Origin of the sequence: Actinokineospora baliensis (assembly GCF_016907695.1) — a bacterium.
Taxonomy (GTDB): domain Bacteria; phylum Actinomycetota; class Actinomycetes; order Mycobacteriales; family Pseudonocardiaceae; genus Actinokineospora; species Actinokineospora baliensis.
Map to the genome: position 1 here is coordinate 4,828,968 of NZ_JAFBCK010000001.1, position 56,742 is coordinate 4,885,709.

The following is a 56,742-nucleotide window of genomic DNA, read 5'->3' on the forward strand; positions in this document are numbered from 1 at the left end:
ACCGGGCACACCGGTCGGCTTGGCCAGCAGCACCCGGCTGGGACCGGCGTTGGCCGCGTCGCCCATGCCGTCCTGCATCGCCATGCGCTCGTCGTCGGCCGCCTGCGGGTCGAGGACCTTGGCGCCGTCGGGGAAGTAGTTGCCCACCACGATGTCCAGGTCACCAGACCCGTCGAGGTCGGCGACGTTGAGCGCGGTCGTGTTCCACACCTGCATCGGCTCGACCAGCTCCGCGCCGCGGAAGTGCTCGGCGGCGGGCCGCTGGCCGGGGGCGGCCTGGTTGAGGAACAGGACGGGGGAGCGGCCCCAGTAGTAGACGATGATGTCCGTGGCGCCGTCGGCGTTGATGTCGGCGGGCACGCAGCCCATCGGCGCCATCGTCGAGTCGTAGCGGTCCGGACGCAGCTCGAACGCCGGGTACCGCTCACCACCGGACTCGGGCACCGGCGAGATCCGCACCGAGTCGTCGCGCGGGTCGACCAGGCACAGGTCGCCGGGGCGGCCCAGTCCGCGCAGATCCGTCAACGCGACCGCGGCCCCCACAGCAGAGATCCACGACTGGATGCCGACCAGGCCGGGCTGCACCTGGCGGACGTGGCGCGCCCCGGCGGGGGCGGTGTTGACCGCGATCTGGCGGAACCCGAAGCGGCTCGCCAGTGAGTCCTGGTCGGCCTGGCTGGTCTCCGGCAACGCCGTGACCAGCCCCGCGGCCACGCACAGCGCGACCGCGACGACAGCGCTCGTGGAGCGCCGGATAGTTCCGGGCATGGCAACCTCTCGGGATCGGCCGCGGTCCGCGGCCGGGTGACGGGGGCGCTGTGTCGGGGATCAGGCCTGGGTGCTCAGGACTCTGGTCCGCTCGCGCCAGTCGAGGTACGCGGAGATGTCGGTGCGCTCGCCCAGGTCCTCGGCGGTGCGATCGGCCCACGTGGACGCTTCGGCGGGGGTGGTGCCGACGAGGCGTTCGCAGGCCAGCGCGGTGTGCGTGGGCACGATCCCGGACCGGACCCGGGCGGTCGCGCCGAACACGACGCCCTGCCGCAGGTGTCCCAGGTGGCCGCCCGCGTGCTCGCGCAGCGTGTCCAACTCGGCGGCGGGCACCCCACCGGCGTAGGCGCTGGCGAGACCGACGCCGCTCCACAGCGCCGCTCTCGCCGTGGCGGGCGCCTCGGCGATCACCTCGCGCAGGTCATCCGGGTCGCCCGCGGTCATGAACCACAACGCCCGGCCCGAGCCTGCGAGCCGGATCTGGCGCACCGGGTCGGTCCCGGCGCGTTCGGCGCGGCGGCGCAAGGCGCGGCGGCCACCGAAGAACACCTCGGCGAACCCCGCGCCGTCGTAGGCCAACCACCGCAACAGCGGCGTGTCGGTCATCCGCACCGGGAACGGAAGTCTGCTGACCGCCAGCGCCCACCCCGCGCCGACGTGGATCAGGTGCGGGTAGTCCGCGCCGGACTCGGCGAGCAGCGCCGCGACCGAACGTCCCCGCGTGAAGACGTCGCGCTGTCCGGCCCACATCGCCGCGCCCTCGTGGGCGAAGCCGCGCTCCTCGGCGGGCAGCGTGTCGACCGCGTCGCGCACCCGGGGCCAGTGCGCGGCGGCGAGGTTGTAGCCGGTGAGGAACGACCGGGCGTGCCGCTCCAGCCGTTCGCGCGGCCCCGGTCGGTCCACCCGGAACCCCCGGCGGCCGAAGTCGGCCATGCCGAGCGGCAGCCGGGGGGCCAGGCCGCGACCGCGGCTGGGGGCGTCGACGACGCCGGGCCGGTCCGCGGAACCGTGCTGAGTGCTCATGGTGTTCTCATCTCTGGCTCGCCGAGCGCGGCGGAGAACAAACTTAGAGAATAGGTAGTGACCAGGCCCGATCTTGCCCCCGTCGCGCTGTCCCATGTCAAGGGGGTCGCCGGGGGGTTCGCCCGTTCGTATCAGATATCCAGGACTTCCTTTCCCCCACGGATTGTCGCGTCCGCGACTATGTCGGTCCTGACTTCGGTGGTAAGCTCGCCGACGGCGACCGGGTGGGTTGCCGTCTCCTTTGTGCACGGCGGGCTGGTGAGCGTGAGACCGGTCCGGTGGTCCCGGCATGCCCGAAACGGCCGTGCCGGGTGGTCCGAGGTGAACATCCGAGGCGAAACAGGAGTGTGCATGGTCGACCTGGTGGACACCGCGCCCCGAAGTCGGGTCGCCCCCGGGGAATCGGTGCGACCGGACTTCCCCATCCTGGCCACCCGGGTCGGGTCGAGACCGCTGGTGTACCTGGACAACGCGGCCACAGCGCAGAAACCGCGCCGGGTGCTCGACGCGATCACCGACCACTACACCGGCGCCAACGCCAACGTCGGCCGCGGCTACTACCAGCTCAGCCACCTCGCCACCGACGTCTACGAACAGGCCCGCGCCACCGTCCAAGCCGCGATCGGCGCCGAGCACGCCGACGAGGTCGTGTTCGTGCCGGGCACCACCGCCGCGGTGAACCTGCTGGTCGACACCTTCGGCCGGGACGTGCTGCGCGCGGGCGACGAGGTCGTGGTCACCGGCATGGAGCACAACTCGAACCTGTTGCCCTGGCGGCGGTTGTGCGAATCGGTCGGCGCGGAACTGGTGATCGTCCCGGCGGACGACACGGGCCGGGTCACGGCTGAGGCTTTCGACGCGGCGCTCGGTCCCAAGACCAGGCTGGCCGCGGTCACGCACGTGTCCAACGTCCTCGGCACGGTCAACCCGGTGCGGGACATGGTTACCAGCGCCCACCGCCGCAAGATCCCGGTGGTGGTCGACGGCGCGCAGGCCGTGCCGCACCGCCAGGTCGACGTGCGTGAGCTGGGCGCGGACTTCTACGTGTTCTCCGGGCACAAGATGTACGGGCCCATGGGCATCGGGGTCCTCTACGGGCGCCGCGAGCTGCTGCATTCGCTGCAGCCGTACCAGGTCGGCGGCGGCACGGTGAAGGGGATCAGCCTCACCGAACCGGTCCGCTACGTGCCTGTCCCGGCCCGGTTGGAGGCGGGGACACCGCACATCGCGGGCGCGGTAGGCCTCGCAGCGGCGTTCGACTACCTCGCCGACCTCGGGTGGGACGCGATCCGCGCGCACGACGAAGTGCTGGTGCGGGCGGCGGTCACCGCCGTGTCGGAGATCCCGGGCGTGCGGGTCGTCGGAGACCCGGCGGCGGACCCGAGCGGCATCGTGTCCATTGTGGTCGACGGCATCCACCCCTACGACGTCGGCGGACACCTGGACGCGCACGGGATCGCTGTGCGCAGCGGGGTGCACTGCGCGAACACCTTCGTCGACACCTTCGGCGTGGTAGGCACCGTGCGACTGTCCTTCGGGATCTACAACACTGAAGCCGAGGTGGCTCTTGTGCGGGAGGCGCTGTCCACCGTCAAACCCGGGTTCTGGACCGCCGAGCACCCCACCGAGCGGTTCCTCTGATGCGGTTCGCCACCCGCGTGGTCCACAGTGGACATGACGTCACCGGGCCGTACGGAGACATCGTGCCGCCCGTGCACATCGCGACCACCTACGACCGCTTCGCCCAGGACCCGCCGCGCTACTTCTACTCCCGCGGCGAGAACCCGACGGTCGAGGCGCTGGAGACCTGCCTGGCCGCCGTCGAGGGCGCCCGGCACTGCACCGTGTACTCCTCCGGCCAGGCCGCGGCCACCACCGCGCTGTCGCTGCTCTCACCCGGCCAACGCCTGGTGTGCTGCGACGACGTCTACGGCGGCACCCACGCCCTGATCACCGGACTGCGCCGCTACGGGATCATCGTCGACCAGGTGGACCTGTCCGACCTGGACCGCGCTCGCGCCGCCCTGGCCGGGGACGTCGCCATGGTCTGGGTGGAAACGCCCACCAACCCGCTGCTCAAAGTCATCGACATCGCCGAGGTGTCCCGGCTCGCCCACGAGCGCGGCGCCGTGGTGGTCGTCGACAACACCTTCGCCGGTCCCGCACTGCAGCGGCCGCTGCGCTGGGGCGCGGACGTCAGCCTGCACAGCACCACCAAGTTCGTCGCGGGCCACTCCGACGTCCTCGGCGGCGCCCTCGTCTGCGACGACCCGGACCTGCACCAGGCCTTCATCCAGCACCGCACGGTCGCGGGCAACGTACCCAGCGGCCTCGACTGCTTCCTCGTCCACCGCGGCGTCAAGACGCTGTCCGTGCGCGTCGAACGCCAGGTCCGCACCGCGCGCACCTTGGTCGACCTGCTGCTCGACACCCCGGGCGTCACCCAGGTGCGCTACCCGGGACTTGCCGATCACCCTGGTCACGAGATCGCCGCCCGCCAGCTGTCCGCGCCCGGCTCGATCATCGCGTTCCGCTACTCCGGCGTCGTGGAGAAGCTACTCGCGGGCACGACCCTGTTCGCCTGCGCGGTGAGCCTGGGCGGGGTGCGCTCGCTCATCGAGTGCCCCGCCATGATGACCCACCGCCCGATCCCCGCGGCCGACCGCGCCGCCGCGGGCATCACCGACGACCTCATCCGGCTCTCGGTCGGCATCGAGGACGCCGAGGACCTCGTCGAGGACCTCACCACCGCCCTGGCAGCGGGTCTGTGACCCAACCCGAAAGGACGACGTTGTCCATCCCTACCGAACTGATCGGCAGCATCCCCCGCCCCAAGACCGTCCTCGACGCCCTGGCCGAGAACGCCGCGGGCACCCTCGATGACGCGGGCCTCGCCGCCGTGCTCGACGACGCCGTCGCCGACACCATCCGCCAACTGGAAGCCGCGGGCTCCCCGGTGGTCACCGACGGCGAACAGTCCAAGCCCAGCTTTGTCAGTTACCCCCTGAACAACCTCCCCTTGGCCCCCGACGGCGCCGTCATCCCCTTCGCCGACGGCCACACCCGCACCCTGCCCCGCCTCACCGCGGGCCCGTTCCGCTACGGCGCCCACGCGTCCACCTACCTCACGACCGCCCGCAGGCACGCCTCCGTCCCGGTCAAGCAGGCGGTCATCGCCCCGTCGGCGCTGAGCCTGATCTACCCGGCTTCCGGCATCGAGGGCTACTCGCAGGCCCAGTTCCTCGACGACCTGGTCGACGGTGCCGAAGCCGACATCCGCTCAAGCCTCGACGGCGGCGCGGACTCGGTGCAGCTGGACTTCACGGAGGGGCGGCTGTCGCTGAAGCTGGACCCGAGCGGGGGACTGCTGGACTCCTTTGTGGACCTGAACAACCGGGTGCTGGAGCGGTTCAGCGACGAGGAGCGGGCGCGGATCGGCGTGCACACCTGCCCTGGTGGGGACCAGGATTCAGTGCACAGCTTGGATGTCGACTACGTGGAGTTGCTGCCGAAGCTGTTCCGGTTGAAGGCGGGGCGGTTCTACCTGCAGCTGGCGAGTGAGTCGGATCCACGGCGGGTGCTGGCTGCTGTGGCGGAGCATTCGTCGGCGGATCAGCGGATCTTCGTGGGGGTGACGGACCCGATCGACCCGCGGGTGGAGACCGCGGAGGAGGTGCGGGACCGGGTTCTCGCTGCGGCGGAGTTCATCCCGGTGTCGCGGTTGGGTACTTGCGATGATTGCGGGTTCTCGCCGTTCGCGGATGATGTGTCGACTTCGCGGGAGGTGGCGTTCGCGAAGGTGGCGGCGCGGGTGCGGGGGACGGCGCTGGCTGCGGAGGCGTTGGGGGTCTGAGGGGTTGTCCACAGGGGCCTGCTGGGTTGGGCCGCGGTGTGGGTGGGCTCCGGTAGGCTGTGTATCGGGGGCTGCTTGGCGCGGTTTGATCTTGTGGGCCCTTCGTGGCTGTCCACAACGAGTGTGACGGTCCACAGGCTCCCGCTGGCGCACCTGTTCTGTCGGTGTGCCTCGGTAGGATGGATACCGGGGGCTCCTGAATCGGATGATCTTCGGTGGACGCCTCGCCTGCGGCATCGGGCCCGATCCCGTTGTGGTGCGGTGGGCTCGATGGGGCGAACCTGTTGTGCGCGGGGCCCCTGCGCCGCCCGTGGCAGGACCGCAAAGCTGGGGCCGAAAAGCATGGCCCTGTCCGCGCACAACGCTACGGACTGAGGAGCCGCGCGGTTTCCGGACAGGGGATCAACTGTCTATTCAAGCGGCGATTTGTTGGTTCTTGTGTTCGATGTATACCTCGTGCGGTGGGCGGTAGCCTATCGCTGAGTGAAGTCGTCGGCGATTATACCAGAACTCGATGTAGCGAGTGATGTGCTGCCGGGCTTCGTCTCGGGTGGAGTAAGCCATCCGGTTGACGCATTCGTTTTTGAGTGTGCCGAAGAACGATTCGGCCATCGCGTTGTCGAAACAGATTCCGGTTCGCCCTGCTGATTGCTTCAACCGGAGGCTGGTGAGGACGTTGTGGTACTCGGTGGACATGTAATTGCTGCCGCGGTCGCTGTGAAATATCGCACCGTCGGCGAGTGGGCGGTTTCGGGCCGCGTTGCGGATAGCGCGGCTGATGAGCGGTGTCTGGTAGTTGTCGTCCATCGCGTAGCCGATCACTTCTTTCGTGCAGCAATCCAGCACGGTGGCCAGGTAAAGCCAGCCTTCCATCGTGGGAACGTAGGTGATGTCGCCGACCAGCTTGCGTCCCGGCGCGGGCGCGGTGAAGTCACGGCCGACCAGGTCGCCCACCGGCGCGGCCGCCGCGGTGGTCAGCCCGAACCGCCGGGGTCTTGGCTGGCAGGGAACCAGCCCCAGTTCACGCATGAGGTGCCGGACCAGTTCAACACCCACGCACACGCCTGCCCGCCGCAACTGGGCATGGACCCGCCGGTGGCCGTAAGTCGAGTCCGAGGCCTCGAACGCGTCCCGGATAAACGCTTTCAGCTCCTCTCGCCGTCGCGCGGTGGCCGATTCCGCCCGGCCGCGCCATTCGTAGTAGCCGGACCTGGAAACGTCGAGCAGTCGGCACATGAACAGGACGGGATACGCGTACTTCGCAGGTTCAAGTCGCATCGTTTCGATGAACTCGTACTTGCTGACTACTCGGCATCCTTCGCGAAGTACGCTGCGGCTTTTTTCAGGAAAGACACTTCCATCTCGAGTTCGCGGTTACGGCGTTCCAACTCTCGTAGTCGCGCTCGTTCGTCCGTTGCCAACGGCTCCGACACGGCGACGGCCGAGTCCGCACCTTGTTCCCGCTCATAGCTCCGCACCCATACACGCAGTGTCTCCGAGTTCATATTCAACTCTCGCGCCGTCTCGGCGATCGGCCGTTTCGACCGCAACGCCATCTGAACTGCTTCCTCACGAAACTCCGGCGAGTACGGACTCCGATGGGCCACGTGCACTCCCTCAACTTCCCGACAGGACATATCTTACTGGGTTCCTGTCCGGAAACCTCGAGGCCCCTCAGGACACCGCCACCCCACACACAACAGGTCCACCCCATCGAGCATTGGGTGGGCGGCTCCCGAGTGTCCAGTGGCTGCTTGAGGCGTTGGGGTAGGGCGGCCGGGATGGCACCGCCTGTTCCGAGTGTCCAGTGGTCGGCCATGCCGTCGGAGTCGAGTGGTTGGGCTCGGGGGTGGGCTAGCTGGTTGTGGCCTGGGTGGGGAGGGTGAGGCCCAGGGTGGTGACCAGGCGGTTGATGAAGGCGAAGAGGGCGGCGCAGAAGACGGCTTCTAGGAGTTGTTCCTCGGACCAGGAGGCCGCTGCCTCTTGCCATTCCTCCTCGACCTCAGGCGATCCCGTGGTCACCTTGGTGGTCAGGCGGAGGAGGGCGACGGAGGGGGCGTCGATGGGGAGGTCTATGGGGTCGGTGGCGTGGGTGATGGCTTCGGCCAGGTCCGCCGAGCCGCCGAATTGTTGGAGGAACCAGGTGTGGGTGGTGGCGCAGTAGCCGCAGTCGTTGAGGCGGGAGGTCCAGGCGGCGATGAGTTCCTTGGTGGCGCGGGTCAGGGAGCTGTCGGCGAAGACGCCGGTGTAGCCGGTGACCACTACTTCCAGCAGGTGCGGGGTGGTGGAGGTCAGGCGGAACACGTCGGGGACGAAGGGGAGGGTGGTGGCGGCTCGGACGCGGGCGTACAGCTCGGCTGTGGGGCCGGTCGCGTCCGCTTCGGACACCATGTGGACTCGTTCAGCCATGGGGGGATCCCTTCGCGGACTTGCGGTACTGCGTCGGCGACATCCCGACGTGGGTTTTGAAGCGGGCGCTGAAAGTGGTCGGGCTGTGGTAACCGACGCGGGCGCTGATGTCGGTGATGTTGAGGGTCGTGGTGGCCAGCAGCCGCCGGGCCTCGGCCAGGCGCAGGCAGGACAGGAAACGCGCCGGGGGCAGGCCGGTGTGCCGGTGGAAGACGCGGCTGAAGTGGAACTTGCTGAACCGGGCCACCCTGGCCATGTCGTCGATGGTGATCGACTGGGCCAGCCTGCCCCGCATGTCCTCGATGACCCGTTCGACCGCGCGCACAGCGAGTTCGTCCAAGACCGCCACCATCCGGAGTGGAATCAGCCCGACCCCGAAGACGCTAGCACCGACCCACCGCCGACCACTTCGCCCTGAAAGGTGAATCTAGCCGGGAGTCCCGATCGTGGCGACCGCGGCGGCGATGCCCAGCACGACCGCGGCGATGGCGACCTCGGCGATCAACGCGGTCCGGACCTGGACGAGGGTCGTACCGCTCGAGTGCGCCCGCACGGCCGCGCGGCACCGGTCCGCCAGGACGAGCAGCACCGCGAACCCGACCAGTTTCCCCAGCAACAGCAGCCCGTAGGTCGTGGTGAACACCGCCGACACCGAGCCCAGGTACGCCGCCGACAGCAGTGCCCCGCTCACCACGATCACCGCGACGCACACCTTGGCGATGGGGGAGAACCGCGCCATCGCCTGCGGCAGGTCCTCGTGGCGCGCACACAACGCGAGTTGCACGACACCACCGAGCCAGATCGCCATCGCCCCGTAGTGCGCCAGGTCGCCGATTAGCGAAAGGAACATGATCTTCGTGGTGATCGCGTGCCCCGCCGCCGAAGAGGTGAGCAGCACTACGAACCCCGACACGATCGCGGCGTTCTCGTACCCGCTGCTCGACGAAGCGCGACGCGACACGAACAGCAGCGCCAGCGCGGCGACGATGCGCAGGATGAGGAGTTTGCCGTAGGCGGTGTCGAGTGTGTTGGCCAGCAAGTCCAACGCGAACACGCGTGACAGCCCCGCGCCGGTGACGTAGGCCCCTTCCAGGCCCAACGCGAGGACGGCCGTCCCCGCGATCAGCACGCACCCCGCGCGAGCGACACCGTGTGCGCGCTTGTCGGTGGTACGTCGGCAGTACAGGAGGAAGAACACCCCGCCCGCGAGCGCGACGCCCGCGTACCCGAGCCACCGCACGACCCGGGTCAGGATGTCGACGGTGGTGTCGGTCCCGTCGGCGGAGGACACCGCGCCGCCCGCGTTCATCAGCGGCCCGGTGCCGACCACGAACGCGAACCCGCCCCGCACGGGGTGCGAGTCCGCCGACACGAACGCGTAGTGCACCAGGTAGGTGCCGTCCGGCAGGTCGGGCTTGAGCCGGATCGTCATCTGCTCGGCGGTCTCGCCCTGCGTCGTCGGGCCGTCGCTGACCGGGTCGCCGTGCGCGTCCACCACGCGCAGCGCGTTCTTCTGGACGCCGATGTTCTCCGAGAGCCGGATGGTGACCGAGCTCGGCGGCTCGGTCAACCGGGTCCCGTCGGCCGGGGTCGACCCGAGCACCTCGACGTGCGCGGCGGCGGGCGGCGCGGCCAGGATCGCCCAGACCGCGAGGACGGCCAGGATTCCCGCGAGCCTCACGCGGTCGCGGCTGCGCGGGCCCGCTGGTGCAGGACCACGGCGATCACCATCGGGATCGTGATGATCGTGTTGTAGAACAGGTGCAGCTCCACCCGGGGCACGATCAGCTGCACGATGCTGGTCGGGACGGCCGAACCACCGATCCGCCAACCGGTCTGCGCCTGCAGGAACAGCAGCAGGTGCTCGATGTGGTGCCAGAACTGCAACGCCAGCGCCAGGTTCCACCACTGCCGCGCCCGGCCGGAGAAGCCCTTGCGCAGCACGAACAGGCCGATCAGCATGACCAGCGCGTACCCGTAGTGCAGCCACTCGAACTTGATCAGATCGGGGAACGGGATGCCCAGCACGCCGCGCGCCTCGGCCGCCGTCCAGCCCAGCGCGTAGATCTGGAACGCCTGGACCAGGTGCTCGACCCAGTGCGCCACGACGATCGCCATGAAAACCAGCAGTGCCCTGGAGTGCGCGCGGTCGGTACGCCCGTCCACTCCGGTCGACACGGTGACGCTCATGAGCTACCCCACTCCCGCTCGCAGGTCGGTGCTTGCCGAAGGTAGCGGCGGTGCGGAGTCCGGGTCTTATCCCGTCTTGCTCACTTCACCAGGTGCGCGAAACTCCCCGGGTTGGCGGCGAGGTACTCCGCGAAGGTCTGAGCGGGCCGACCGGTGACACGCGCGACGGCGTCGGACACCGGCGCGAGCTCGCCCGCCGCGATGGCGGTGTACGAGGTGACCCACCCCGCGACCTCGTACTCCGGCGCGTTGTAGTGCGCGCGGGAGGCGTAGGCCTCGTCCTCGGTCTCCTGGACGTAGGTGATCTCCCGGCCGGTCACCTTCGACAACTGGCGGGCCGCCTCGGCCAGGGTGATCGCCTCCGGCCCGGTGATGTCGAGCACCTGCCCGTCGTGGGCCGAATCGGTGAGGACCCTTGCCGCGACCGCCGCGATGTCGTCCAAGGCCACCATGCTGACCGCCCCGTCCCCGGCCGGACCCCGGATCGCCCCGTCCTCCCCGGCCATCGCGGGCGGCGCCGAGGCGTACATGTTGTCGCGCAGCACGACGAACGGGACGCCGGTGGACTGGAGGTGCTGCTCGGTGTGCCAGTGGTCCCGGCCGAAGGTGAAGGTGCAGTCGGGGCCTGCTCCGAAGAACGAGGTGTACACGATCCGGCGCACCCCCGCCGCGATGGCCGCGTCGATGGCGGTGGTGTGCTCGTGCACCCGGTTGACCGACTCGCGCGCGGACACCAACAGCAACGTGTCGGCACCGGCGAAAGCCTCCCTCAGCGCGGTGGCGTCGCTGTAGTCGGCCCCTTGGACGTTGGTCGCGCCGGGGAGGTCCGGCAGAGCGGCCGGGTTGCGCGACAGCAGCCGCTGGGACACGCCCTGGGCGCTGAGCAGCCGCGCCACCCGGCCCCCGATGTTCCCGGTAGCCCCGGTCACCGCCACGATCGGACTCATCAGACCTCCAGCTCACTCGATGAGCCCCAGTATCGTCTACCGGCGTTGATAATGCACCGGGGGTCATCCTGTGGTGGTCGACACCTATCGCTCTTCGAGCACTTGAGGTCCTAACGGGACGTCGGTCTGATCAGCTCCGCGTGGAACTCCTCTAGTGACCTGATTATGGTGTCCGCACCGCGCAGTGCGGCGGCGTCGAACTTGCCGGTGGTGACCCCGATGACTCGTGCACCGGTGGCGGTTGCCGCCGCCACGTCACCCGGGGTGTCGCCGATGATCACGGTGGCTTGGCTGTCGGAGGTGGAGTCGAATCGGCTGGATGCCCGTTCCCGCGCGACCGCGACCAGCGCGGCGCGTTCCTCGTGGTCGGCACCGTAGGCGCCTGCACTGAGGTGCAGGTACTTGGCCAGGTCGAACACTTCGAGCTTGACCTTGGCGACCTCGGGCAGGTTGCCGGTCAGCACGGTCTGGAAGATCTCGGGGTCACACTCGAGTGCTTGAAGCGCTTCCCGAGCACCTGGCAACGCCCGTCCAGCCGCGGCCAGTTCGTCGCGGCCTTGCTCGTACTCGCGTATCAATGCCGCCGCAACTGCCGCTACTCGCCTTGCATCCGGTTCGATGCCGTTGACCCTCAGGCTCTCCCTGATGATGTCGAGTTCGGTACGACCCGAGATGTTCGCGCGGCTGTCGAGTGGGCGGCCGGCAGCGGCCCGGAACGCCTGCTCGAAGAACCGGCGGCCCGCACCCCGTGTCTCGATCAACGTGTGGTCGACGTCCCAGAGCACTAGGAAGCGCGGGGGTGATGAGGTGGACCTGGTAGTCGCCATCTTCGAGATCCTGCCACTCCTCTCGCGTCCACACTGGAAGATCAGATCGGCGTTGTGCGGTGCGGTGGACCTGGTAGGTGCCAGGTGTGGGCGCTGCCGGGGCGGTCGAACCAGACGGTGGTCGTCTGCGGTGTGGTGGTGAGGCCGAAGCGGTCCCAGCCGGGTTGGCCGAGGTCGGTCCAGAAGTGGTGGGCGCGTTCGACGAGGTACCAGAGGCGGCGGGGTCCACCTTCGGCGACGGTGTGCTGCCCGTTGTCGGCAGCGAGGGTGATCTCTGCCCAGGAGCCGTCCGGGGTTGCTATCCAGGACGCGGTCGGCGCGGTCTGCCTGTGGGCGGGGATGGTGCCATCGGGGATGGTGTAGCCGTAGGCGATCTCGGGGCCGAGGTCGAAAGAGGCGAGGAACCAGACCAGCAGCGCGGTCCACGGGGCGTTGGGGTCCAGGCTGGTGGTGCGGTACTCGGCGTGGTCGTGGTCGCGTTCGACGCGGAACCCGGCTGGGTTGCTGCCTGGTGTGTACCGCAAGTCCATGAACGCCGCATAGGTGGCGTCGAACCGGCCTTCGGCCCGCTCGGCGTCGACTCGGGTAAGGCGGACGAGGCTACCTGCGCCAGGTGCGGTCTTGAGGTCGGTCAGGACCACCCCGCCGGGCCGGACCTGCTCGATCCAAGCCCAGGGGACGGCGGCGACAGCGCACGTGGCGATGATCGCGTCGAATGGCGCGTGCTCGGGCAGGCCCGCTGAACCGTCGCGGGCGACGAGAGTCGGGTGGTGGCCGAGCCCGGCCAGTCTGCGGCGGGCCAGGTCGACGAGATCGGGCTCGACATCAACGGAGAACACCTTGTCGTCGCCCAGGCGGTGCGCGAGGAGGGCGGCGTTATAGCCCGTGCCGGTGCCGATCTCCAGTACCCGCGCACCGTCGGTGAGCCCCAGAGATTCGATCATGCGGGTCATCAGGCCAGGCTGGGTCGACGACGACAACACTGTGGTCGCGCCCCCGGGAACTGGGGCGATTGTGGTGATCAGGGCGGTGTTGGCGTAGACGGCGGGTAGGTCGTCGGTGCTGGTGCGCTCGACCCACGTGCCGTCAGGGGTCTGCTGATGGTAGGTGGGGACGAACACGTGCCGTGGAGTCGCGCGGACGGCCTCACCCAGACGCGGTTCGGTCAGTTTGCCCGCTGCGGCCAGTTCGTCGGCGAGCCGGGCGGCGTGCGGTGCCCACACGACATCGGGGTTGGTCGTGCTCACAGGTGCCCCCTTGTGTTGTGAGCGAGCAGGTCGGCCAGGGCGGCGGCGATCGGCGCCCCGGTCTGGGCTTCCAGCCAGCCGTACTGCCCCGAGGAGTTGCTCTCGAGGAACCAGAACCGGTCCTTCTCGATCGCGAAATCCACTGCGGCGTAGGTCAGCCCGAGAGTATCCATGTACCTGCGCAGTCCCTTCTCCACCTCAGTCGGCGTGTCGGTGAGCTGGTAGCGCAGTGCGGTGAAATCGGCTCGCCAGTCCACCCGCGCCGCCGGTGAATCCGCGGTGATGGCGATGGTGAACATCCGCTCGCCGATCACGATCACCCGAGCTTCGTGGGTCTTGTTCACCCAGCGTTGCAGCTGGGTGGCGGTGGAGGCGACCCCGTCCAGCTGCTCGAGGTCGTTCTCGGTGAGGCGGCGGGTGTAGGCGATCTTGAGCTGGCCGCCCTCGGTGATGGTGTTCGGACCGAATGACTTGCAGATCGTGTTGTCGACTCCGTGGTGTCGGGCGAACTGGGCCGCGGAGGCCGGGGTATTGGTGACCAGGGTTGGTGCGACGAGCAGGCCACAGGCGGCGGCGGTGGCCAACTGGAGCGGCTTGAACATGGAGTCTGCGGCCCGGTTGGGGTGGTTGACCCAGCGAACCGGAAGTGCGGCGAGCACGCCGCCGAAGCCGAGCCGCGCCTCGCGGTGTGCGTACGCGCGCTCGACCTCGGTCAGCGTGGTCGGGAACGCGAAGGCTGAGGGGTCGCGGTACCAGATCGCGCCGATGTCGGTGAGGTCGACGGTGCGGTGCTCGGTGAACAGCACTCCGCGCCACCGGCCGTCATCGCCCAGATGGGCATTCAGCGAAAGGTGCTGGGGGAACCAGGCTGTGTCGGCCCGGAACACCTCCACTCCCCGCTGGGTGAGTTCCCGGACGACGGCGTCGACCGGAGCGTCGGCCTCCTGGGCGAGGATCACCACCGTTCCCGGTGTGTTGGTCATGATTCTTCCCAGCCCCAGTTCTCCTCCGGCCCCTCGTCACCGTCTGTGGAGGACTTGGTCTTCCAGTCCTTGCCCATGGTCTCGACCAATGGGCGACCGTTCTCGTCGACGGCGACCTGCTTCTCGGTGCAGTAGCGGAACTCCCGTCGCACCGGCGCTTCGACGACGGTGGCGGCGCGCAGCCCGAACGGACGGGTCGAGTCGGGGCCGGGCCGGTCGGCGAGAGCTGGATGGTGCACCAGGTAGCGCAGGGCAGCCGAGGACAACGGGCTGGCGCCCGGCTCTGGTTCGGTGGCCTCGATCGTGGTGGACATGATCTGTTGGCTCCTTCCCGCCGATGTGGTCCGGCGTCGAATGCTGTCGACGCTAGGACGGTGTTCACCGAGTGAGAAGCCCGTCGTGCCGGGTGTGCACCAGGTGTGCCGATCACGCAAACCTCCTTGCATCCGCCATGCACCCAGTACGGTGGGTTGGATGACACGTGCACGAAGTTTGGGGGGTGCGCTGTGCCGAACTGGTGGTCACCTGCTCTGTGGGACGCTGCCCGCCGCGGCGACCACCCCGCCGTGCTGCGCCATGCCCGTGCGGAACTCGGCTGGTCCCAGGGGCAGCTCGGTGGACGGTTTGGGTGCTCGGCCTCGACGATCTCCCGGTTCGAGAACGGTCGACGTGGGTTGCGCGATGTCGAGGTGCTGCGGCGCTTCGCCACCATTCTCGACCTCCCCGCCGAAGCGTTCGGCCTGACCGGCGCCGATCGTGGACGGCCTGCCTCCCACGCCTCGCCAGGCGTAGCTTCTAGGGTGGGTCACGACCAGGGCCAGGAAGGGGATGATCCGGTGCGACGACGCGCGTTCCTGCTCGTTGCCGGTCTGGCTGGCACCGCGGTCACAGCGCCCAACGCGCTTGCCGCTACCGGAGTCGAGGTCGACCCGGCGGCGTTGCTGGCCCACCGGCTCGAAGGTGTCCTGCTTGGCGGCGGGCCCGTGTCAGCGGACCGGCCGGTGCCGGTCGCCACGCTGGAGACGGTGCTGGCGACCGCGCGGGCCGACTTCCGCGCCTGCCGCTATGTGGAGTTGGCCGCGCGGTTGCCGGAGCTGATCACCACCACGGAGACCGCGCACCACCAGACCGGTGACCCGGCTCTGGCGGGCTTGGTGGCCCAGGCGTACAACCTGACCACCCGGGCGCTGATCAAGTTGGAGGCCAGTGGCCTGGAATGGGTCTCTGCTGATCGTGCGTTGCGGGCCGCCGAGAGCGCAGGCGAACCGTTGACCCTCGCCGAAGCGCAGCGCCTGCTCGGCTCCGCGTGTCGCCGGGCAGGCCACCACGGCCGGGCTCAAGACCTCACCCTGACCGCGGCCGACCAGCTCGACCTGGGCGGGAAGTCTCCCGATCTGCGGCACCTGTCCCTGTACGGGGTGCTGATGTGCTCGGCAGGCTATGCCGCCGCCCGCAGCGGTGATCGCGAACGCGCCACCGACCTGCTGGACGAGGCACACGCGACCGCCGCGCGGCTGGTTGACCACCCCGCCCAGCAGCACGCGCTCGCGGCGAACGTGATCAGCCACCGCGTCTCCGCCGACTACGTGCTCGGCAACGCGGGCTCTGCTCTGCAGCACGCCCAGACCGCGCAGCTGGGCACGTTCCCTGACACCGAACGCCGGGCCCGCTTCCTGGTCGACGTCGCCTTGTGCTTCGCTCAATGGGACAAACCTGGCCGCGCCTACCAGACCCTGCTCGCCGCTGAACGCACCGCTCCCGGCGAGGTCCGCACCCGCGCGACCGTCCGCCGCCTTGTTGGCGACCTGCTGCGCCACCCCCAGCAAGCCAGCCTGCCGGGCTTGCGTCAGCTCGCTGCCCGGACTCACGCCTTGGTGTAGAAGGATTCGCGCGAAGCAACTCGCAGGTGTGGCCCCCGCTCGTGGTTCGAGCGGGGGCCACGTCCGCTAGCTGGCCGCCTGTTTCCCGGCTGTGGGGTCGGGGGCGTAGCCTGCTGGGCGGGTGGTGAAGGTGCCTCGGCCCTGGGTTCGGCTGCGCAGCCTTGTTGAGTAGCCGAACAGTTCTGCGAGGGGCACTGTTGCGGTGACTACTGCTGTGCCGGAGCGCATGGTGGAGTTGGACACGCGGCCGCGGCGGGCGGAGAGGTCGCCGAGGACTGTGCCGACGGAGTCGGAGGGGACGACTACGGTTGTCTCTACTACGGGTTCCAGCAACAGCATTCGGCAGGAGCGCAGTGCGTCGCGTAGGCCGAAGCGGCCTGCGGCGCGGAAGGCCATTTCCGAGGAGTCCTTCACGTGGGTTGAGCCGTCGGTCAGGGTTACTCGGAGGCCGGTGACGGGGTGGCCTGCTAGGGGGCCTTCCGCCAGGGCGTGTCGGCAGCCTGCTTCTACCGCGCGGATGTATTCGGCGGGTACGCGGCCGCCGACCACGGTTGAGCGGAACTCGAAGGCTTCTCCTTCCAGTGGTTCGACGTTGAGTACTACGTGGGCGAATTGGCCTGCGCCGCCGTCTTGTTTGACGTGGCGGTAGACGACTCCTGCCACTCCGCGGGCGACGGTTTCGCGGTAGGCGACTCTGGGTTTGCCCACTGTCACCACGAGGTCGGAGGTTTGGCGGAGCTTCTCCACGGACACCTCCAGGTGCAGTTCGCCGAGTCCGGACAGGATGGTTTGGCCGGTTTCGGGGTCGGTCCGGGCCACCAGCGACGGGTCCTCCTCGACCAGGTGGGCCAGTGCCTCGGTCAGCTTGCCCGCCTCCGACGACCGGCTTGTCTCGATCGCGACCGAGACCACCGGGTCCGCGGTCACGGGCGGTTCGAGCAGCAGCAGATCCTCGGCGCCGCACAGGGTTGCGCCGACGCGGGCGGACTTCGGGCCTACTACCGCCACGATGTCGCCTGCCACGGCGGTGTCGATCTCGTGCTGGCGGTCGGCTTGGACGCGCAGGATCCGCGCGATCCGCTCGTTGCGACGCGCTCCCACGTTGCGCACCTCCATCCCCTTCCGCAGCGTTCCCGAGTAGACCCGCAGGTACGTCAGTCTTCCGGTGGCGGTCGTGACCACTTTGAACACGAGCGCGGCCAGCGGCGCGGTCGGGTCCGCGGGCCGGTCGAGCTCGACGCCGTCGCGGGTGCCCCGGATCGGTGGGACGTCCAGCGGTGACGGCAGGTACGCGGTGATCGCGTCCAGCAGCGGCTCGATCCCGCGGTTGCGGTACGCCGAGCCGCACAGCACGACCAGGGCCTCGCCGGTGCGGGTCAGGTCGCGCAACGCCGTCCGCAGGGTCTCGGCGGACAGCGTCGCCTCGGCGAAGAACTCCTCCAAGGCGAGCGGGTGCAGTTCAGCCACCGCTTCCTCCAGCCGCCGACGGCGCACGCGCGCCTCCTCGACCAGGGCCTCCGGAACTGGCCCCGCCTCGACGGGCCCGCCATCGGTCCAGGTCAGCGCGCGCGACCGCAGCAGGTCGACGACACCGGTGAAGCCGTCTTCCCGGCCGATCGGCAGCTGCACGACGAGCGGGACCGGGTGCAGCCGCCGCCGGATCGAGTCGACCGCGGCGTCCAGGTCGGCGCCGACCCGGTCGAGCTTGTTGACGAAGGCGATCCTGGGCACACCATGCCGGTCCGCCTGCCGCCACACCGATTCGCTTTGCGGCTCGACCCCGGCGACGGCGTCGAACACCGCGATCGCGCCGTCGAGCACCCGCAGCGAGCGTTCGACCTCATCGGCGAAGTCGACGTGACCGGGTGTGTCGATGACGGTGATCCGGTGGTCGTCCCAGGTGCAGCCGACCGCGGCGGCGAAGATCGTGATGCCGCGCTTGCGCTCCTGGGGGTCGAAATCGGTGACCGTGGTCCCGTCGTGGACCTCGCCGCGTTTGTGGGTGGTTCCGGTGGTGTAGAGGATCCGTTCGGTGACGGTGGTCTTGCCCGCGTCCACGTGGGCGAGGATGCCGATGTTGCGGACAGCGGTGAGCGGGGTGACGCGCATGGCACAGCACACTTTCGGTGTGTTCCGGGTTTGTGGGCGGCGCGATTCCCGCGACGGACCGACGTCTCAAGCGGTCGTCACGGCATCCGGTGTCAGCCGCGCGGCAGGCACCGGAGACGCGGAGACACCAGGATCACCTCGAAGCGCGACGGGGTGGCGGCGGTGTGGACTCGCACGGCCTTCCCCTCTCGTCGCGGTGGCGCACCCCGTGCTGGGGCGCGCGTCGGGGGAACCGTAGCGGATCTCCCGGCTCGGCGGAAGTGGGTTCTGTCGAGCGGTTATCGCAGTTGATTAACTACGAATTGCGATGAACCGAACAGTGGCTGTGGTGCGCGCGGTAAACGGCGATTATTAGGACCCCTGCCAAGCGTGCGAGGAGTCCATTGTGAAACGTGTTTATTCCGTGCTGGGTGCGTTGTCGTTACTGCTTCTGGTCCCTGTTCCCGCCTCGGCCGAACCCGTTGGGTGGCTTGGTGGCGCCACGTCGCCGGGGTGGGTCTCCGCCGCGTCGCCGGGGGCGGGGGTGCTCGCGCCCGGGACGGCGAACGGGTACTACTACCCGAACGCGCCGATCTCGGTGCGCTTGGCCGCCGGGAAGTACTCGTTGAGCGACCCCGGCGGGAACGGCCTGTTCTGCGGTATCCAAGGTAACGGGCCGGTCACCAACACCACCGGCGTGTTCGGCAGCCGCTCCGGAACCGACCTCACCACCGCCTGCGCCGACGGGTACTACGCGGCGCAGCAGTTCGCCGGGATGCTGCGGGACTGGCTCGGCCGGGACGGGTTGGACGGCAAGGGGAAGTGGGCGCCGATGTTCGTCGGGCTCACCGCGGTGAACGCCTACTGGAACGGGCACACGGCGAACTTCGGCCGCACCAAGGACAACGCGCGGCAGCTGGTCAACCTGGAGATCATCGCGCACGAGTTCGGCCACGGCGTCTTCCAGAACACCCCGGGCGGGTTCGACGGCGGCGTGCAGACCTACCAGCTCAACGAGGCCAGCAGCGACATCATGGGCGCGCTGACCGAGCACTACGCCAACAACCCAAACGACCCGCCCGACTACCTCGTCGCCAACGAGACCAACCCGCTCGGCCGCGGCCCCGAGCGCGTCATGTACCAGCCGTCGCTGGGACCCCGCGACGAGCCGGATTGCTACGGCCCCAACATGAACAACATCGAGGTCCACGACGGCGCGGGCCCGGCCAACCACTTCTTCTACCTGATGGCGGAGGGCTCGGCGCCGGTCGGCAAGCCCGCCAGTCCGATCTGCGCGGGCGGCCCGACTTCGGTGCAGGGCATGGGGATCCGCGACGCGGGCAAGGTGTGGATGCGCGCGCTGATGCTGAAGAAGCCCTCGTGGAACTACACCGACGCGCGGGTCGCCTCGCTCACCGCGGTGCGGCAGGTCTTCCCGGGCGATTGCGCCAAGTTCACCACGGTGCGCAACGCGTGGAACGCCGTGTCCGTTCCGGTGGGCGCCGGAGAACCCACCTCCTGCTGAGGCTTGACCCTGACCCGTGGGTGAGGGGTTAGCGTCCCGCCGCCCGCGTGATCGCCACGCGGGCGGCGGGACGTGAGGAGTGGCTGTGGCGAAGGAAGTTCGGCTGGCGAAGATCCCGGAGGGCGAACCGGGACCGGAGCACTTCGAGGTGGTGGGCGTGCCGGTCGGCGAACCGGGGCCGGGGGAGGTGGTGGTGCGCAACCGGTACTTCCAGGTCTCCGCGCGGTTGCGAACACTGCTCGCGGGCGACATCGAGGGCACGCCGCTGCCGCCGGTCCGGGTGGGGGAGGTGCCGCCGTCGATCACCGTGGGCGAAGTCGTGGCCGTCGGCGCGGGCAGTGAGTCCCGGGTCGGGGAGTTGGTGTCGCACTGGGCCGGGTGGCGGGAGTACGCGGTCCTACCCGCGGCGGCCCGCACGGTGTTGGACGACCGGTTGCCGGATCCTGTGGCGCACTTGGGTTCCGGGTGGACCGCGTATGCCGCGCTGACCAGGCACGCCCGGCTCCGGCATGGGGAGACAGTGCTGGTGACGGCCGGTGGCGGCGGGGTCGGGTCGCTGGTCGGGCCGTTGGCGCGGGTGTTGGGGGCCGGTCGGGTCGTGGCGACGGCCAGGACACGGGCGAAGGCCGCGCGGGTGGTGGAGGAACTCGGGTACGACGCGGCGTACGTGGTCGGTGCGGAGGAGCTTGAGGAGGTCGACGTGGTGGTCGACAACGTGGGCGGGGCAGACCTGCGTGCCGCGCTCGCTGTTGCCAGGCCTGGTGCGCGGGTGGCGTTGGTCGGGGCGTTGTCCGGGCAGGCGGGGGCGGCGCCGGTCGAGGTGGACACGTTCGGCCTGATCCTGCGCGGCATCAGCCTGCACGGCGTCAACACCCGCCCCGACCCGCACGAACGTGACGAATGGCTGACGCGCTTCGGCGGCTGGCTGCGCAGTGGCGAGCTCACGTTCCCCCATGTTCGCGTCGAGGGCATTGACGCGGCCCCGCGCGCGTTGCAGGAGGTGATCGAGGGACGCCACGTGGGCACCGTGGCGGTGTACCTATAGGAGGTCACATGCGGATCGGCGACGCGGCAGCAGCGGCGGGTACAACACCCCGCGCGATGCGGCTCTATGAAGAACGCGGCCTGCTGCCCCCGCCGGAACGCACCCTCACCGGCCAACGCCTCTACACCGACCGCGACGTCGCCCGAGTCCGCGTCATCCGCCAACTCCTCGCCCTCGGCCTGACCATCGAAGACGTCCGAGCCAGCGCGGACCGCCTCCACCTCATCGAAGGCGACACCCTCCCGGAGTACGGCGAGGGCGTGTGCGACAAGGCGGGGGCCGTGGTTCGACGCAGGCTGGCGTCGTTGGACGCGGAGATCGAGCGGCTCACGGAGCAACGCGACCAGTTGGCCAGCAAGACCGAGCCGGGGGCACGGCTCTAGGCGTGGGTGTCGCCCCCTCGGCAGGGTGGGCCTGCCGAGGGGTGCTTTCAGAACGCCGTGATGGAGTCGGGGGCGCGTTCGGCTCGGCTGAGGGCGCGGATCACGGGGATCGGGCCGTGGCGGCGGAGGGATAGGGCGGTGAGGAGGTCTACGACCACGGTCGTGGTGTGGGTGGGGAAGTCGGGGGTGGGTACGTCGACGCTGACGGCCAGGTCGTCGGCGTGGACTACCAGTTCCATGGTTCGGGTGATCAGCATGTCCTCGAGGGACAGCGACCACGCACCCCACAACCGCATCCGCACCGTCCGGCCGGACGAGGTCGGCAGTGCCGCGATGATCTCCTCGAGCGCCGCCTCCACCCGGTCGGCGAGCGCGACCGGACCGCCCTCGGCCAGGCGATTGCCGCCCTCGCGGATGCGGACGTTGGTCTCGCCGTCGATGTCCTCGTTGATCCAGGCGGCGTGGCTGTAGTGGTCGAGCAGGGCGATCCGGGGTTCGTCCGGGATCGGGTCGGCGAGGACCTCGGGCAGGACAAGGACCTGGTACGCCAGGTGCGCGGCGAGGCCGGAGACACCGAACTCGGGGAGGGCGCTCGGCTTGTCCCAGGCCGCGGTGACGGCGGGGTCGCGCAGGAGGGTCAGGGCTGTGCGCGCGGCTGACAGGAACGCGTCGGTGCTCATTCTTCGATCGCTCCGCCCACAGTTCGAAGGTGCTCCCTGAAGCTTAGTGACGGGTTCGCCTCGCGGGCCGCGAGATACGCGTCGAACCGGACCTGGGAGCGCAAGGTCACGCCGGAGCGGATGCGGTCCGCCTGCGCCCGTTCGGTTTCCCGGATGCCGAACGCCAACTCGGCCAGCTCCTCGGCCCGGTCGGCGGGCAGGAACAAGGCCCCGTCGTCGTCGGCGAACACCACGTCGTCGCGGGTGACCGTCCACGGGCCGACCTGGGCCGACTCCAGCGCGTCGGACGGGCGGACCTCCGGCACCAGGGGCCCGGTCGGGATCGCACCGAGGCTGAACACCGGCAGTCCGATCGCGGTGATGTCGGCGGTGTCGCGGTGCAGGCCCCAGACCAGCACCCCGGAGACCCCGGCGGCGGCCGCTTCGAGCACGACGAGGTCGCCGACGCAGGCGTGGTCGAGGCGGGCGCCGTTGTCGACGACCAGCACGTCGCCGGGTTCGGCGGACTCGAACGCCTCCAGGAACACGTCAACGCTGCCCGCGTGCCGGGCCGGGAGCACGCGGCCGAAGACCCGCCCGCCCGGCGCGACCGACCGCACGGACACGGCCCGGACCTCGACCCCGGCGCGCAGGCAGGCGTCGGTCACGTGGGCGGTGGTCACCTCCGGCCTCACGCGGACACCTCCAGCGCGTGCCCGGTGGTGACGTCGACGTGGTCGGGGACCTCCTCGTGGTCGTCGCCCACCGAGAGGGTCCCGGTGGGCTCGACCAGCAGGACCTGGGCGCCGTGCCGCGACGACGGCTTGTGGTAGGTGCCGCGGGGGACCACGAACAGCGAGCCGCGGGGGAGGGTGACGGTGCGCTCACCCTCCGGTTCCCGCAGCGCGATCTCGATCTCGCCCTCGACGACCAGGAAGAACTCGTCGGTGTCGTCGTGCACGTGCCAGACGTGCTCACCGGCGAACCGGGCGAGCCGGATGTCGTAGTCGTTGACCGTGGCCGCCAACCGGGGGCTCCAGGTCTGGTCGAACGCGGCGAAGGCGGCCGCGAGGTCCAGGGGAGTGTTCACGCGGTCCATCGTGGTGGTGCGCGCGGGGGTCGGCGAGTGCTAGGAATCGCACATGTCGCAAGAATCCTCGCACCGGGTGGTGGCGATCGTCGACGAGGGCTCGAACCCGTTCGAGCTGGGCGTGGCGACCGAGCTGTTCGGGTTGCGCAGGCCGGAGCTGGGCCGGACCTGGTACGACTTCTCGCTGGCCGCCGCCGCGCCTGAGGTCCGGATGCACCTGGGCATGTTCACCGTCACCGGGGTCGCCGGGCTGGCGGCGGTCGACGAAGCGGACACCGTGATCGTGCCGAATCGACCCGATCCGGTGACGCCCGCGCGCCGGGAGGTGCTCGACGCGATCCGCCGCGCCGCCGACCGCGGTGCCCGGCTGGTGAGCTTCTGCACCGGCGCGTTCACCCTGGCCGACGCCGGGGTGCTGGACGGCCGCCGGGTCACCACGCACTGGCGCTGGGTGACCGAGTTCGCCCGCCGCCACCCCCGGGTCCACCTGGAGCCCGACGTGCTGTTCGTCGACGACGGCGACGTGCTGACCGCCGCCGGGAGCGCCGCCGCCCTGGACCTGGGCCTGCACATCATCCGCGGCGACCACGGCGCCGAGACCGCCAACACCGTCAGCCGCCGCTTGATCTTCTCCGCCCACCGCGACGGCGGCCAGCGCCAGTTCATCGACCGCCCCGTGCCCGCCCGCCCCGACACCTCCCTCGCCCCCGTCCTCGACTGGGCCCGCACCCGCCTCAACCGCCCCCTGACCGTCGCCGCCCTCGCCACCCGTGCCGCGACCAGCCCGGCCACCCTGCACCGGCGTTTCCAAGCCGAACTCGGCACGACCCCGCTGGCCTGGCTCACCACCGAACGCGTCACCCTCGCCTGCCGCCTGCTGGAATCCGGCGCCCTGTCCCTCGACCACATCGCCACCACCTCCGGCTTCGGCACCGCCACCAACCTCCGCACCCAACTCCGGCGGCACACCGGCCTCACCCCGACCGCGTACCGCCGCCGCTTCACCGTCCACAGTGGAGGGAACTGACGTGGAGTACTTCCGTGCGCGGTGGTCGCACGACTATCCCGAGCACGCGGTGCTGTTCTACAGCGAGCTCGACGCCGACGGCTGGGAGACCAGGAAGGTGGAGGTCTGGGTGGACGGCACGAAGCGCTGGGCGGCCCCCGGGGTCCCGTAACGACTCTGCGCGACCGGACGATTACGCCGGTTGACTGTGGACGTTCCGAGGGAGGTCCTTCCGATGGATGCAGTGGCGTGGTCGCTCGGTCGTAAGCGCACATGGCCCCGGATCGTCGGCCCGTCTCTTGTGGGCCTGGTCGTCATCGCCGGGATCGCCGGTTGTCAAGACCGGAGCCAGGGGCAGGCGGCCGCCGCACTACCCTCCGTCGCCGCGCCACCTTCCGCCGCCGCGCCGGAAGTGGTCGCGGTGCCGACCGATCTGGTCGGGAAGAGCGCCGCCGAGGCGAAGAAATCCCTGCAGGAAATCGGTTTCACCACCGTCGACTACCAGACGGTCGATGGTCGCGCCGTCGCTGGCGCGGAGAACTGGACTGTCGTCGCCGTCGACGCCGCCGCGTCCGCCATCGCGCTCACCGACCGGATCGTCCTTCGGGTGGACAAGCCGCAACCGGCCGCCCCCGCGCCGCCCGTGACTGTTGCTCCGGAGCCGCTGCCCGCCGAGCCCGAGCCAGCCGACGTGTACTACAAGAACTGCGCTGCGGCCAAAGCCGCCGGTGCGGCACCGATGCGCGTCGGGGAGCCGGGCTACCGGCCAGGTCTGGACCGTGACAAGGACGGCACCGCCTGCGACAACTAGTTCTCCGGTCTGTCTCTTGTCGACTGGCTAAGCAGGGTGTGGCAGGCATGAGGCGGGGCTGGCGAGCGTCGTGATGCCTTGCCATCCGGTGCCTACGGGGCGGGGGATGCCGTTGGTGGTCCAGTGGACGTAGTAGCGGTACCAGGTGAGGGTGCCGTTGGGGGTTGTGGCGTAGAGGACGCCGGAGCCTGCGGTGGTGATGTTGGTGAGGGTGGCCCAGCCGGCGCCTATAGGTTGGGCTTGGATGTCCCAGCGTTGATAGTACTTGGCGTATTGGTACAGGTAGAGGGTTCCAGTGGCGTCTATCGCGTAGAACTCGCCTGAGTAGCCCGCGACGACCCTGGTGAAGGTGTTCCAGCCGACGCCGATGGTTGTGGGGGTCCAGGTGTTGTCGGTCAAGGTCCAGGCGTGGAGGTCGCCGGTGGGGTCGATGCCGTAGAAGGAGTCGTCTCCGGCGGCGGTCAGGGTGGTGTAGCGGTCGAATCCGTGGCCGACGACCTCGTACTGGGTGGCGCCGAAGGGTGTCCAGGTTGAGCCGTTCCAGTGGTAGCGGCGCAGTTCCCCTGTGCCCGCCGGAATGAAGAAGAACGTGCCGTGGCCCGCCGCGCGGACGGTGCCGTGCCAGCCCTCGCCGATGTACCTCTTAGCGCCCCAGGTCGCCTCGCCCGTCCCGGCGCCGAAGTGCCTATAGGCGAAGAGGCGGCCATCCGGCTCCACGCCGTAGATGTCGGTGCCGTACGGGCCGTTGTCACAGAGCGGCGGAGGGAAGTCCTGTGCGCTGGCGGGCGTGCCACCGAGCACGACCAGACAGGCCGCTAGAGCGCTCCACAGCCATCTCATGCCTACCTCCCAGGTGTCACCCTGATCGTGCCACCAGCGGCTGAACTGCGAAAACGCCGAGATGTGCCAAGTTGGCAGCATGGTGAGCCAAGAAGGCTTGATGTGGTGCCATGTGTGTGCCATAGTGGTGCCATGGACTTGACCACGTACGTGAACAGGCTCGGGCAGGAGTTCGCCACCCTGGCCGAGGCGGGCGGTGACGAGGCGCGGGCGTTGGTCGAGCGGCTGACCGGTCCGCTGGAGTCGGCGATCCGGATGACGTTGTTGGAGGCGTTGTCGGCGGCGGCGGATGAGATCACGAGTGATCTGGCGCCGGGGTCGGTCGAGTTGCGGCTGCGCGGCCGCGATCCGGACTTCGTCGTGACCACTCGCCCGGATGAGGCGCCGCGGGAGGCGGTCGAGGTCAGCACCGAGGCCCTCTTCGCGGAAGAGGGGCCCAGCGCGCGCATCAACGTCCGCCTGCCCGAGCAGCTCAAGACCGCTGTCGAGGAAGCCGCGGCGGCCGAGGGGCGGTCGGTCAACGCCTGGCTCGTACGGGCGGCCTCGAGCGCGCTGCGGCAGCCCGACCAGCGCCCCGAGCAGGGCGGCAAACGGACCAAGCAGCGCCTGACCGGCTGGGTCCACTAACCACACACCGCTTTCCCGCCACACGTCCTCTACCTGCGAGGACGCCCACCAGACACACTTCGAGGGGACACCCATGCCTACTTTCGCCACTCCCGAACCCATCTCGGTCACCCTGGAACTCGGGGTCGTCGGCGAGGTCCGGGTCGCCGCGACCGACCGGACCGACACCGTCGTCGAGGTGCGCCCAAGCGACGCCGCCGACGAGTCGGACGTGAAGGCCGCGAGCCAGGTCCGGGTCGAGTACGCCAACGGCACGCTGCTGGTCAAGGGACCGAAGTCGCGTGCGTTCGACTTCTCCCGCAAGAGCCGCTCGGTCGAGGTGACCATCGACCTGCCCACCGGCTCCCGCGTCTCCGGCGACGTGCAGGTCGGCGGTCTGCGCGGCGAGGGCCTGCTCGGCGAGACCAGGTTCAAGTCCGCCACCGGCAACATCCGGCTGGAGCGCACCGGCCCGCTGCGCCTGGACACCGCCGCCGGGCACATCACCGTGGGCCGGGCCGCGGGCAACGCCGAGATCCACACCGGCTCCGGGAAGGTCGCCGTCGGCGAGGTCGACGGGGCCGCGGTGGTCAAGAACTCCAACGGCACCACCGAGATCGACGTGGTGACCGGCGACTTGCGGGTACGCGCGGCCAACGGCGACATCTCCGTCGAGCGGGCCGGGTCCGGGGTCGACGCGAAGTCGGCCAACGGCGGCGTGCGGGTCGGCCAGGTGGTCCGGGGCACCGTCGTCCTCGCGACCTCCATCGGCGACATCGAGGTCGGCATCGCCGAGGGCACCGCCGCCTGGCTCGAGGCCGACACCGGGTTCGGCCAGGTGCGCAACGAGCTGACCAGCGCCGACCGCAAGCCCGCCGACTCCGGCGAGACCGTCGAGGTCCGCGCCAGGACCTCCCACGGCGACATCACCATCCGCCGCTCCTGACCCCTGGAAAGGACACCCCATGACCTCCCCATCGGCGATCACCGCCACCGGGCTGCGCAAGTCCTTCGGCGAGCACGTCGTGCTCGACGGGCTCGACCTGCACGTGGCGCCGGGCACCGTGTTCGCACTGCTCGGCGCCAACGGTGCCGGGAAGACCACCACGGTCAAGATCCTGTCCACCCTGATCAGCGCTGACGGCGGCACTGCCGCCGTCGCCGGGCACGACGTGACGGCCGAGCCGGACGCGGTGCGCGCCGCGATCGGCGTCACCGGCCAGTTCTCCGCGGTCGACTCCCTGCTCACCGGCGCCGAGAACCTGCGCTTGATGGCCGACCTGCACCACCTCGGCCGCGCCGAGGGTCGCCGCCGGGTCACCGACCTGCTCGACCGCTTCGACCTGGTCGACGCCGCGGCCAAGCCCGCCTCGACCTACTCCGGCGGCATGCGGCGCAGGCTCGACCTGGCGATGACCCTGGTCGGTGACCCGAGGGTGATCTTCCTCGACGAGCCGACCACGGGCCTGGACCCGCGCAGCCGCCGCGGCATGTGGCAGATCGTGCGCGAGCTGGTCGCCGACGGGGTGACGATCTTCCTCACCACCCAGTACCTCGAAGAGGCCGACGAGCTCGCCGACCGGATCGCGGTGCTCGACCACGGGCGGCTGGTCGCCGAGGGCACCGCCGCCGAGCTCAAGCGCCGCATCCCCGGCGGCCACGTCGTGCTGCGCTTCGCCGACGCGTCCAGCCTGGAGGCCGCGGCGCGCGACCTCGGCCAGGTCACCCGCGACGCCGACGCGCTCGCCCTGCGGGTGCCCAACGACGGCAGCGTTCCCGCACTGCGCGACCTGCTCACCCGGCTCGCCGACCGCGCCATCGAGGTCGACGAGTTTTCCGTGCACACCCCCGACCTCGACGACGTCTTCCTCGCCCTCACCGGCAACCCCAAGAACGAGAAGGTGACCGCACGATGAGCACCGCCGTCCAGGCCCAGCGGTTCTACCCGCTGCGCGACTCGGCCACCATGCTTCGCCGCAACCTCAAGCACATGCAGCGGTACCCGTCGATGACGGTGATGCTCGTCGGGATGCCCATTGTCTTCTTGCTGCTGTTCGTCTACGTCCTAGGTGGAACAATGGGCGCCGGCCTGGGCGGCTCCGGCGGCCGGGCGCAGTACGCCAACTACGTCGCCCCCGCGATCATCCTGATGACGATCACCGCCACCATCCAGGGCACCGCCATCTCGGTCGCCATGGACATGGCCGAAGGCGTCATCGCCCGATTCCGCACCATGCACATAGCCAGGGTCTCGGTGCTGACCGGACACGTCATCGGCAGCATGATCCAGGCGATGATCAGCCTGGCGATCGTCATCGGCGTGGCGCTGCTGGTCGGCTTCCGTCCCACCGCGGGCGCCGCGGGCTGGCTGGCCACCGCGGGCTTCTTGTTGGTCGTCACCTTCGCCCTCGTCTGGCTCGCGGTCGCCCTCGGCCAGGTCAGCAAGAGCGTCGAGACGGCGAGCAACTTGCCCATGCCGCTGGTGCTGCTTCCCTTCCTGGGCAGCGGTTTCGCCCCGACCGACTCCATGCCCGCCGGTGTGCGCTGGTTCGCCGAGTACCAGCCGTTCACCCCGATCATCGAGACCCTGCGCGGCCTGCTCAACGACAAGCCGCTGGGCAACCACCTGTGGCTCGCCCTCGGCTGGTGCGCCCTGATCGCCCTCGGCGGCTACCTCTGGTCGAAGAAGCTGTTCAACCGCGAGTACTCCGGCTGATCACCGCGAGACCGACCGCTTCCCCACGAGCACCCGCTCGTAGGGAAGGCGTCGTGGGGGAGTTCCGCCTGATCTGTCCGTAACAGCGGGCGATGCGGCGCCGACTGACAGGGTGACGACAGCAACGCTCACCGTGGGAGCGCGGGTCGTGACTCAAGCAGATGGCGGTACGCCCGAGATCGTCAACTCCCTCAGCGGCCACGCCGAGATCCTGATCCAGGCCGGACACGTGCACGGCGGGATCACCGTGGCGCCGCGACCGGTGCCCAAAGCGTTGCGGCAGTTGCCCGCCAGGGTCGCCGGGTTCACTGGGCGCGCCGAGCAGCTGAGCGGGTTGAGTGCTCAGCTGGGTCCCGGGGCCGAGCAGGCGAGCGCTGTCGTGGCCGGGTTGGCCGGGGTGGGCAAGACCGCGTTGGCGGTGCAGGCGGCGCACGCGGCGGTTGACTCGGGCTGGTTTCCCGGCGGTGTGTTGTTCGTGGACCTGCACGGGTACGACACGGTGCCGGTCGGGGCGGGGCAGGCACTGGATTCCTTGTTGCGGGCACTCGGTGTCGCCGGTGAACACATCCCTCGCGATGTCGACGCCCGCGCCTCGCTCTACCGCTCGGTCTTGGCGCAGCAGGAGGGCGCGGTTCTGGTGGTGGCCGACAACGCCTCCGATGTCGCGCAGGTGGCGTTGCTGGTGCCGGGGGATGCCCGCCACCGCGTCCTGGTCACGTCCCGGCACACCTTGTCCCAGCTCGGTGCCAGGCTGGTGCGGTTGGCTGTGCTCCCACCTCGTGAAGCGGTAGACCTGCTGGACCGGGCGGTGCGCGCCGCCGACCCGGCTGACACGCGGATCGGCGCGGGCGCGGAGATCGTGGTGCGGCGGTGCGGTTTCCTGCCGCTGGCGCTGCGGATCGTCGCCACGTTGCTGGTCGACGACCGGGAACGGCCTGTGGCGGATCTGGCCGCCGAGATGGCTGAGGCGAACAGCGCGCTGGCCTACCTCGACGACGGGGTACGGGCAGTGCGGGTCGCCTTCGACCTGTCGTACCGACGGTTCACCCCCGAGCAGGCCAGGCTGTTCCGCCTGCTGGCACTGAACCCGGGGCCGGACTTGGCTACCGCGGCAGCGGCGGCTCTGGTCGACGAGCCCGTCTCCCAGGTCCGCCGGGTGCTCGATGAGCTGGCCAGGGCGCACATGGTCGAACGCGGTCGTGGCCGGTGGCGGATGCACGACCTGATCGCCGAGTACGCGCGGGAGTTGGTCGCCCAAATCCCGATCGATGACCGCGCCGCCGCGACCCGTCGGCTGCTGGACCACTACTGGGACAACGCCCGGGCCGCCGAGCTGCACCTCGCCCCCGGGTGCGCCGCCACTGAGCCGGTCGCGGAGTTCGCCGGGTTGGCCGATGCGGTGGCATGGCTGCAGGCGGAACGCCCGAACCTCGAAGGCGCCGTCGCCATCGCGGACCCGGTCCGCGCCACGGGTATCGCGCGATCCATCGCCGTCTTCCTGCACCACGCGGGCTACTGGCAGCAAGCGGTCGGCCTGCACCGCTTGGCCGCCGCCGTCGCGCCGGACGACGCGGGCCGGGCCGCCGCCTTGGTGGACTTGGGCAACGCGCAGATCCTGATCGGGGAGTACGCGGCGGCGACCGCGACCCTGACCGAGGCGCTGCACCTCAGCCAGGACTTGGGCGACAGGCGTGGCCAAGCTGACGCCCTCACCCACATCGGTGTCGCGCAACGGGCGGTCGGCAAGTACCCCGACGCGAAGCTCACGCTGACCGAGGCCATCGACCTGTCCACAATGGTGGGCGACAGGCGTGGCCAAGCGGCTGCGCTCATCGGCCTCGGTATCACGCAGTACCTCAGCGGCGAGTACAGCGCGTCGGCCAAGGCCCTCAACAAGGCGCTGCAGGTGTGCCGCGACCTCGGTGACCGACTCAGGCAGGCGTACGCCCTCACCAAACTCGGCAGCGTCCAACACGTTGCCGCCGACTACGCCAGCGCCGCCGCGACCCTCACCGAGGCTCTCCACCTCGCCCGCGACGTCGGCGACCGGCTCAGCGAAGCCAACGCCCAGATGAGTCTCGGCAACATGCTGCACGTGACCGGGCGGTACCCGGCCGCGGTCGCGGCGCTCGCCGAGGCACTGCGCCAGTGCCGCCTCATCGGCGACCGACTCGGCCAGATCGGCGCTCTCACCTACCTCGGCAACGCGCACACCCAACACGGAGACCACGAGGCGGCCATGACCGTGTTGACCGATGCCCTCCAGCTGACCAAAGACATCGACGACCCCCGCGGCCAAGCCAACGTCCTCGCGCTCCTCGGCACAGTGCGGCAGGCCACCGGCGAACACGCTGCGGCCGCGTCGACACTCGACGAAGCGCTGGCGGCCTTCCGGGCCTTGGGTGATCGAGGCGGGGAGACGTGGGCGCTCAACCGATACGCCGCGTTGATCACGGAGACGGGGGCACCCGAGCGCGGGCGGGCGCTGCACACCGAGGCATTGCGGATGGCGCGCGAGATCTCCGTACAGCAGGACGAGGCGGATGCCCATGCCGGGATCGCCGTTTCCCTGGTGCGGCTGGGAGAGGTGGAAGAGGCGAGAACGCACTTCGCGAAAGCCGTTGAGCTGTTCGAGGAGTTGGGGTGCGCCACGGAGGTCACCCGGGTTCGAGCAGCTCTGGCCGAACTGCCCGAACCCGGGTGATCGTCAATGGCGGGTCACGCCGCACTCAGCCGGGATGGGGCGAGCAGATGTTCGCGCTGACCACGGCGGTGACGCCGTTCCAGCCTTCGCCGACGTGTCGGGGGATGCCGTCGTACGCCCAGCCGTAGTGGTAGTGGTACCAGAGCAGCAGGCCGTCGGTGGTCGTGGCGTAGAGCACGCCGGATCCCGCGGAGACGACGTTGGTGAAGTCGCCCCAGCCGGTGTCGATGTGCTTGGCCTGGATCTCCCACTGCTTGAGGTAGCTGTTGTAGCGGTAGAGGTAGGCGTTCCCGTCGCTGTCGAAGGCGTAGTAGTCCTCGCCGTTGCTCGGGACGACTCGGTCGAAAACGTCCCACCCGGTGCCAATGACTTCGCCGGCCGCGTTGGTCCACTCATCGTTCATCCGCTTGTAGATCCGGAGGTCTCCTGTGTCGTCGATACCGATGAACGATTCGCCGACGACGGCGAGGGTTCTGCCTTCGCCGACGTAGCGGTCGAACCCGTGGCCGATGACCTCGTACTCCGCGCCGTCGAAGGTCTCCCACTCCTCGCCGTCCCAGCGGTAGCGCCGCAGTTCACCAGTCCCTTCGGGAACGAAGTACAGCACGTCGCCGTTGCCCGCGAGTACGGTGCCGTTCCACCCCGTCCCGACGAAACGCCTACGCTCCCACTTGTGGTCGCCTTTCTCAGCGCCCAAGTGCAGGTATAGGCTGAGTCTTCCGCTCTGCTCCACGCCCCACAGCGCGACGGTGCCGCAATACGGTTGTGGGACCTGCGCGGCCGCGGTCGTGGCGGTGAACGTGCTGGCGACAACCGCCAGCACGGCTGCGAGGGCGGCCCATCGTGTGCTTGTTCTCATCTGCGCTTCCCCAGGTGTGGTGTGGATGTGGTGTCGAGTCCTGTGTGGATCACGAGCACGACTCGGGGCTGGTCAGCATGGAGGTGATCTCCCAGCCTTCGCCGACGTGCCGGGGGAGGCCGTTGTTCGCCCAGCCGTTGTCGTACCGGTACCAGTTCAGGGATCCGTCTTCGGCAGTCGCGTAGAGGACACCCGCGCCTGCGGAGGTGATGTCGAGGAAGTCACCCCAACCCTCGTCGATGTGCTGCCCCTGGGTGGTCCACGTCCTGGCGGCGGACGAATACCGGTACAGGTAAGCGTTCCCGCCGACGTCGAACGCGTAGAAGAACCCGTCGCCTCCCGCGACGACCTCGTCGAACACGTCCCAGCCGGTACCGATCACCTCGCCGTGGTCGTCGTCCCACTCGTCGCCGACCCGGTTCCAGAACCGCAGTTCGCCCGAGTCGTCGACGCCGTAGAGGGATCCGTCGCCGACGACGGTCAGGGTCTTGCCGGGGCCGAAGTAGCGGTCGAACCCGTAGCCGATGACCTCGTACTGCGCGCCGTCGAAGGTGCTCCACTGCTCGATCTCGGTGTTCCAGTGGTAGCGCCGCAGCTCACCGGTGCCCAAGGGGACGAAGAAGAACGTGCCGTGGCCGCCCGCGCGGACGGTGCCCTGCCACCCCTCGCCGATGTAGTTCCTCGCGCCCCACACGTGAGTACCGGTGGAGCCACCCATGTGCCGCTGCTCGAAGAGGCTGCCATCGGGCAACACGCCGTAGACGTCAACATCTGTACCGCTTCCGCATTGAGGCGGCTGAAGGTTTTGCCCGGTCGCGGCCGTGGCGGTGAACGTGCTGGCCGCAACCGCCAGTGCGGCAGCGAGGGCGGCCCACCGTGTGCTTGAACTCAAAGTGCATCTCCCCAAGCGTTTCGTGGATATCGCTGTTGAGCAGGTGCGCGCGGTTGGTCAGCCCGGGTGGGGCTGGCAGTGGCCCGCGTTGAACAGGAGGGTGACCCCGTTCCAGCCTTCGCCGACCTGGCGGGGGATTCCGTTGTCCTCCCAGCCGTTGTAGTAGCGGTACCAGAGCAGTTGGCCGTCGGTGGTGGTGGCGTAGAGGACTCCGGAGCCCGCGGTGGCGACGGTGGTGAAGTCACCCCAGCCGGAGTCGATGTGCCTGGCCTGGACATCCCACTGCCCGTTGTTGTCGTACTGGTACAGGTAGGCGTCCCCTTCGCCGTCGAAGGCGTAGAACGTCCCTTGGTTGCTGGGCACCACCCGGTCGAACACGTCCCAACCGGTGCCGATGACCTCGCCGTCGGGGTTCTGCCACTCGCCGCCGTCTCGGTACCAGTACCGCAGTTCGCCGGTGTCGTCGATGCCGTAGAGCTTCGCACCGACCGCGGCGAAGGTCCTCCCCGCGCCGACATAGCGGTCGAACCCGTGGCCGATGACCTCGTACTGCGCGCCGCCGAAGGTCTCCCACCGCGTGCCGTCCCACTGGTAGCGGCGCAGCTCGCCGGATCCCTCGGGGATGAAGTAGAGCGTGCCCCAGGACCCCGCGAGGACGGTGCCGTGCCAGCCAACGCCGATGTACTGCTTCGCTCCCCAGTCGTGGCTTCCCGTCTCCGCACCCACGTGCAGGTACGTGAAGAGCCTGCCGCTGTCCTCCACACCCCAAACTGTGGCGCCGTCGTAACATTCTGGCTGTGGCAAGGTCTGCGCGGTCGCGGTCGTGGCGGTGAACGTGGCGGCCGCGACCGCCAGTCCGGCTGCGAGGGCGGCCAACCGTTTGATCGAACTCATGTGCACTTCCCCAGCTGTCCCGTGGATGTTGCCGCGCTTAGAACGCACGGTGTCCGCGGTTGGTTGACTCGCCTTGGGGAATCTGCCGGTCTAGGACCGCACTGTCGCTGAGGCGTACTTGCTCAACGCGATCCGGTTCGGTTCACCGGTCTTCGCGATCAGGCTGGAGACGTGCTTCTCCACCGTGCGGGGCGACAGGTGCAGGGCGTCGGCGATTTCTCGGTTGCACAAGCGGTCCACCAGCAGCCGGAGGACCTCGTATTCCCGGACCGTCACGCCCGCTGAGCGCAGCGCGGCCGGGATCTCTTCTGTCCCTTCCCTCCGCTGGCTCACCGAGGCGCCGCCCTTGCGCAGCAGCGTTCGGCAAGCCCCCGCGACGGCGGACACGCCGGTTCTGTGGAAGTGCTCCTCGGCCTCGCGCAGCCATTCGATCGGCGATCCCCATTCGCCTGCCAACGCGAACGGTGCGACCAGGCGCAACCCCAAGTGCCGCGCCATCGCGTACGGGGCCCCGGACGCCGCCGCACGGACCACCGCGGCGCGGGCGTCGTCCACGCGACCGGCTCGGGATGCCAGTACCGCGGCGGCGAAGTCGGAGAACATGCGGTCCCAGCGCAGGCGGCTGGCGGGCGCGGAGGTCATGGTGGCGAACTCGGCGGGGGAGATGTCGTCGGCGAGGGAGCGCAGGAGCAGGTTCAGGCCGTAGCGGCCGGACAGGTGGAACGTGGTCGGGTTCCTGTCCTCGGCGGCCACCGCGGCGGCGCACTCGGCGCGGGCCAGGTCCTGGTTCTCCTCCATCAACGCGCAGAACGCGCCTGCCAGGCCGTGGATGCGCGGGGCGTGTTGCGCGTGCTCGCCACCCCACTGCCGCAGTTCGCCGAGGGCCGCCTCCATGTCTGCCCGGCGACCGCGGTGCGCGGAGAGCACCGTGCGGTGCAGCAACATGTACTGCGTCGTCTCCACCAGCCGCAGTCGGGTGGTGGCGGTCAGGACCTGTGCGGTGAGCCGGTCCGCTTCGGCGAAGTCGCCGCGCAGGATCAGCTGCATGGCGATGTTGACCTCCGCCTGGTACCGGGCGGTCACCGCGCCGATGCGGGAGGCCGAGTCCCTGGCCAACTCCAGCCGCTCGATGCCGCCGTCGCGCAGCGCGTCGTCGAGGCCGAGGCGGACCAGCGCGTGGACCTCCCAGATGGGCAGGTTGTGCTCCACGGCGATCGCCCGGCTGCGCTCCAGCAGCGCCGTGGCCTCCACCGGGTCCCGCTGCCTGGTCAAGGCCCCGAGCAGTTGCCACGCCTGGCAGGCGACCGCGGGCAGACCCGCCCCCTCGGCCACCACCGCCGCGCGCCTGGCCATCTCCTCGGCCTTCGCCAGCTGGTCGGGACCGGGGACGTCCATCTCCAGGTGCGCGGCGACCACGTCGATCGCGGCCGTGTCCGCCGCCGACGCCGCCGGGCCGAGCAGCGCCCGCGCGGCCGCGACCGACTGCAGGCCCACTTCGGCGCGCCCCGCGTGCACGGCAACCCAGGCCAATCGGGTGTGCAGACGTGCCCGCCGGTCTGGGGCGAGCCCGGTGACCTCGTCGAGCAGGTAAACCATCGCCAGGGCCCGGTCGACCTCACCGGCCTCGGCCAGCGCGTGCAGTTGGGCCTCGAGCGCGGTCGCGCGTTCACTGGTGTCCGGGGCCAAGAGGTCGCAGGCACGCCCCAACAACGCCACCGCCGACTGAGCCGCGCCCTGGCCCAACGCCCGGTGCCCCGCCGTGGCCCACAACCGCCCGGCGGCCAGCGGCTGACCGGAATCCAGCCGCAACGCCGCGGTGAGCTGGCACCACTCACCGGGCAACCCCGGGTATACGGCTTCGACGGCGTCGGCGACCTTGCCGCACAGCGCCGCCCGTTCCGCGGGCGGGACGAGGGTCAACAACGCGTCCACGATCAACGCGTGTTGAAAGGCGTACCAGTCGGGGGTTTGCTCGTCCGGGGCGACCAGGTGCGCCGCGTTGTCGCCGTGGAGGTGGCTGAGCAGATCCCGGTAGGTCAGACCGGTCGCTTCCTGCACCACCGTCAGCGGGAACCGCTTGCCGAGCACCGCGCACGTGAGCAGCACTTCCCGCGCGGACGGTTCCACCGCGTCCAGGCGGGCGCCGACACTGCGCAGCAACGTGGCGGGCGGGTTCGGGCGGTCGGACTCGCTCACCAGCCAGCCCTCGGCGGTCCGGGTGAGCAGGCCGCTGTCGACCATGCCGTCGAGCATCTCCTCGGTGCGGAACGGGTTGCCACCGCCACCGGCCCACAGCAGGTCGGCCACCGGCTCAGGTACCCGCGCCGGGTCGACGCCTAGCCGCGCGGCCGCCAACCGCCGCATGTCCGAGCGGCCCAGTCTGCCCAACTCCAGCACCGTGCACGACCCGCGCACACCCGCCGCCCGCGCGAAGCTCAGCGCCTGCCCCTGATCGGCGCGGATCGTGCCGACCAGCACCGTCCGCTGCCCGATCAGGTTGTCGGTCAGGTAGTCCACGACCGCCAGCGTCTCCAGGTCGGCGTCCTGCAGGTCGTCGAGGATGAGCAGGCAGCCGCGGTCCTCACCGGCCAGCGCGGTCAGCCGCAGCACCGCCTCGGCCAGGATCACCAGCGACCCGGCCTCCTGGTTGTCCGGCGCCGGACCGAGGTCCGGGACCAGCCCGGCGAGGATCGGCCGGTACGGGCCGAGCGCGTCGAGGTCGATCGGGTCGCCCGCGCGCACCAGTGACAGCAGCGCTTCGGTGAGTGATCGGTAGGGCACCGCAGGGCCCAGCACGCTGCCGCGGCCGCGCAGCAGCCGCATCCCCGTGCTGTAGCCGATGTCCGCCGCGGCCGCGGCGAGCCGGGTTTTGCCGATGCCGCTCTCACCGACCAGGAACACCGTGCCCCCGCGCCCCCCGCGGGCGTCGGCCAAAGCGTTCTCGATCGCCTTCAGCTCATCGTCGCGACCCACGACCTGCGACGACCTATTCACCACAGTGCGTGACAGTAGCGGGGGTCCGATTTGCGGTCTAGCCACCAAACGGCAGTCCGAATGGACGCCTCGGCCGCCGATAATCGCGTGGCGCGGTCACCGGCTGTTCCACGCCGCGGTGGGCGCGGAAGGTGACCGGGCGCCACGCGAGTGATCGACGGCTCTCAGCCGGTGATCGAATCCGGCCGGTTCCCGCAGCAGGTCGTGCTGCCGGGCCAGTTGGTGGTGATCGCGGTCGGGTCGTCGAACGCCCCGAAAGCCACCGCGGTCGCGGCGCCCGCGGTGATCACCAAACCGGCCAACGCGGCCGCCCGCACCCCGAAGGTCACCGCGGGAGTCGCCAGCCAGGCGCCAGTGCGCACCCGGTCGACGAAATCGCCGTCACCCATATCCGTCCACTCCCCTTCGTCAGTTGGCACTACCCGCCGCCGCCGGTTCCAGCGACAGCACCGAGGGCACCCGGTCGGCGAACGCCGACCGCAGCAGCCCGTACCCCACCCCGGCGACCCCACGCAGCAGGCCCGGTGTGGTGACCCCGCCCGGCGTGGCGCACACCGGCCCGTGCCGCTCGAGCGCGTCGAGCAGCAGGGCGGTGCGGGCCCGCAGGACGGGTCGCGGACACAGCCCGGCCGAGGTGAGCACCAGCAGCGCTTCGACCACCCCGGACTCGCCGTGGCACAGACCGAGGTCGTGTGGCACGGGCCTTGCCGTGTCCCGCAGTGTGCCAAGCACATCACACCCCGCTCCGGCGGCCGCGACCCCCACCGCGATTCCGGCCGCTCCGGCGCACCACCCGGGGTCCCCGCTGGCTGGCGCGGCGGCCGTGGTCAGCACGTGCCGTGCCGCCTCGGCCGCCGCGTCGGCCGTTTCCCCTGGTGGGACCCAGTTCGCGTACCGGGTCAAGGCCAACGCCATGCCCGCCGCACCGTCGGCGAACCCCACGCCCTGGGGTTCGTCGACCACCGCCAGGTACCGCTGGAGCGTGGCGGCGCGGGTTGCCCCTACCCGCGCCGCCTCCGGCAGTCCCAGTTCGGTGTGCACGGCGAGCATGGCGGCCAGGCAACCCGCGGTGCCGGTGTCCCAGCCGTGCGGGTCGCCCGGGGTGGCGGCGTGCGCGGTCAACCCGACCGCGTGCGCCGCCCAGTCTCGGACGTCGTTGTCGTCGAGCAGGCGCGCCAGCCGCGCCAGGGCGTAGGCGATGCCGCCAAGCCCCTGCTGGGCGCCGCCCCCGATGGCTGTGACCAGCCCCGGGGCGTCCGCGAGGGTGTCGAACAGCCGGGGCACCCCGGTGATCGCCTCGGCGGCGACCTCCCGGTAGCGGGAGATCCCGCTGGTGTGCCCCAGTTGCGCCAGGAACAGCGCCACGCCGAGGTAGCCGCTGCCAAGGGAAGCCCCCATCGGCAGCACCAACCACTGGCGGTCGTCGACGAGTTCGAGCCCCAGCCAGTTGACCCGGCCCTGGCCGGTGTGGCTCGACGCGATCAGTTGGTCGCCCAAGCCGCAGGCGGCGACCAGGAGGCGTTCCGGGTCGGCCGCTGTGCCCGACAGCGGGCCCCCGGCCGGTGCCTGCCCGTGCGCGGCGCCGCCGCCGCGCGTGGCCAGGGTCGCGGAGATGATCCACGCCTGGTCGCGGCGGTCGGTCTCGTTCATCGCCGCGACCTTGTCCAGCGCGCTGTCCAGGCCAGACCGCGCGACGACCCCGTCGATCACCGTGCCGTCGCCCGCCTCCAGGGCGGTGCCGCCCGCGCGGCAGGTGAACAGCGGCACGTCGCCCGCGATGAGTTCGGCCTTCTCGGCGGGGTTGAGGCCCGGCGCGGTGAACGCCCAATCGCGGGAACGGCGCAGCGCGTCCGGAGCGGTGGCCTCGGCGAGCAGCGCGACGTAGGCCTGGGTGGGCCGCGGCACGACCCGGACGGGCAGGTCGGCGCACTCAGTGAGCAGCCGCACGTAGTCCGCGCGGTGGCGCAGCACGGCGTCGTAGGCGAGCCGGAACCCGGCGATCAGAGCTGGCTCGTGCGCCAGCGGGTCCAGGGCGTCCGCGCCCAGGCGTGGCCGGTTGTCGCCACCGGTGAACTCCTCGCGCCGCCGCACCGGCCGCATCGCGTCGGTGCCCGGGTCGGCCCAGTCGACGACCGTGCCCGGCCAGAAACCGCCGCGACCGGCGCCGATCCCGGAGATGTCGATCGCCCCGTCCGCGCCGACGGTCATCGTGGGCAGCAGCGCCGTCCGCTGCACCGAGTCGGCCAGCGTCACCGCGGCCGGGCACCCGGTGTCGGGCAGCGCGAGCGTCGGGTGCAGCAGCGTCTCCACGTCCACCAGGACCGGCTGGTCGGCGCAGGCGATCACGTTCTGGTGGTGCATGTCGGTGGCGTGCAGCAGGTGCAGCAGCGCCAGTTGGGCGCCCTGCCTGCGGTAGAACCGGTCCGCGGCGGCGAGGTCGGGCAGGGGAGCGGCGCTGACGTGCTCCACCCAGCCGTAGTCCGCGCGGCCGACCGTGGCCAGCGACCGCAGCCCCAGTTCGGGCACGTGGTCGTTGAGCAGGTCGGTGAACCGCCCCAGCGCGGCGAGCGCCATGACCCCGCGCGGCCGGTAGATCACGGCCCGGCCGTCGGCGAACTCGAGCCTCGCCACCGCCCGACCACCTAGGTGCGGATCACCCAGGCGGGGCCGCAGTCTGGTGACCGGACCGGGGTCGGTTCCGCCGAGCAGGTCGCGCACGATGTCCTGGCGATCGCCAGCGAAGCGGGTGAGCACCTCGACCGCGGCGGCCTCGACGGCGCCGGTGGTCCGCACCAGCAGGTGCCCCAGCCCGGGGTAGGTGCTGAACAGTGCGGCGAACCCCTGCGGGGTGCACAGGTCGCGCACGAAGTCGGCGAAGCGCTCCCCGCCCGTCCCGCCCGCGAGCCGCTCGCGCCGGTCGTGCATGGCCTCGACCATGGCCCGCGACGCCAACCGGACCAGGTGGTTGGCCAACCAGTCGGCGAACCCGGTGCCCACGGACTCCACGTCGACGTCGCGGCCGCACTTGATCGCGACCCCTCTGCGGGCCGCCTCGACCAGGGGGAACAGCGGCAACGCGAACGCGCGGCGCCAGTCGTCGGGCACCGCGGCGGGGCTGACCGCCCGCGCGGCCGCCTCCACGACGACCACCCACAGTGGTCGTTGCGCCTGCTCCGGTGCCGCGGGCCGCCACCAGTCCGGCGCGAACAGGTCCGCCGACCGGCGGGTGCTCGGTTCGGCCGCCTGTCTCATCACCCCTGCACCCTGACACGGTCAAGGGGAGGGCTTATAGGTAGAACCTACCTAATTTCTCGCTCCCAGCCCGTGGGCGCCGGGGCGTGGTCCTTGATCACCTCGGGTAGTCACCCGCCGTCGGCAGGACCGGCCCCCTCCACCCTAGGCCGCGCGGTACAGCACACGGCCGGTTCCGCTGCGCATCACCCGATCGGCGGGTGGGACTACGCGGCCAGCGGGAGCTCGGCGGTGCTGTAGAGCATCGCAACGCCCCGGTCGGTCAGGCGGACGGCGGCGTAGCGGGTCGGGTCATCCTGCGGGTCGACGGCGATGAGGCCGCGGCGCAGCAGGGTGACGAGGGTGGCGGCCTGCCAGGGGGCGACGTGGTCGCCGGGGGTGCCGTCGAAGTGGGTCCAGACGAAGGTGGGGGAGTTGGCCCACGAGCCCGCGCGCAGCACGGCGTTGGTGGCGACGTCGAACAGGGTGGTCATCATGTCGTCGTTGGTCACCGGGACTCCTCTGGTCATTCGGGTCGGTGCTGCCGTTGATGCCATCGTTGACCGCCCGGCGGCCGCGGAGCAGCGCGGGCAACCGCCTCGCTCTCGGGTCGCACCCGGCCCGCACCCGAACGACCTCAGTGGACAGTCGCGACCGGAGGAGGTCGCGCAATGTCACCAGGACTGGGGATTTCGCGCCGACTTCGCCACACGGGGGACACACGATCGTGTCAATCGGGCTGCGCTGCGCCGGACGGTTGGGTAGACCAGAGTGGGGAGCGGGGGAGGCAGGAGGATTCGGGTGGCCCGGCTGTTGGTGGTCGACGACGACGCGGACGTGCGCGACCTGGTCGTCGGCTGGCTGCGCGTCGACGGCCACGACATCGTCGACGTAGGCAGCGGCGCACTGGCCATGGGCGAGGTCGACTCCGGTGGCCTGCCGCACCTGCTGGTGTTCGACGTCCTGATGCCGGGCATGGACGGGATCGCGTTGCTCGGCCTGCTCCGCCAACGCGATGTCGACCTGCCCGCCATCGCGCTGACCGTGCTCTGGTCCAGCGCCGACATGGCCAGGGTCCGCGCGGCGGGCGCGGTGTACGTGCCCAAGCCCTCCAGCGGCGGTGAACTCCGAGCGGTGGTCCGGCGCCTGCTCGGCGGCCGGGCCGCGCTCCCGGGCGGCAGACGATGACAGTGGCCGCATCGCTGGCGCGCACCGCGGGCTTCGCCGCGCTGTTCGTCTTGGCGACGGTGGCCGGGCGGATGACCGTGCTGGACGCCACGAGCCTGAGCCTCGTATGGCCCGCGGCCGGTGTGGCGGTGCTGTGGTTCTGCGCCCAACGCGAGTCGCCCGCCATGTGGGTCGACGTGCTCTCGCTGGCCGTGATCACCGTGTTCGTCAACACCGCCACCGGGGCAACCTTCGCGCAGGCTGCCGTGTTCGTGGTGTCCAACCTCCTGCAGGTCTGGGTGTTCGTCGCCCTCGTCGTGCGCTGGCGGCCGGACCTGTGGACCCTAGGCCCGGCAGGCGGCCTCCGGCGCCTGCGAGACCTGTGGGTGATGCTGGTCGGGGCCTTCGCCGCCGCCGCGACCGGCGCCGCGGTGGGGCCGACGGCGATGTGGTTGATCACCGGCCGCTACTCGGTGATCACCACCGCGGTGTGGATGGCCCGCAACATCGCGGGCGTGCTGCTCGTCGGCATCATCGGCCTGTGCCTGGCCAGGGTCGCCGTGCGCAGCACCCGCTCCGCGGCGCCCAGCACCTGGCGCAAGGTCGAGTACCTCGCCGTGTCGGTCTGCTCGGTGCTGGCCTACGTCGTCGCGTTCGGCCGGGACGAGAGCCTGCCGGTGGCGGCGACGCTGATCTCGCTCACCGTCTGGGCCGCGTCCCGCCTGTCGACCACCTACGTCGCGCTGCACACCGGTGCCGTCGCCACTATCGCCGTCCTGTTCACTCTGCACGGCCAAGGCCCGTTCGCCGTGGTCCCCGCGCACGCCGGTCGCGCGCTGCTGGTGCAGCTGTTCGTGGTCATCGTCGTCGTGGTCGGCCTCGCGCTGGCCCTGGGCCGCGACGAACGGGAACAGCTGCTCGCCGAACTGGCAGAGGAGAAGGAACAGGCCGCGCGCCGGGCGCAGCTGACCCGCGCCATCATCGACTCCATGGCCGACGGCGTGTCGGTCGTCGACTCGACGGGCCGGGTGAGCCTGCGCAACCCCGCCGCGGTCCACCTGCTCGGCGGCCGGATCAGCCCCGGCGAGGTCGCGCTCAACAGCGCGCACTACGGCGTGTTCCACCTGGACGGGACTCCGCTGTCAGCCGAGGAACTGCCGTACCTGCGGGTACTCGCGGGCGAGTCGGTCGACGACCTGGACCTGCTCGTCCGCAACGACGGCGTCCCCGACGGCCGGGTCGTGCAGGTCAGGGCCACCGCGGTACCCGAACCCGACGGCGGCCGCAGCGCCGTACTGGTCTACCACGACGTCACCGCCGAGCGCCGCCAACGCGACGAGCTGGCCTCCTTCGCGGGCGTCGTCGCGCACGACCTGCTCAACCCGCTCAGCGCCGTCGACGGCTGGAGCGACGCCGCCCACGAAGCACTGCGCGACGCCCCGACCGCCCCGGCCGTCGAGCAGGCCCGCTCCGCGCTGGTCCGCGTCCTGCGCGCGTCGAGCCGGATGCGCGGGCTGATCAACGACCTCCTCGCGTACACGACCGCCCGCGACGGCTCGATCGCGCCGGTTGCGGTCGACCTCACCGCCGTGGTCGCCGACATCGCCGCCGCCCGCACCGACGCCGCCGTGGCCGCCGTCGAACCGGTGCCGCTGTTCGGCTACGGCGCCCTGGAGCCACTGCAGGCCGACCGGGTCCTGCTGCGCCAACTGCTCGACAACCTCATCGGCAACGCCATCAAGTACACAGCCCCGGACGTCGTCCCCGAGATCACCCTCACCACAACCCGCCGCGGCGGCGAGGTGACCCTATCCGTCACCGACAACGGCATCGGCATCCCCGCAGGGCAACACGAACGCATCTTCGGCTCCTTCCACCGAGCCCACGTCGACACCGGCTACACCGGCACCGGCCTGGGCCTGGCCATCTGCAAACGCATCGTCGAACGCCACGGCGGCACCATCACCGCGGCCGACAACCCGGCGGGCGGATCGCGATTCACGCTCACCTTGCCCGCAGCACTCGACCTCGACTACGCACCCCCGGCGCAACGCGCAGGCGATGCCTCCCAGGTACCGGGCCGCTGAAGTGGTTGAGGTCGCCAGCTAGCCATGGCGGCACCATCCCGGCAGCGGCGACCCTGCTTGCAGGCTCCGGTTCGTCACCGCCTTGCCCACCGCCCTCGATCCCGCGCCCCCCGTGACGCGCGGGCGATGCCGCCCAGGCGCCGGGCCGTTGAGCCGCCAATGCCTCCGCAATCGCGGGCCCATCACCGCCGCCGGACAGTCCTGGTCGGGTGATGGTTCACCGCGCCCGGTGCCGTTGGATGTGCACGCAGCCCAGGTAGCGGCCGGTCGGGGTGGCCGTCGGCGGCCTGCAGACGAACACCATGCTGGCCAGCGCGTGCTCGACTTCGACCAGGCGCCGCCGGTGCGGCGCGGGCGCAGCCTCAGGCGCCGGGCGGCGTGGATGCCCGAGATTGCCCGACCAGTCGCGTGATGTGGCCTCGGCGTCACGATCGCCGCGGCAAGCCGCCCGACCGGTTCGCTCTCGCGCTGCCCGCCGCTGGCCACGACATCGTGCAAGGTAGGCGATGCACCCGGGGTCCAAGCCGTTAGTGCGCCGAGAACCGCGCGACCAGCATCGCCCCGGCGGCGCATCATCGCGGCCGACAAGCCATCCGGAGGGCCCGGTTCACACCGACGTTGCCCGCCACCATCGGTGCAGCATGTGGGCGATGCCTCGCAGGTGCCGGGGCGTTAGGGCGCCAGGAAACGGGCCACCAGGAGGGCGATGTCGTCCTGGGTTGGTTCGGGTTCGACGAGGGTGTCCATTACTCGGCCGCACACCACCGCTGGGCTTTCCGGGGTTACCGCCTCGGTCAGTCGGTCGAGGTATGGGTCTAGGGCGTGGCCCCGGCGTTCGACGAGGCCGTCGGTGTAGAAGGCCAGGACGGCGCCGTTGGGGAGGTTCAGGACTGTGTCGCGGCGGGGGCGGCCGGTGTGCAGACCCAGGCCTACTGGCGGGTCGGGGGTGATGGGGGCCAGGATGCTCGGGTGGCCGGGGGCGGCCAGGACCGGTGGTGGGTGCCCGGCGGAGGAGACGGTGACGGTGCGGTCGGTCAGGTCGATCACGGCGTAGGCGACGGTGGCCATGCTGGTGCGCTCGAAGTGCGACACCTTGCCGTTGAGCTTGGTCAGGACCTGAGCTGGGCTGTCGTTCTCCAGGGCATAGGCGCGCAACGCGCTGCGCAACCTGCCCATCACGACCGCCGCCGCCAACCCGTGCCCGGCGACGTCACCGATCACCACGCCGACCCGGCCACTGGGCAACACGAACACGTCGTACCAGTCCCCGCCCAACCCGGCGACCGCGCCGGGGACGTAGCGGGCGTCGAAGCACAACCCGTCCACCACGGGAAAGCGCGTCGGCAGCAGACTCCGCTGCAACGCCGTCGTCGCCGCCCGCTCGGCGCTGGTCGTCTCCGCCTGGATCGCCAGCGCGACCCGGTCGGCGACCAGCAGCAGCAGGTGCGTGTCCGCCTCGGTGAACGCCCGCTCGGTCAACGAACCGACGTGCAACACCCCGATCAGCTCGTCGCGCACCAGGATCGGCACGCCCAGCAGCGCCCGCAGCCCCTTGCGCCACAACGCCGCACTGGACACCGTGGTCTGGTCCACCCGGTCGAGCACCAGCGGCCGCCTGGTCGCCGCGATCCGCCCGGAGAACCCGGCCCCGAGATCAACGGTCACCCCCCGCCGGATCTCCTCCTCGATCCCCACCGTCGCCCGCACGCCCAACCGCTGCGTAGTGGCGTCGTAGAGCAGGATCGTGGCCGTATCCACCTCGAACAGCGCGCACACCTTGCCCAACAACGCCAACAACGACTCGTCCAACTCCATGTGCCGCAACTCGACGTCGGTGATCGCTTCGAGCACGCGCAGACGATCAGTGGCATTGGCGGTCGCGGACACGACGCGCAGCCTAACCGCCAACCCCCCACTTGACGCGCCACGGATCCCCACGCCACGCGGTCGGATCAGCGGGAGGCCGCGCGGGTGGCGCAACATGAGGGGGCTGCGGCTACAGAGTGCCGTCCCTGCGGTGCTCGCAGCTTCGGTGTCGCGGCATCGGTCTTCGGGCGTAGTGGCGCCAACCCAGCCCCCGAGTCAGCTCACCCAAACCCAGCCCACCGAGCCAGCCCCGCCACCCCAACCACCCGACTCCGACCACCCAACCCAACCACTGGACACTCGGAAGCCGCCCACCCAGATGCTCGATGGGGCGGACTTGTTTTGCGTGGGGTGGCGGCAGTCGTAGCGTTGCTGCGCGGACAGGGCCATGCTTTTCGGCCCCTGCTTTGCGGTCCTGCCACGGCTGGCGCAGGGGCCCCGCGCAAACCAAGTTCGCCCCATCGAGCACACCCCACCCACCACGATCCAGCGCAATGCCGAAGGCGAGCCGAAGACCCGATGCCGCAGGCGAGCCGATCACCGCTCCGGCTGACGCAACGGCAACCTCACCGTCGCAGTAATCCCAGGATCGTGATGCGTCAGCGTGATGCGCCCATGGTGGGCAGCGGTAATGGTGCGCGTGATCACCAGCCCCAGCCCCGTACCCGGAATCAGCCCGTGCCGCACATTGCCCGCCCGGAAGAACCGCGTGAACAGCCTGTCCCGCTCCTCAGCAGGAATACCGATACCCGTATCGGCCACGCTGAGCTCCGCGGCGTCCGGGTGGCGGGTCAGCCGGATCGCCACAGTACCCCCGTCCCGGCTGTACTTCACCGCGTTGGAGACGAGGTTGTCGAGGACCTGGCGGAGGCGGTGCGGGTCGGCTTCGAGGACCAGTTCGTCCGGCAGGTCGAGGTCGATCCGCAGCTGTCTGGCTTCGGCCGCCGGTCTGGCCGCGTTGGTGGCGGTGGTGACGAGTCCGGGCAGGTCCACCTCGCTCAGGCACAGCGTGGCGTGGCCGCTCTGCAGCGCCGCCAGGTCCAGCAGGTCGTCGACGACCGCGGTGAGCGTGCTCGCGTTGCGGTGCACGACCTCCAGCATCCGGGGTGTGTGCTCGTCGGTCGGGGCGTCGAGCAGTAGTTCGGAGTAGGCGAGGATCGAGGTCAGCGGGGTCCGCAGTTGGTGGCCGACGAGGGTGATGAAGTCGTCGCGGGTGCGGTCGAGTTGCGCGCTCAGGTCGGCGGTGTGCCTGCGGGTGGCGAACCGGCCGATCTGGTCGCTGACCGTTTGCACCGCGTCGATCAGGTCCGCCCTGTCCTGTTCGTGTGTGTCGGCGAAGCAGGTCAGCACCCCGACCACGCCGCTGCCGTGCACCGGGACCGCCAGCGCCGCGCTCAGTTGGGGGTGCCGCGGGTCGCGAACACTGGGGACCCACAAGGGTCTCTCGTCCGCCCACACCGCGCCGGTGATGCCGTGGCCGCGCAAGACCGGACCGGTCAGCGACGCGTCGGGGGACAGTCCGGTCGCCGCCCACTGCCCGGCGAGGTGCAGTTTGTCGGTGACCGGATCCACCAGCCACAGCTGCGCGTACGGCCACGCGAGCGCTGCGGCCACAGCCTCCGCGAGCTCCGGGCCGACGTCCACCAGGGACCTCGCCGACCCGAGCGCCTCGGCCACCCGCAGCTCGCACGCCCGGAACCGCTCGGCGCGCCGCTGCCGGGTCACCTCGTTGAGCACCACGACCGCCCCGGTCACCCGGCCGTTGTCGTCGCTGATCGCGGTCGCGTTGGCCAGGTAGGTGCGCGCGGGCGCCCCGGGCGGCTTGATGATCACGTCGACGTCTTGGACCGCCTGCCCGGTCAGTGCCCTGGCCAGCGGGGTCTCGCCGGGGGCGAGCCGCACGCCGTCGCCGGAGTGCAGTGCTGCGCCGAGGTTGTAGATGTCCACCTGGCGGCCGTCGTCGGGTAGGGCGATGGCCTGGTGCATGGCCTGGTTCATCATGATCAGGGTGCCCAGCGCGTCGCAGGCGGCGACCGGGCTGTGCATGTTGTCGAGCACGGCGTGCAGGAAGTTGCCCGGTGACCCGGGGTTCTCGGCCGCGGCCAGCAGCGGGGCCGCGAGTTCGGCGGTCCGCATCAAAGCGATCAGCTCGTCGTCGCTCCACCGCCGTTCCCGCGCGTCGGCGACCGCGAGCGCGCCGAGGGTCCGGCCGTCGCGGTCGCGCAGCGGCACCCCCAGGTAGGCGCGCATCGCGCCGCGCCGCACGGACAGGAAGTCGGCGTAGTCGCAAGACCCAGTCGCGTCCTGGACCACCAGCGGGCCGTCGAGGCTGACCACCACCGGGCACAACGACTCGGTCAGCGGTGCCTTGCGCGTGGACGTGAGCGGTTCGGCGAGGCCGTAGCACCCCGCGAAGTGGACGTCGTCGCCGCCCACCAGGGTCAGCATGCCCATCGGGGCGCCGACGGCTTGGGCGGCCAACCGGGCGATCCAGTCGGCGGGCACCGAGTGCGCGGGGATGGCCAACTCCACCCGTCGCACCGCGGCGAGCCGCTGCTGCCCCGTCAGCACCGCACCGTCGATCGCACCGGCCACGCCAACACCCCAAACCGTGATCCTCGTGCCTGGTCGGTCGCGGGCCCGCCACCGTCCGGCACAGCATCCCCCTGGGTGATCGAATCGGCCACTCAGCGGAGTCGGCGGTCCGCTTCCTTTGCCGAGCTCCCGTCGAGTAGTCCTTTGTGGACTGATCTGACCGTTGGTGCTAGTTTTCCGGTGTGGATCACGGGGTGGCGCTCACGGCGCGGGTCATCGATTCGGTGCGGGCCAATCCGACGCGGTCGCTGTTCGACTACGCCCCGGTGCCGTGGGTCGTCGGTTCGCCGCGGCCGGTGCCTGAGGACGTCCTGGCCGGGTTGGCGTTCCCGTCCGGACGCCCGCTGCCGCCGAGCCTGCGGGCCTGGCTCGCCTTCGACACCGGCCTGCTGGCCCGGTACGGCTGGTTCACCCCGGACGGCGACTTCGCGCCCCGCCCGCTGGACCGGTTGGTGGCCGAGGAGCTCAGCGAGCCGTGGGCCGAGGACTTCGCCGTCCTCAACGACCGGTTCCCGGAGTGCTACCTGCTGCCGGGCGGGTCGGACTCCCGCAGGCTGCTCGCCGTCGGCGAACCGGATTCGACGGGGGAGTACCCGGTGCTGGCGCTGGACCTCGACGACCTGCCGTTCCTGGGGCTGGTGTACCCCGGGTTCGACGTCTACCTCGCCCACACGGCCGGGTTCCTGACCGTTCCCGGCCCCGGCTACACCGGACTCGCCCAGGATCCCGTCTACGGTCGGCGGATGCGCGAGCACGCCGCGCACCGGTTCGACGGCGAGATGTACGCGCAGTTCCCCTTCTGAACCCCGGAACAGCTGACGATCAGGACCCCGCCGCGTCACCGCGGGCCGCGCGGCGCTGCTGCTCGGCGCGTTCCCGGCAGCGGCGCAGGAACTCCTTGTCGGCCGCCGCGTCGGTCGCGGCGAATCGGCCGGGCCTGTCGTACTCCGGGAACCGTGGCTGGGTGCGCTCGTACGCCGACGGGTGCTGGGAGCGGTAGGACCGGTGCCCCTCCGGGCGGCCCGCGATCAGCCACAGCAGGGACCCGACCAGAGGCAGGACCAGCACGATCAGCAGCCAGCCGAACTTCGGCAGGTTGCGCGGGAGCCCGTCGGGCGTGGTGATCACGTCGACCAGGCAGAAGATCCACAGGGCCAGCATGGCCAGCCCGAACACACCACCGAAGTAGTACACGTCTGCTACCCCCAAGTAGAAACGACCGCTCGACATCTTAGGGCCACCCCGCGCGCCCGCCGAACACCGCCTTCGCCGACGGCCAAAGGGGCAGGACCGGGGCCGGTGTTCAGGGCGATCCTGACGCGCGCGGGGGTGGTGGGGCGAGAACAAGGGAGTCGAGTGCATGGCTGGAGACATCAACCTCAACGAACAACTGGTGGCGCGGGCGGACGGGGCGACGCACGCGGTCGCGCACGAGTACGACGAACTGGTGGTGGCGGCGGTACCCGACGGCGCGGTCGCCGCCCTGGAGATCGACGAGGACGGCCTTGGCGAGGTCGCCTCGATCGGGCTCGCCGCGCTGCGGTTGCGCGAGTCCGACGAATACGCCGAGGCTAAGGCCCAGCGGCCGCTGGACGGGGCCAACTGGGGTGACGGCGACGCCCCGGACGCGCCGGACGGGGAAGGCGCGGTCGAGTCCTTAGCCGACGGCGACGCCGGTGCCGCGCTGTCGGCGCGGCTGACCGGCCGGGTCGCGGTCGGCATCGTGATCGTCAACGGTCCGACCGCCGACCTGCAGTTCACCGCCGCCGAGCGCACCAAGGTCGTCGCCGAGGTGCAGAACGGCCTGAGCTGGTTGGGTGCGCAGAGCAGCCCGGGTGGTGTCACGTGGGTCTACGACGTGCGCACGCCGTCGATCAGCGCGCAGCCCGACCCGAAGGCCGACGACGGCGAGAAGGAACCGCTGTGGCGCGACCCGGCGCTCAGGGCGATCGGGTTCGGCACCGCCGCCGAGTACGCGGAGAAGTTGCGCGACACCAAGAACACCAACTGGGCCTACGTCGCGTTCTTCACCAAGTACCCGGTCCGCCACTTCGCCTACGCCTCGATCGGCGGCCCGCGGCTGGTCATGCAGTACAGCAACGACGGCTGGGGCGTGGACAACATCGACCGGGTGTTCGCCCACGAGACCGGCCACATCTTTGGAGCCCCAGACGAGTACGCCTCCAGCGGCTGCGACTGCGGCGGGTCGTGGGGTCCGTGGGGCAAGCCCAACGCCAACTGCGAGACGTGCGCGACCGGCGGCGGCGAGCCGTGCATCATGAAGGCCAACACGTGGGCGATGTGCCCGCACACCCCGTGGCACCTGGGTTTCCCGCAGGGGCAACGGTATTCCGGCGTGTTCACCGCGGGGACCGGCGGGCACGGGTTGTGGGTCAACGCCGACTGGTCGCACTTCACCGCCAAGTGGCAGGAGTGGAGCGCGCAGGGTCTGCGGCTGGACGAACTGGAGATCAGCAAGCCCGGCGGCAACCTGCGCTACTCGGGGGTGTTCTCGGCAGGTGCGGGCGGGCACGGGCTGTGGGCACTGGTGGACTGGGACAACTTCGTCGCGAAGTGGAAGGACTGGAGCGCGCAGGGTCTGCGGTTGGTAGACCTCGACATCACCGAGGTCGACGGGAAGCTGAAGTACTCCGGGGTGTTCCGCGAGGGCTCGGGCGGCTACGGCTTGTGGGTCAACGCCGAGTGGTCCAACTTCGTGGCCAAGTGGCAGGAGTGGAGCGCGGCCGGGCTGCGGCTCGACGACCTGACGGTGACCTCGGTCAACGGGCAGCTGAGGTACTCGGGGGTCTTCAACGCGGGCACCGGCGGCTACGGCTTGTGGGCGCTGGCCGACTGGGACAGCTTCGTGGCCAAGTGGAAGGAGTGGAGCGGCGCCGGACTTCGGTTGGTGGACCTGGACATCACCGAGGTGAACGGCCAACGTCGCTATTCCGGTGTGTACCGGGCGGGCTCGGGCGGCTACGGCCTGTGGGTCAACACCGACTGGTCGAGCTTCCTGGAGAAGTGGCAGGAGTGGAGCGGCAACGGCCTGCGGCTGGTGGACTTCGACATCACCCTGACCGGGGTCGAGGCCTTCGCCGACACCAACGCGGGCCTGCTCGTCGAGGCCGCCGCCGAACCCCACAGCCCCACCCCGGCAGGCGTCGGGTTCAACTCCGTGACCCTGGCCGCCACCCCCGACAGCGTGATCCACAACGCCCTCGACGACGGCAGCGGCGACCCCGCCACCGGCACCGGCTACCTGCTCACCCCCGCCGCCGCGGGCCAAGGCGGCCGCTCTGAGCTAGACGACCTGATCCTCCCGGTCACCACCGGCTTCGGCTCCATGTCCATCGACTAGTGGCTGGGTCGCGCCACTAGTTCCCGCGCGCCCGCTGCCGCCCTCCGAGCGCGGCAGCGGGCGCCACCACGATTGACCACTTTCTGACGTGTTCCCGTCGTTCCCCAGCAACCGTGCCCCCTCGACACTGGCTACCACTCGATGGGGAGGCGACCGTGGTTCCCGATGTCCTGGTGAACATCCTGGCAGCCGTGCTCGCGGGTATGGCGATCGTGGTGAGCCGCGTCGTGAAGGCCAGGCTCGACCCCGATGAAGAAATCCCCGCCCACTCGTGGCAGGTGATCGCGACCCAGTTCAGCGGCGCCGCGATGCTGATGTTGGGCATGGTCTACGTCGTATCGTTCGCTGTTGTCAGCCTGGGAGAGGCGGGCGAGTGGTACGTCGGTCGGCTCGCCGTGTCCTTGGCCGAGAGCCCGAACGCCACCGAAGGTCAGCGGTCCTTCGTCGAAGGGGCGCGGTGGGTGATCGGCGAGTGGGGTTGGGCTTGGTCCTGGCCCTACGTCCTGAGCGCGTTGACCACCCTCTACATCGGCGCGATGGTGGTCGGTGCGCTATGGGGAATACTCGAGGAGACGCCCACCACGCTGGTGCTCTACAGCGTCGGTGGCGTGCTGGCCATGGTCGTCGCGGCTGGAGCGGGCGGGGTCGCCGGGTACTTCGGGCACCACGGGGTCAACCAGTTCTCCGCCTACGTCTACGAGACCACCAGGCCGGACGTGCGGTCGGGACACCTCGACTTCTACCCCGCCGACTCGGTCATCCAGCTGACGTGGCCGGTCTCGCAGTCCGTGATCTCCACCGCGTGGGTCTTGATGGTGGCGGCCTTCGCGTGGGTCGCCTGGCGTGCGGGGCGATCGGGCTACCGGTCCCAGTTCGGTCCACGGCCCGAGGCGGCCGTACCTGTCTCCGCACCCGCGCCGACCGAGCCCCGCTCACGTGTGGCGACAGCGGAGCGAGTCTCGTTGCGGGTCACCGAGACTGTGGCCAACGCGCTGCGGGAGGCGCGGCGGCTGAGCGGTCGTGGGCCCGTTCAGACCGGGATGGTGTTGGTGTGCTTGTCGGCGGCGGACGGGTTGTCCGATGGGTGGGGGCGGTTCTGGTCGGTGGCGGGGTACCCGTCGGAGAAGGCTCTGCGCGCGGCAAGGGATGACCGGTCGGAGGTCGACGCGCCGGTCGAGTTCGAGACGGGAGAGTGGATCGTCCCGTCCAGGGATCTGGCGGAGGCGTTGAACGCGGCGCGTGAGCGGGGGTTCGAGCCGGTGGTGCCGGGCGCGCTGGGGTTGGTGCTGCTCGGTGTCAGGACCGGTGCCGTGGCCCGCACACTGGCTCGGGCGGGGGTCAACCCGGTGGCGGCTCGGGAGTCGATGGAGAACGACGTGCTCGGGGTCGACTTCCCGGACCCCTGAACGCCTTGGGCGGGTCACCGGCAGGCTCATCGGGTCTCCGTTCCACTCTGGACACGTCGAGTGTCACCACGACCGCCGCGATTTGGCACGCGTTCTTGCGGTTCTGGCAAGATGGCCGGGTGGACCACGACGACGTGCTCGATGCGGTGGGGCCGCGGTTGCGGGCGTTGCGTCGAGATCGCGGCATCTCCCTGGCCGACCTCGCGGCGACCACCGGGGTCTCGGAGAGCACTCTGTCGCGGCTGGAGAGCGGGCAGCGCCGGGCGACCCTGGAACTGCTGCTGCCGCTGGCCCGCACCTACGACGTCCCGCTCGACGACCTGGTCGGTGCCCCGCGCACCGGCGACCCCCGGGTCCACCTCAAGCCGGTGCACCGGTTCGGGATGACCTTCGTCCCGCTGTCGCGGCGGCCGGGCGGGGTGCAGGCGTTCAAGATGATCATCCCGGCCGAGCTGCGCGAACCGACCCCGCAGACGCACGACGGGTCCGAGTGGCTGTACGTGCTGAACGGGCAGTTGCGGCTGATTGTCGGCGAACGGGATCTGGTGTTGGCGCCGGGGGAGGCCGCCGAGTTCGACACGGCGGTGCCGCACTGGCTGGGCAGTGCCGACGGGGGAGTGGTCGAGCTGCTGGTTCTCTTCGGCCCCCAGGGGACCCGCGCGCACGTGCGCGGTGGTGGGAATATCGAGCGGCCCCGGCGCGCTGAGCAAGGGTGACAGGTGTGGTGGACCACGTGGGAGGTAGGGCGTTGAACCCGGAAGAGCTGTTCGAGGTCGACTCGGACGTCCCGGAGCTGACCGGCGCCGTGCTCCTGCACCACTTCACCGGCTTCATGGACGCGGGTTCGGCCGGGTCGACGCTGGTGGAGCACCTGCTGGAGACCCACGAGCACCGCGTGATCGCCCGCTTCGACGTCGACGACCTGATCGACTACCGGGCCCGGCGCCCGGTGATGACCTACGACACCGACCGCTGGCTGGACTTCGACGCGCCGGAGCTCGCGGTGCGCCTGCTGCACGACGCGGTCGGCACGCCGTTCCTGCTGCTCACCGGCCCCGAGCCGGACCGCAGCTGGGAAGCCGTCGTGGCCGCCGTCCGATCCCTGGTCGAACGCTGGGGCGTGCGGCTGGCGGTCGGCGTGCACGGCATACCGATGGGTGTCCCCCACACGCGTGATCTGACGGTGATCTCCCACGCCACCCGCCCCGAGCTGATCACCGAACGGTTCCCGCTGAGCCGCGTCCAGGTGCCCGGCAACCTCTCCGCGCTGCTGGAACTGCGCCTCGGCCAGGCAGGCCACGACGCGATGGGCTTCGCCGCGTACGTCCCGCACTACCTCGCGCAGAGCACCTACCCGCCCGCCGCCGTGGGCCTGCTCACCGCCGTCACCGCCGCGACCGACCTGATCATCGGCGCCGACCCCCTCCGCGAGGCCGCCCGCCTCGCCGAGGCCGAAGTCGCCCGCCAGGTCGCCGAGTCCCCTGAGATCGCCGAGGTCGTCGAAGCCCTGGAACGCCAGCACGACGCCTACGCCGAGTCCTCCCAGAACCTCCTGGTCCCCGACGGCGAACCCGTCCCCAGCGCCGACGAGCTCGGCGCCGAGTTCGAACGCTTCCTCGCCGAGCTCCCGCGCGACCCCTGACGGGCGGTGATCGTCCGACAGGGATGATCTACCCGGGTGTCACCTGACTGGCGGAGTGGCTAGTCTCTGCGCGTGACTGCGCACCCTGAGGTCGACTGGGCCGAGCTCGAGCACGCTTACGGTTCCGCCGAGGACACGCCCGAGTTCATCGAGGCCCTCCGGGGTGAGGACTGGGAAGACGCGATCGAGAACCTGTCGGCGTCGATCCTGCACCAGGGGACGGTGTACCCGGCGACCCTGCCCGCGGTCCCGCTGCTGGTCGATGTGGCGTTGGACCCCGAGGCTCCGGGGCGCAACGGCGCGTTGTGGTTTGTGGGCGCGTACGCGGAGTCGATCTCGCAGGGGGCGAGTGAGTCGTCGCACTACCTGCCGGAGGACATCGACATCGAGGAGTTCGACCGGGACGCGCGGGCGGCCCTGGCCGACGCGGCCGCCCGGCTCGTGCCGTTGCTCGACGACGAGGACCCCGAGGTGCGGGCGGCGGTCTACCAGTTCTCCGCCTACCTGGTCGGCGACCCGTCGGCCGAGGTCATGATGCCGTTGGTGCGCGCCAGGTTCGAGCGCGAGGACGACAGCGCCGCCTCCGTCGCGCTGATGGAACCGTTGATGCGCCACGGTTTGTTCACCGCAGCCGACTTCGAGACCGTGCTGGAACGCGGCGATGACGCGATCACCTTCGCCGCGGCGTGGGCGGCCGTCGCGGAGCGGCTGGACTTCCCTGACGCGGTCGAGCACGTGGTGCGGTTGTGGTCGGAGCAGGCCGAGGACTACCCGGGCAACGGGGAGGTGGCCTCGCTGTCGATCCTGGCCAGCCACGCCGGGCCGGAGGCCATCCCGGTCGTGCGGGGCCTGATCGGCTCCGCCGACACCGAGGTGGTGATCGCCGGGTGGGTCGAGATCGCGCTGGCCTCCCGCACGTCGACCACGGAGGCCGTGGACGGGCTGCTCGCGATGAGCCCGCGGGACGCCCCGGTGGTGCGGGCATTGGCGCGAGTAGTGCCCGGCGCCCCCGACCGAACCGCGGCGGTGTGCGATGCTGCGGCAGAGTTGGCCGATAGTGGCGACGCAGAGACCGCGGCTGCCGTTGCCGCCACGCTGTTCGCGGCGAAGGACCCGCGCTGGGTGGCCCCCGCTCTGGCCGTCACCGCGAGCGCTGAGGAACCGAGCGTCGACCTGGGCTCCGCGCGGTCCACCTTCGCCTACGCCCTGATCGGCTTCCCCGCCGAGCGCCGCGACCTGGCCTGGGCTGCGGCGGACCTCACCACCGTCACCAAGGCCGCGCTCGCCGCGTGGCGGCACTCGACCTGGGTCGAGGTCCTCGCCGCGCTGCCGCCGAGCGCTGACGTTGTTGCCGCCGCTGACCCGTCGCTGGACGGGCTGTCGGAGGCGATGTGCGAATTGTTGGCCCGCATTGCCGTCACGAACCCCGAGCTGGTCACCGAGGGCCCGGCGGGCGACGGCGCGTGGGCGATCACGGCACGGGCGGTCATCGACCCGGCGACCGACCTGGACGCGGCGTTCCGGCAGGCCTGGGCAGCCAACGGCGGTGACGACAACGCCGACGACGACCTGATCGACGTCTGGGCCCACCGCCCGTCCGAGGCCCTGCGCGAAACCTGCCTGCGCCTGCTCACCGGCACCGCCAACACCTCGTTCCCCGGCCGCTTCGCCCAGCTCGCCGCCGCCAAGGTGGTGCCGGAGCAGGCCTGGCCGACCGTGCGGGCCGTCGTGGACGACGCCGAGAAGCCGCTCGCCGACGCCGTCGAGCTGGCCAAGCGCTACCCCGAGCACCGCGCCGAGCTGGTCGAACTGCTCGCCGACATCGCCGAGAACGGCCGCGAGACCTGGTCAGGGGTGGACCTGGTGTCCATGGCCGTCGCGACCCGCGAGCTCGTCGTCCTCGGCGAGATCGACCAGCAGGACGCCGTCGACACCGCCGTGGAGCTGCTGTTCGACGCCATCCCCGAGCACAGCGCCGCCCGCATCGCCCCCGTCATCGGCGAGATCCTGGCCGCGTGCCCGGACGCCCGCGAAAGCGCCGCCGAGCGGCTCTCGCCCCTGCTCAACGGCGACCACCGGGTGCCCACCGCCAGCGACACCATCGCCGACGACGTCGCGATCGTCGCCGCACTGCGCAAGGGGCTCTGA

Annotated in this window: 51 protein-coding genes and 1 pseudogene (1 of these 52 cut by a window edge); 24 read left to right on the plus strand and 28 right to left on the minus strand. The window is 70.6% G+C overall.

Translation table 11 applies throughout. The features are described 5' to 3' along the window. Both JOD54_RS22080 and JOD54_RS22085 read right to left on the minus strand, forming a co-directional pair. Positions 1–768 carry the 5' portion of an FG-GAP repeat domain-containing protein gene (locus JOD54_RS22080; protein ID WP_204452688.1) on the minus strand. It extends 1,128 nt beyond the left edge of the window, so the window shows 768 of its 1,896 coding nt (coding positions 1–768); its start codon is at positions 766–768; its stop codon lies beyond the left edge, outside the window. Positions 769–828: 60 nt separating this feature from the next. Continuing rightward, entirely contained in the window at positions 829–1,791 is a 963-nt protein-coding gene (locus JOD54_RS22085; RefSeq protein WP_204452691.1) for a DUF1702 family protein, read from the minus strand. Between the two features lie 351 nt (positions 1,792–2,142). Between JOD54_RS22085 and JOD54_RS22090 the strand changes: the two genes are divergently transcribed. Genes JOD54_RS22090 through JOD54_RS22100 form a run of 3 tightly spaced genes read left to right on the plus strand, consistent with a single transcriptional unit; the run spans position 2,143 to position 5,644 of the window. Then, positions 2,143–3,432 (plus strand): aminotransferase class V-fold PLP-dependent enzyme, encoded by a 1,290-nt coding sequence (locus tag JOD54_RS22090; RefSeq protein ID WP_204452693.1) that lies wholly within the window; start codon positions 2,143–2,145, stop codon positions 3,430–3,432. Then, the gene (locus JOD54_RS22095) at positions 3,432–4,562 is read left to right on the plus strand and encodes a trans-sulfuration enzyme family protein (protein ID WP_204452695.1); all 1,131 of its coding nucleotides are present in this window, start codon (positions 3,432–3,434) and stop codon (positions 4,560–4,562) included. The genes JOD54_RS22090 and JOD54_RS22095 overlap by 1 nt, the downstream gene beginning before the upstream one ends. A gap of 20 nt (positions 4,563–4,582) precedes the next feature. After that, entirely contained in the window at positions 4,583–5,644 is a 1,062-nt protein-coding gene (locus JOD54_RS22100; RefSeq protein ID WP_204452697.1) for a cobalamin-independent methionine synthase II family protein, read from the plus strand. A gap of 414 nt (positions 5,645–6,058) precedes the next feature. Here JOD54_RS22100 and JOD54_RS22105 read toward each other — a convergent pair whose 3' ends face one another. The 11 genes from JOD54_RS22105 to tgmA all read right to left on the minus strand — a co-directional run bounded on the left by JOD54_RS22105 (position 6,059) and on the right by tgmA (position 14,561). Beyond that, positions 6,059–6,922 (minus strand): IS3 family transposase, encoded by an 864-nt coding sequence (locus JOD54_RS22105; RefSeq protein WP_372440260.1) that lies wholly within the window; start codon positions 6,920–6,922, stop codon positions 6,059–6,061. A gap of 26 nt (positions 6,923–6,948) precedes the next feature. Beyond that, positions 6,949–7,281, minus strand: coding sequence for a transposase (locus JOD54_RS36060; RefSeq protein ID WP_372440273.1), 333 nt, complete (start codon positions 7,279–7,281; stop codon positions 6,949–6,951). Between the two features lie 217 nt (positions 7,282–7,498). Continuing rightward, positions 7,499–8,053 (minus strand): carboxymuconolactone decarboxylase family protein, encoded by a 555-nt coding sequence (locus JOD54_RS22110; RefSeq protein WP_204452699.1) that lies wholly within the window; start codon positions 8,051–8,053, stop codon positions 7,499–7,501. Then, positions 8,046–8,393 (minus strand): helix-turn-helix domain-containing protein, encoded by a 348-nt coding sequence (locus JOD54_RS22115; protein WP_204452702.1) that lies wholly within the window; start codon positions 8,391–8,393, stop codon positions 8,046–8,048. Before JOD54_RS22115 ends, JOD54_RS22110 begins: the two co-directional genes overlap by 8 nt. Positions 8,394–8,480: 87 nt before the next feature. Beyond that, positions 8,481–9,734, minus strand: a complete 1,254-nt coding sequence (locus JOD54_RS22120; protein WP_204452704.1) for a copper resistance CopC/CopD family protein — start codon at positions 9,732–9,734, stop codon at positions 8,481–8,483. Next, entirely contained in the window at positions 9,731–10,243 is a 513-nt protein-coding gene (locus JOD54_RS22125) for a hypothetical protein (RefSeq protein WP_204452708.1), read from the minus strand. The genes JOD54_RS22120 and JOD54_RS22125 overlap by 4 nt, the downstream gene beginning before the upstream one ends. A gap of 80 nt (positions 10,244–10,323) precedes the next feature. Beyond that, a complete protein-coding gene (locus tag JOD54_RS22130; RefSeq protein ID WP_204452711.1) occupies positions 10,324–11,190 on the minus strand; it encodes an SDR family oxidoreductase in 867 nt (288 codons plus the stop codon). 110 nt (positions 11,191–11,300) lie between these two features. After that, the gene (locus JOD54_RS22135) at positions 11,301–12,017 is read right to left on the minus strand and encodes a haloacid dehalogenase-like hydrolase (RefSeq protein ID WP_204452715.1); all 717 of its coding nucleotides are present in this window, start codon (positions 12,015–12,017) and stop codon (positions 11,301–11,303) included. Positions 12,018–12,058: 41 nt separating this feature from the next. Further along, positions 12,059–13,264, minus strand: coding sequence for a methyltransferase domain-containing protein (locus JOD54_RS22140; RefSeq protein WP_204452717.1), 1,206 nt, complete (start codon positions 13,262–13,264; stop codon positions 12,059–12,061). Continuing rightward, positions 13,261–14,247, minus strand: a complete 987-nt coding sequence (tgmB, locus tag JOD54_RS22145) for an ATP-grasp ribosomal peptide maturase (protein ID WP_204452719.1) — start codon at positions 14,245–14,247, stop codon at positions 13,261–13,263. The genes JOD54_RS22140 and tgmB overlap by 4 nt, the downstream gene beginning before the upstream one ends. Continuing rightward, positions 14,244–14,561 (minus strand): putative ATP-grasp-modified RiPP, encoded by a 318-nt coding sequence (gene tgmA / locus JOD54_RS22150; RefSeq protein ID WP_204452721.1) that lies wholly within the window; start codon positions 14,559–14,561, stop codon positions 14,244–14,246. Before tgmA ends, tgmB begins: the two co-directional genes overlap by 4 nt. Positions 14,562–14,813: 252 nt before the next feature. Between tgmA and JOD54_RS35715 the strand changes: the two are divergent. Continuing rightward, a pseudogene (locus tag JOD54_RS35715) lies at positions 14,814–14,918 on the plus strand (helix-turn-helix domain-containing protein); the annotation flags it as partial. A gap of 165 nt (positions 14,919–15,083) precedes the next feature. Then, positions 15,084–16,127: an XRE family transcriptional regulator gene (locus tag JOD54_RS22155; protein WP_307860574.1), complete on the plus strand. Its 1,044-nt coding sequence runs from the start codon at positions 15,084–15,086 to the stop codon at positions 16,125–16,127. A 66-nt stretch (positions 16,128–16,193) separates the two neighbouring features. Here JOD54_RS22155 and fusA read toward each other — a convergent pair whose 3' ends face one another. After that, entirely contained in the window at positions 16,194–18,236 is a 2,043-nt protein-coding gene (gene fusA, locus JOD54_RS22160) for an elongation factor G (RefSeq protein WP_204452726.1), read from the minus strand. Positions 18,237–18,621: 385 nt separating this feature from the next. Between fusA and JOD54_RS22165 the strand changes: the two genes are divergently transcribed. The 3 genes from JOD54_RS22165 to JOD54_RS22175 all read left to right on the plus strand — a co-directional run bounded on the left by JOD54_RS22165 (position 18,622) and on the right by JOD54_RS22175 (position 21,168). Then, on the plus strand, positions 18,622–19,740 hold the full coding sequence (locus JOD54_RS22165) for a M4 family metallopeptidase (RefSeq protein ID WP_204452728.1): 1,119 nt from the start codon (positions 18,622–18,624) through the stop codon (positions 19,738–19,740). Between the two features lie 85 nt (positions 19,741–19,825). Further along, positions 19,826–20,785, plus strand: coding sequence for a zinc-binding dehydrogenase (locus JOD54_RS22170; protein ID WP_204452730.1), 960 nt, complete (start codon positions 19,826–19,828; stop codon positions 20,783–20,785). Positions 20,786–20,793: 8 nt separating this feature from the next. Beyond that, positions 20,794–21,168: a MerR family transcriptional regulator gene (locus tag JOD54_RS22175; RefSeq protein ID WP_204452732.1), complete on the plus strand. Its 375-nt coding sequence runs from the start codon at positions 20,794–20,796 to the stop codon at positions 21,166–21,168. A 47-nt stretch (positions 21,169–21,215) separates the two neighbouring features. Here JOD54_RS22175 and JOD54_RS22180 read toward each other — a convergent pair whose 3' ends face one another. From JOD54_RS22180 to JOD54_RS22190, 3 genes are read right to left on the minus strand one after another with little or no spacing between them, the layout of a single operon-like run. Beyond that, complete coding sequence (locus JOD54_RS22180) at positions 21,216–21,848, minus strand: maleylpyruvate isomerase N-terminal domain-containing protein (protein WP_204452735.1); 633 nt, start codon at positions 21,846–21,848, stop codon at positions 21,216–21,218. Beyond that, a complete protein-coding gene (locus tag JOD54_RS22185) occupies positions 21,845–22,522 on the minus strand; it encodes an RraA family protein (RefSeq protein WP_204452737.1) in 678 nt (225 codons plus the stop codon). The genes JOD54_RS22180 and JOD54_RS22185 overlap by 4 nt, the downstream gene beginning before the upstream one ends. Continuing rightward, entirely contained in the window at positions 22,519–22,917 is a 399-nt protein-coding gene (locus JOD54_RS22190; RefSeq protein ID WP_372440329.1) for a cupin domain-containing protein, read from the minus strand. Before JOD54_RS22190 ends, JOD54_RS22185 begins: the two co-directional genes overlap by 4 nt. Before the next feature lie 52 nt (positions 22,918–22,969). On the opposite strand from JOD54_RS22190, the gene JOD54_RS22195 reads away from it, so the two are divergent. The 3 genes from JOD54_RS22195 to JOD54_RS22205 all read left to right on the plus strand — a co-directional run bounded on the left by JOD54_RS22195 (position 22,970) and on the right by JOD54_RS22205 (position 24,734). Continuing rightward, complete coding sequence (locus tag JOD54_RS22195; RefSeq protein WP_204452741.1) at positions 22,970–23,944, plus strand: helix-turn-helix domain-containing protein; 975 nt, start codon at positions 22,970–22,972, stop codon at positions 23,942–23,944. 1 nt (position 23,945) lies between these two features. Next, positions 23,946–24,095: a DUF6881 domain-containing protein gene (locus tag JOD54_RS22200; protein WP_204452743.1), complete on the plus strand. Its 150-nt coding sequence runs from the start codon at positions 23,946–23,948 to the stop codon at positions 24,093–24,095. 63 nt (positions 24,096–24,158) lie between these two features. After that, complete coding sequence (locus JOD54_RS22205; RefSeq protein ID WP_204452745.1) at positions 24,159–24,734, plus strand: excalibur calcium-binding domain-containing protein; 576 nt, start codon at positions 24,159–24,161, stop codon at positions 24,732–24,734. Between the two features lie 27 nt (positions 24,735–24,761). On the opposite strand, the gene JOD54_RS22210 is transcribed toward JOD54_RS22205, so the two are convergent. Next, positions 24,762–25,574, minus strand: a complete 813-nt coding sequence (locus JOD54_RS22210) for a tachylectin-related carbohydrate-binding protein (protein ID WP_204452747.1) — start codon at positions 25,572–25,574, stop codon at positions 24,762–24,764. 132 nt (positions 25,575–25,706) lie between these two features. Here JOD54_RS22210 and JOD54_RS22215 point away from each other — a divergent pair, with 132 nt between their 5' ends. From JOD54_RS22215 to JOD54_RS22235, 5 genes are all read left to right on the plus strand, one after another. Continuing rightward, the gene (locus JOD54_RS22215) at positions 25,707–26,201 is read left to right on the plus strand and encodes a YlcI/YnfO family protein (protein WP_204452749.1); all 495 of its coding nucleotides are present in this window, start codon (positions 25,707–25,709) and stop codon (positions 26,199–26,201) included. Between the two features lie 73 nt (positions 26,202–26,274). Beyond that, the gene (locus tag JOD54_RS22220; protein WP_204452751.1) at positions 26,275–27,126 is read left to right on the plus strand and encodes a DUF4097 family beta strand repeat-containing protein; all 852 of its coding nucleotides are present in this window, start codon (positions 26,275–26,277) and stop codon (positions 27,124–27,126) included. A 19-nt stretch (positions 27,127–27,145) separates the two neighbouring features. Continuing rightward, positions 27,146–28,096 carry an ATP-binding cassette domain-containing protein gene (locus tag JOD54_RS22225; protein WP_204452753.1) on the plus strand — a complete coding sequence of 317 codons (951 nt, stop codon included), beginning with the start codon at positions 27,146–27,148 and terminating at the stop codon, positions 28,094–28,096. After that, a complete protein-coding gene (locus JOD54_RS22230) occupies positions 28,093–28,896 on the plus strand; it encodes an ABC transporter permease (protein ID WP_204452755.1) in 804 nt (267 codons plus the stop codon). The genes JOD54_RS22225 and JOD54_RS22230 overlap by 4 nt, the downstream gene beginning before the upstream one ends. Positions 28,897–29,044: 148 nt before the next feature. Then, positions 29,045–31,600, plus strand: coding sequence for a tetratricopeptide repeat protein (locus JOD54_RS22235; protein WP_204452758.1), 2,556 nt, complete (start codon positions 29,045–29,047; stop codon positions 31,598–31,600). A gap of 25 nt (positions 31,601–31,625) precedes the next feature. Here JOD54_RS22235 and JOD54_RS22240 read toward each other — a convergent pair whose 3' ends face one another. From JOD54_RS22240 to JOD54_RS22270, 7 genes are all read right to left on the minus strand, one after another. Continuing rightward, the gene (locus tag JOD54_RS22240) at positions 31,626–32,459 is read right to left on the minus strand and encodes a tachylectin-related carbohydrate-binding protein (protein ID WP_204452760.1); all 834 of its coding nucleotides are present in this window, start codon (positions 32,457–32,459) and stop codon (positions 31,626–31,628) included. 49 nt (positions 32,460–32,508) lie between these two features. Continuing rightward, positions 32,509–33,213 (minus strand): tachylectin-related carbohydrate-binding protein, encoded by a 705-nt coding sequence (locus tag JOD54_RS22245; RefSeq protein WP_204452762.1) that lies wholly within the window; start codon positions 33,211–33,213, stop codon positions 32,509–32,511. A gap of 195 nt (positions 33,214–33,408) precedes the next feature. Then, entirely contained in the window at positions 33,409–34,245 is an 837-nt protein-coding gene (locus JOD54_RS22250) for a tachylectin-related carbohydrate-binding protein (RefSeq protein WP_204452764.1), read from the minus strand. A gap of 90 nt (positions 34,246–34,335) precedes the next feature. Continuing rightward, positions 34,336–37,242, minus strand: coding sequence for an ATP-binding protein (locus JOD54_RS22255; RefSeq protein WP_204452767.1), 2,907 nt, complete (start codon positions 37,240–37,242; stop codon positions 34,336–34,338). Between the two features lie 161 nt (positions 37,243–37,403). Further along, positions 37,404–37,628: a hypothetical protein gene (locus JOD54_RS22260; RefSeq protein WP_204452769.1), complete on the minus strand. Its 225-nt coding sequence runs from the start codon at positions 37,626–37,628 to the stop codon at positions 37,404–37,406. Between the two features lie 19 nt (positions 37,629–37,647). Continuing rightward, the gene (locus JOD54_RS22265) at positions 37,648–40,491 is read right to left on the minus strand and encodes a type 2 lanthipeptide synthetase LanM family protein (RefSeq protein WP_204452771.1); all 2,844 of its coding nucleotides are present in this window, start codon (positions 40,489–40,491) and stop codon (positions 37,648–37,650) included. Between the two features lie 206 nt (positions 40,492–40,697). Further along, a complete protein-coding gene (locus tag JOD54_RS22270; RefSeq protein WP_204452773.1) occupies positions 40,698–40,982 on the minus strand; it encodes a hypothetical protein in 285 nt (94 codons plus the stop codon). Between the two features lie 289 nt (positions 40,983–41,271). Here JOD54_RS22270 and JOD54_RS22275 point away from each other — a divergent pair, with 289 nt between their 5' ends. After that, positions 41,272–41,658 (plus strand): response regulator transcription factor, encoded by a 387-nt coding sequence (locus JOD54_RS22275; protein WP_204452775.1) that lies wholly within the window; start codon positions 41,272–41,274, stop codon positions 41,656–41,658. Further along, entirely contained in the window at positions 41,655–43,724 is a 2,070-nt protein-coding gene (locus JOD54_RS22280) for a sensor histidine kinase (RefSeq protein WP_239573468.1), read from the plus strand. The genes JOD54_RS22275 and JOD54_RS22280 overlap by 4 nt, the downstream gene beginning before the upstream one ends. A gap of 672 nt (positions 43,725–44,396) precedes the next feature. On the opposite strand, the gene JOD54_RS22285 is transcribed toward JOD54_RS22280, so the two are convergent. Continuing rightward, positions 44,397–45,611, minus strand: a complete 1,215-nt coding sequence (locus tag JOD54_RS22285) for a PP2C family protein-serine/threonine phosphatase (RefSeq protein WP_204452777.1) — start codon at positions 45,609–45,611, stop codon at positions 44,397–44,399. A gap of 516 nt (positions 45,612–46,127) precedes the next feature. Continuing rightward, positions 46,128–48,185, minus strand: a complete 2,058-nt coding sequence (locus JOD54_RS22290; RefSeq protein WP_204452779.1) for an ATP-binding protein — start codon at positions 48,183–48,185, stop codon at positions 46,128–46,130. A gap of 182 nt (positions 48,186–48,367) precedes the next feature. On the opposite strand from JOD54_RS22290, the gene JOD54_RS22295 reads away from it, so the two are divergent. Then, the gene (locus tag JOD54_RS22295) at positions 48,368–48,988 is read left to right on the plus strand and encodes a hypothetical protein (RefSeq protein WP_204452781.1); all 621 of its coding nucleotides are present in this window, start codon (positions 48,368–48,370) and stop codon (positions 48,986–48,988) included. A gap of 19 nt (positions 48,989–49,007) precedes the next feature. Here the strand turns inward: JOD54_RS22295 and JOD54_RS22300 are convergent, their stop codons facing one another. Then, positions 49,008–49,379, minus strand: coding sequence for a PLDc N-terminal domain-containing protein (locus JOD54_RS22300; protein ID WP_204456455.1), 372 nt, complete (start codon positions 49,377–49,379; stop codon positions 49,008–49,010). A 166-nt stretch (positions 49,380–49,545) separates the two neighbouring features. On the opposite strand from JOD54_RS22300, the gene JOD54_RS22305 reads away from it, so the two are divergent. The 5 genes from JOD54_RS22305 to JOD54_RS22325 all read left to right on the plus strand — a co-directional run bounded on the left by JOD54_RS22305 (position 49,546) and on the right by JOD54_RS22325 (position 56,742). Then, positions 49,546–51,546, plus strand: coding sequence for a hypothetical protein (locus tag JOD54_RS22305; RefSeq protein WP_204452783.1), 2,001 nt, complete (start codon positions 49,546–49,548; stop codon positions 51,544–51,546). Between the two features lie 155 nt (positions 51,547–51,701). Next, positions 51,702–52,952, plus strand: coding sequence for a hypothetical protein (locus JOD54_RS22310; RefSeq protein WP_204452786.1), 1,251 nt, complete (start codon positions 51,702–51,704; stop codon positions 52,950–52,952). A 119-nt stretch (positions 52,953–53,071) separates the two neighbouring features. Further along, positions 53,072–53,668: a helix-turn-helix domain-containing protein gene (locus JOD54_RS22315; RefSeq protein WP_204452788.1), complete on the plus strand. Its 597-nt coding sequence runs from the start codon at positions 53,072–53,074 to the stop codon at positions 53,666–53,668. Between the two features lie 32 nt (positions 53,669–53,700). After that, on the plus strand, positions 53,701–54,594 hold the full coding sequence (locus JOD54_RS22320) for a proteasome assembly chaperone family protein (protein ID WP_239573471.1): 894 nt from the start codon (positions 53,701–53,703) through the stop codon (positions 54,592–54,594). A 72-nt stretch (positions 54,595–54,666) separates the two neighbouring features. Continuing rightward, entirely contained in the window at positions 54,667–56,742 is a 2,076-nt protein-coding gene (locus JOD54_RS22325; protein ID WP_204452790.1) for a hypothetical protein, read from the plus strand.

Bases quoted from the DNA above. Each gene is read 5' to 3' on its own strand.
- JOD54_RS22105 (WP_372440260.1), bottom strand. From the start codon at position 6,922: ATGCGACTTGAACCTGCGAAGTACGCGTATCCCGTCCTGTTCATGTGC.
- JOD54_RS22085 (WP_204452691.1), bottom strand. From the start codon at position 1,791: ATGAGCACTCAGCACGGTTCCGCGGACCGGCCCGGCGTCGTCGACGCC.
- fusA (WP_204452726.1), bottom strand. From the start codon at position 18,236: ATGCGCGTCACCCCGCTCACCGCTGTCCGCAACATCGGCATCCTCGCC.
- JOD54_RS22225 (WP_204452753.1), top strand. From the start codon at position 27,146: ATGACCTCCCCATCGGCGATCACCGCCACCGGGCTGCGCAAGTCCTTC.
- JOD54_RS22095 (WP_204452695.1), top strand. From the start codon at position 3,432: ATGCGGTTCGCCACCCGCGTGGTCCACAGTGGACATGACGTCACCGGG.
- JOD54_RS22175 (WP_204452732.1), top strand. From the start codon at position 20,794: ATGCGGATCGGCGACGCGGCAGCAGCGGCGGGTACAACACCCCGCGCG.
- JOD54_RS22195 (WP_204452741.1), top strand. From the start codon at position 22,970: ATGTCGCAAGAATCCTCGCACCGGGTGGTGGCGATCGTCGACGAGGGC.
- JOD54_RS22110 (WP_204452699.1), bottom strand. From the start codon at position 8,053: ATGGCTGAACGAGTCCACATGGTGTCCGAAGCGGACGCGACCGGCCCC.
- JOD54_RS22125 (WP_204452708.1), bottom strand. From the start codon at position 10,243: ATGAGCGTCACCGTGTCGACCGGAGTGGACGGGCGTACCGACCGCGCG.
- JOD54_RS22215 (WP_204452749.1), top strand. From the start codon at position 25,707: ATGGACTTGACCACGTACGTGAACAGGCTCGGGCAGGAGTTCGCCACC.
- tgmB (WP_204452719.1), bottom strand. From the start codon at position 14,247: ATGACCAACACACCGGGAACGGTGGTGATCCTCGCCCAGGAGGCCGAC.
- JOD54_RS22280 (WP_239573468.1), top strand. From the start codon at position 41,655: ATGACAGTGGCCGCATCGCTGGCGCGCACCGCGGGCTTCGCCGCGCTG.
- JOD54_RS22265 (WP_204452771.1), bottom strand. From the start codon at position 40,491: ATGAGACAGGCGGCCGAACCGAGCACCCGCCGGTCGGCGGACCTGTTC.
- JOD54_RS22135 (WP_204452715.1), bottom strand. From the start codon at position 12,017: ATGGCGACTACCAGGTCCACCTCATCACCCCCGCGCTTCCTAGTGCTC.
- JOD54_RS22180 (WP_204452735.1), bottom strand. From the start codon at position 21,848: ATGAGCACCGACGCGTTCCTGTCAGCCGCGCGCACAGCCCTGACCCTC.
- JOD54_RS22230 (WP_204452755.1), top strand. From the start codon at position 28,093: ATGAGCACCGCCGTCCAGGCCCAGCGGTTCTACCCGCTGCGCGACTCG.
- tgmA (WP_204452721.1), bottom strand. From the start codon at position 14,561: ATGTCCACCACGATCGAGGCCACCGAACCAGAGCCGGGCGCCAGCCCG.
- JOD54_RS22130 (WP_204452711.1), bottom strand. From the start codon at position 11,190: ATGAGTCCGATCGTGGCGGTGACCGGGGCTACCGGGAACATCGGGGGC.
- JOD54_RS22260 (WP_204452769.1), bottom strand. From the start codon at position 37,628: ATGGGTGACGGCGATTTCGTCGACCGGGTGCGCACTGGCGCCTGGCTG.
- JOD54_RS22205 (WP_204452745.1), top strand. From the start codon at position 24,159: ATGGATGCAGTGGCGTGGTCGCTCGGTCGTAAGCGCACATGGCCCCGG.
- JOD54_RS22090 (WP_204452693.1), top strand. From the start codon at position 2,143: ATGGTCGACCTGGTGGACACCGCGCCCCGAAGTCGGGTCGCCCCCGGG.
- JOD54_RS36060 (WP_372440273.1), bottom strand. From the start codon at position 7,281: ATGTCCTGTCGGGAAGTTGAGGGAGTGCACGTGGCCCATCGGAGTCCG.
- JOD54_RS22210 (WP_204452747.1), bottom strand. From the start codon at position 25,574: ATGAGATGGCTGTGGAGCGCTCTAGCGGCCTGTCTGGTCGTGCTCGGT.
- JOD54_RS22240 (WP_204452760.1), bottom strand. From the start codon at position 32,459: ATGAGAACAAGCACACGATGGGCCGCCCTCGCAGCCGTGCTGGCGGTT.
- JOD54_RS22250 (WP_204452764.1), bottom strand. From the start codon at position 34,245: ATGAGTTCGATCAAACGGTTGGCCGCCCTCGCAGCCGGACTGGCGGTC.
- JOD54_RS22305 (WP_204452783.1), top strand. From the start codon at position 49,546: ATGGCTGGAGACATCAACCTCAACGAACAACTGGTGGCGCGGGCGGAC.
- JOD54_RS22220 (WP_204452751.1), top strand. From the start codon at position 26,275: ATGCCTACTTTCGCCACTCCCGAACCCATCTCGGTCACCCTGGAACTC.